The organism is Stenotrophomonas sp. EMP41 (assembly GCF_047495535.1).
GTDB lineage: Bacteria > Pseudomonadota > Gammaproteobacteria > Xanthomonadales > Xanthomonadaceae > Stenotrophomonas > Stenotrophomonas sepilia.
Genome location: NZ_CP179923.1, coordinates 2,154,124 through 2,209,892, shown reverse-complemented (window position 1 = coordinate 2,209,892; position 55,769 = coordinate 2,154,124). Strand labels below are relative to the sequence as shown.

49 protein-coding genes and 4 tRNA genes (2 of these 53 only partly in view) are annotated in these 55,769 nt (G+C 67.0%); 23 read left to right on the top strand and 30 right to left on the bottom strand.

Annotation, left to right across the window (positions count from 1 at the left end; all coding sequences use genetic code 11):
• The 5 genes from ACMGRF_RS10130 to ACMGRF_RS10110 all read right to left on the bottom strand — a co-directional run.
• Positions 1-21 (bottom strand) — tRNA-Glu (locus ACMGRF_RS10130) (it extends 55 nt beyond the left edge of the window).
• Positions 22-70: 49 nt separating this feature from the next.
• Positions 71-146, bottom strand: a tRNA-Ala gene (locus ACMGRF_RS10125).
• A 185-nt stretch (positions 147-331) separates the two neighbouring features.
• Positions 332-407: transfer RNA gene (locus ACMGRF_RS10120), tRNA-Glu, on the bottom strand.
• A 54-nt stretch (positions 408-461) separates the two neighbouring features.
• Positions 462-537: transfer RNA gene (locus ACMGRF_RS10115), tRNA-Ala, on the bottom strand.
• Positions 538-640: 103 nt separating this feature from the next.
• The gene (locus tag ACMGRF_RS10110) at positions 641-1,039 is read right to left on the bottom strand and encodes a heavy metal-responsive transcriptional regulator (RefSeq protein WP_049415383.1); all 399 of its coding nucleotides are present in this window, start codon (positions 1,037-1,039) and stop codon (positions 641-643) included.
• A 186-nt stretch (positions 1,040-1,225) separates the two neighbouring features.
• On the opposite strand from ACMGRF_RS10110, the gene ACMGRF_RS10105 reads away from it, so the two are divergent.
• From ACMGRF_RS10105 to ACMGRF_RS10075, 7 genes are all read left to right on the top strand, one after another.
• Entirely contained in the window at positions 1,226-2,293 is a 1,068-nt protein-coding gene (locus ACMGRF_RS10105) for a GlxA family transcriptional regulator (protein WP_049415382.1), read from the top strand.
• An 82-nt stretch (positions 2,294-2,375) separates the two neighbouring features.
• Complete coding sequence (locus ACMGRF_RS10100) at positions 2,376-3,179, top strand: redoxin family protein (protein ID WP_414485901.1); 804 nt, start codon at positions 2,376-2,378, stop codon at positions 3,177-3,179.
• 30 nt (positions 3,180-3,209) lie between these two features.
• A complete protein-coding gene (gene dsbG, locus ACMGRF_RS10095; RefSeq protein ID WP_049415375.1) occupies positions 3,210-4,049 on the top strand; it encodes a thiol:disulfide interchange protein DsbG in 840 nt (279 codons plus the stop codon).
• A 514-nt stretch (positions 4,050-4,563) separates the two neighbouring features.
• Complete coding sequence (locus ACMGRF_RS10090; protein WP_111191059.1) at positions 4,564-5,991, top strand: DcaP family trimeric outer membrane transporter; 1,428 nt, start codon at positions 4,564-4,566, stop codon at positions 5,989-5,991.
• 76 nt (positions 5,992-6,067) lie between these two features.
• Positions 6,068-7,420, top strand: a complete 1,353-nt coding sequence (gene adiC, locus ACMGRF_RS10085) for an arginine/agmatine antiporter (RefSeq protein ID WP_049415369.1) — start codon at positions 6,068-6,070, stop codon at positions 7,418-7,420.
• Positions 7,421-7,440: 20 nt separating this feature from the next.
• Complete coding sequence (locus ACMGRF_RS10080; protein WP_049415368.1) at positions 7,441-9,729, top strand: Orn/Lys/Arg decarboxylase N-terminal domain-containing protein; 2,289 nt, start codon at positions 7,441-7,443, stop codon at positions 9,727-9,729.
• 28 nt (positions 9,730-9,757) lie between these two features.
• Positions 9,758-10,660, top strand: coding sequence for a cation diffusion facilitator family transporter (locus ACMGRF_RS10075; RefSeq protein ID WP_099488316.1), 903 nt, complete (start codon positions 9,758-9,760; stop codon positions 10,658-10,660).
• A 212-nt stretch (positions 10,661-10,872) separates the two neighbouring features.
• Here ACMGRF_RS10075 and ACMGRF_RS10070 read toward each other — a convergent pair whose 3' ends face one another.
• From ACMGRF_RS10070 to ACMGRF_RS10030, 9 genes are all read right to left on the bottom strand, one after another.
• On the bottom strand, positions 10,873-11,586 hold the full coding sequence (locus tag ACMGRF_RS10070) for an energy transducer TonB (RefSeq protein WP_414485900.1): 714 nt from the start codon (positions 11,584-11,586) through the stop codon (positions 10,873-10,875).
• Positions 11,579-12,379, bottom strand: coding sequence for a ChaN family lipoprotein (locus tag ACMGRF_RS10065; protein ID WP_099488312.1), 801 nt, complete (start codon positions 12,377-12,379; stop codon positions 11,579-11,581). The genes ACMGRF_RS10070 and ACMGRF_RS10065 overlap by 8 nt, the downstream gene beginning before the upstream one ends.
• The gene (locus tag ACMGRF_RS10060; protein ID WP_414485899.1) at positions 12,366-14,837 is read right to left on the bottom strand and encodes a TonB-dependent receptor domain-containing protein; all 2,472 of its coding nucleotides are present in this window, start codon (positions 14,835-14,837) and stop codon (positions 12,366-12,368) included. The genes ACMGRF_RS10065 and ACMGRF_RS10060 overlap by 14 nt, the downstream gene beginning before the upstream one ends.
• A gap of 64 nt (positions 14,838-14,901) precedes the next feature.
• Positions 14,902-15,828 (bottom strand): FecR family protein, encoded by a 927-nt coding sequence (locus tag ACMGRF_RS10055; protein ID WP_049438491.1) that lies wholly within the window; start codon positions 15,826-15,828, stop codon positions 14,902-14,904.
• Complete coding sequence (locus tag ACMGRF_RS10050) at positions 15,825-16,334, bottom strand: RNA polymerase sigma factor (protein WP_111191063.1); 510 nt, start codon at positions 16,332-16,334, stop codon at positions 15,825-15,827. The genes ACMGRF_RS10055 and ACMGRF_RS10050 overlap by 4 nt, the downstream gene beginning before the upstream one ends.
• 125 nt (positions 16,335-16,459) lie before the next feature.
• A complete protein-coding gene (locus ACMGRF_RS10045) occupies positions 16,460-16,966 on the bottom strand; it encodes a hypothetical protein (protein ID WP_258391372.1) in 507 nt (168 codons plus the stop codon).
• A gap of 108 nt (positions 16,967-17,074) precedes the next feature.
• The gene (locus tag ACMGRF_RS10040; RefSeq protein WP_049414239.1) at positions 17,075-17,299 is read right to left on the bottom strand and encodes a hypothetical protein; all 225 of its coding nucleotides are present in this window, start codon (positions 17,297-17,299) and stop codon (positions 17,075-17,077) included.
• On the bottom strand, positions 17,296-17,997 hold the full coding sequence (locus ACMGRF_RS10035; protein WP_049414238.1) for a glutamine amidotransferase: 702 nt from the start codon (positions 17,995-17,997) through the stop codon (positions 17,296-17,298). Before ACMGRF_RS10035 ends, ACMGRF_RS10040 begins: the two co-directional genes overlap by 4 nt.
• Positions 17,994-18,767: a YggS family pyridoxal phosphate-dependent enzyme gene (locus tag ACMGRF_RS10030; protein ID WP_049414236.1), complete on the bottom strand. Its 774-nt coding sequence runs from the start codon at positions 18,765-18,767 to the stop codon at positions 17,994-17,996. The genes ACMGRF_RS10035 and ACMGRF_RS10030 overlap by 4 nt, the downstream gene beginning before the upstream one ends.
• A gap of 76 nt (positions 18,768-18,843) precedes the next feature.
• On the opposite strand from ACMGRF_RS10030, the gene ptsJ reads away from it, so the two are divergent.
• Positions 18,844-20,130, top strand: a complete 1,287-nt coding sequence (ptsJ, locus tag ACMGRF_RS10025) for a transcriptional regulator PtsJ (RefSeq protein WP_414485898.1) — start codon at positions 18,844-18,846, stop codon at positions 20,128-20,130.
• 102 nt (positions 20,131-20,232) lie between these two features.
• Here ptsJ and ACMGRF_RS10020 read toward each other — a convergent pair whose 3' ends face one another.
• The 7 genes from ACMGRF_RS10020 to ACMGRF_RS09990 form a co-directional block, all read right to left on the bottom strand.
• On the bottom strand, positions 20,233-20,739 hold the full coding sequence (locus ACMGRF_RS10020) for a hypothetical protein (RefSeq protein WP_049414232.1): 507 nt from the start codon (positions 20,737-20,739) through the stop codon (positions 20,233-20,235).
• A gap of 81 nt (positions 20,740-20,820) precedes the next feature.
• Positions 20,821-23,931, bottom strand: coding sequence for an error-prone DNA polymerase (locus ACMGRF_RS10015; RefSeq protein ID WP_049438493.1), 3,111 nt, complete (start codon positions 23,929-23,931; stop codon positions 20,821-20,823).
• A gap of 6 nt (positions 23,932-23,937) precedes the next feature.
• Complete coding sequence (locus tag ACMGRF_RS10010) at positions 23,938-25,347, bottom strand: Y-family DNA polymerase (RefSeq protein ID WP_049414229.1); 1,410 nt, start codon at positions 25,345-25,347, stop codon at positions 23,938-23,940.
• Between the two features lie 9 nt (positions 25,348-25,356).
• Positions 25,357-25,971, bottom strand: coding sequence for a translesion DNA synthesis-associated protein ImuA (gene imuA / locus ACMGRF_RS10005; RefSeq protein ID WP_021204497.1), 615 nt, complete (start codon positions 25,969-25,971; stop codon positions 25,357-25,359).
• A gap of 217 nt (positions 25,972-26,188) precedes the next feature.
• Entirely contained in the window at positions 26,189-27,196 is a 1,008-nt protein-coding gene (locus tag ACMGRF_RS10000; protein ID WP_049414226.1) for a cyclase family protein, read from the bottom strand.
• On the bottom strand, positions 27,193-27,882 hold the full coding sequence (locus tag ACMGRF_RS09995; RefSeq protein ID WP_049438494.1) for a DsbA family protein: 690 nt from the start codon (positions 27,880-27,882) through the stop codon (positions 27,193-27,195). Before ACMGRF_RS09995 ends, ACMGRF_RS10000 begins: the two co-directional genes overlap by 4 nt.
• Positions 27,883-27,974: 92 nt before the next feature.
• Positions 27,975-28,880 carry a LysR family transcriptional regulator gene (locus ACMGRF_RS09990; protein ID WP_414485897.1) on the bottom strand — a complete coding sequence of 302 codons (906 nt, stop codon included), beginning with the start codon at positions 28,878-28,880 and terminating at the stop codon, positions 27,975-27,977.
• Positions 28,881-29,052: 172 nt separating this feature from the next.
• On the opposite strand from ACMGRF_RS09990, the gene ACMGRF_RS09985 reads away from it, so the two are divergent.
• A complete protein-coding gene (locus ACMGRF_RS09985) occupies positions 29,053-29,943 on the top strand; it encodes a sterol desaturase family protein (RefSeq protein WP_414485896.1) in 891 nt (296 codons plus the stop codon).
• Positions 29,944-29,952: 9 nt separating this feature from the next.
• Here ACMGRF_RS09985 and ACMGRF_RS09980 read toward each other — a convergent pair whose 3' ends face one another.
• Entirely contained in the window at positions 29,953-30,657 is a 705-nt protein-coding gene (locus tag ACMGRF_RS09980) for an AraC family transcriptional regulator (RefSeq protein ID WP_111096578.1), read from the bottom strand.
• A 293-nt stretch (positions 30,658-30,950) separates the two neighbouring features.
• The gene (locus tag ACMGRF_RS09975; protein WP_049429041.1) at positions 30,951-31,385 is read right to left on the bottom strand and encodes a VOC family protein; all 435 of its coding nucleotides are present in this window, start codon (positions 31,383-31,385) and stop codon (positions 30,951-30,953) included.
• 338 nt (positions 31,386-31,723) lie between these two features.
• Here ACMGRF_RS09975 and ACMGRF_RS09970 point away from each other — a divergent pair, with 338 nt between their 5' ends.
• Entirely contained in the window at positions 31,724-34,519 is a 2,796-nt protein-coding gene (locus ACMGRF_RS09970; protein ID WP_164282527.1) for a beta-glucosidase family protein, read from the top strand.
• An 85-nt stretch (positions 34,520-34,604) separates the two neighbouring features.
• On the opposite strand, the gene ACMGRF_RS09965 is transcribed toward ACMGRF_RS09970, so the two are convergent.
• Positions 34,605-35,510 (bottom strand): LysR family transcriptional regulator, encoded by a 906-nt coding sequence (locus ACMGRF_RS09965; protein WP_049414558.1) that lies wholly within the window; start codon positions 35,508-35,510, stop codon positions 34,605-34,607.
• Positions 35,511-35,615: 105 nt separating this feature from the next.
• On the opposite strand from ACMGRF_RS09965, the gene ACMGRF_RS09960 reads away from it, so the two are divergent.
• The 3 genes from ACMGRF_RS09960 (at position 35,616) to ACMGRF_RS09950 (ending at position 39,493) form a co-directional block, all read left to right on the top strand.
• A complete protein-coding gene (locus ACMGRF_RS09960; protein ID WP_111191491.1) occupies positions 35,616-36,956 on the top strand; it encodes an MFS transporter in 1,341 nt (446 codons plus the stop codon).
• A 17-nt stretch (positions 36,957-36,973) separates the two neighbouring features.
• Positions 36,974-37,360, top strand: coding sequence for a DUF4440 domain-containing protein (locus ACMGRF_RS09955; RefSeq protein ID WP_164282532.1), 387 nt, complete (start codon positions 36,974-36,976; stop codon positions 37,358-37,360).
• 222 nt (positions 37,361-37,582) lie between these two features.
• Positions 37,583-39,493: a CocE/NonD family hydrolase gene (locus ACMGRF_RS09950; RefSeq protein WP_049438361.1), complete on the top strand. Its 1,911-nt coding sequence runs from the start codon at positions 37,583-37,585 to the stop codon at positions 39,491-39,493.
• 72 nt (positions 39,494-39,565) lie between these two features.
• On the opposite strand, the gene ACMGRF_RS09945 is transcribed toward ACMGRF_RS09950, so the two are convergent.
• Complete coding sequence (locus tag ACMGRF_RS09945) at positions 39,566-40,030, bottom strand: SMI1/KNR4 family protein (protein ID WP_134709356.1); 465 nt, start codon at positions 40,028-40,030, stop codon at positions 39,566-39,568.
• Between the two features lie 251 nt (positions 40,031-40,281).
• A complete protein-coding gene (locus ACMGRF_RS09940) occupies positions 40,282-41,235 on the bottom strand; it encodes a helix-turn-helix transcriptional regulator (protein ID WP_049414561.1) in 954 nt (317 codons plus the stop codon).
• A gap of 321 nt (positions 41,236-41,556) precedes the next feature.
• On the opposite strand from ACMGRF_RS09940, the gene ACMGRF_RS09935 reads away from it, so the two are divergent.
• Both ACMGRF_RS09935 and ACMGRF_RS09930 read left to right on the top strand, forming a co-directional pair.
• On the top strand, positions 41,557-42,315 hold the full coding sequence (locus ACMGRF_RS09935) for an SDR family NAD(P)-dependent oxidoreductase (protein ID WP_180880212.1): 759 nt from the start codon (positions 41,557-41,559) through the stop codon (positions 42,313-42,315).
• A gap of 129 nt (positions 42,316-42,444) precedes the next feature.
• A complete protein-coding gene (locus ACMGRF_RS09930) occupies positions 42,445-42,894 on the top strand; it encodes an MgtC/SapB family protein (RefSeq protein ID WP_049422814.1) in 450 nt (149 codons plus the stop codon).
• A 70-nt stretch (positions 42,895-42,964) separates the two neighbouring features.
• On the opposite strand, the gene ACMGRF_RS09925 is transcribed toward ACMGRF_RS09930, so the two are convergent.
• Complete coding sequence (locus tag ACMGRF_RS09925; protein ID WP_049438364.1) at positions 42,965-43,357, bottom strand: hypothetical protein; 393 nt, start codon at positions 43,355-43,357, stop codon at positions 42,965-42,967.
• 237 nt (positions 43,358-43,594) lie between these two features.
• Here ACMGRF_RS09925 and lldP point away from each other — a divergent pair, with 237 nt between their 5' ends.
• The 5 genes from lldP (at position 43,595) to ACMGRF_RS09900 (ending at position 49,935) form a co-directional block, all read left to right on the top strand.
• Complete coding sequence (gene lldP / locus ACMGRF_RS09920) at positions 43,595-45,253, top strand: L-lactate permease (protein ID WP_414485895.1); 1,659 nt, start codon at positions 43,595-43,597, stop codon at positions 45,251-45,253.
• Positions 45,254-45,306: 53 nt separating this feature from the next.
• Entirely contained in the window at positions 45,307-46,071 is a 765-nt protein-coding gene (gene lldR / locus ACMGRF_RS09915) for a transcriptional regulator LldR (protein ID WP_049414563.1), read from the top strand.
• A gap of 4 nt (positions 46,072-46,075) precedes the next feature.
• Complete coding sequence (gene lldD, locus ACMGRF_RS09910) at positions 46,076-47,215, top strand: FMN-dependent L-lactate dehydrogenase LldD (protein ID WP_414485894.1); 1,140 nt, start codon at positions 46,076-46,078, stop codon at positions 47,213-47,215.
• Positions 47,212-48,912 (top strand): D-lactate dehydrogenase, encoded by a 1,701-nt coding sequence (gene dld / locus ACMGRF_RS09905; RefSeq protein ID WP_180880200.1) that lies wholly within the window; start codon positions 47,212-47,214, stop codon positions 48,910-48,912. The genes lldD and dld overlap by 4 nt, the downstream gene beginning before the upstream one ends.
• Positions 48,913-49,050: 138 nt before the next feature.
• Entirely contained in the window at positions 49,051-49,935 is an 885-nt protein-coding gene (locus ACMGRF_RS09900; protein ID WP_049438369.1) for a hypothetical protein, read from the top strand.
• Positions 49,936-50,037: 102 nt separating this feature from the next.
• On the opposite strand, the gene ACMGRF_RS09895 is transcribed toward ACMGRF_RS09900, so the two are convergent.
• Positions 50,038-50,334 carry a hypothetical protein gene (locus ACMGRF_RS09895; RefSeq protein WP_049414567.1) on the bottom strand — a complete coding sequence of 99 codons (297 nt, stop codon included), beginning with the start codon at positions 50,332-50,334 and terminating at the stop codon, positions 50,038-50,040.
• 170 nt (positions 50,335-50,504) lie between these two features.
• Here ACMGRF_RS09895 and ACMGRF_RS09890 point away from each other — a divergent pair, with 170 nt between their 5' ends.
• Together ACMGRF_RS09890 and ACMGRF_RS09885 are read left to right on the top strand one after the other, a co-directional pair.
• On the top strand, positions 50,505-51,164 hold the full coding sequence (locus tag ACMGRF_RS09890; protein WP_134709355.1) for a decarboxylase: 660 nt from the start codon (positions 50,505-50,507) through the stop codon (positions 51,162-51,164).
• Positions 51,165-51,232: 68 nt separating this feature from the next.
• Positions 51,233-52,009 carry a CDP-diacylglycerol diphosphatase gene (locus tag ACMGRF_RS09885; protein WP_180880198.1) on the top strand — a complete coding sequence of 259 codons (777 nt, stop codon included), beginning with the start codon at positions 51,233-51,235 and terminating at the stop codon, positions 52,007-52,009.
• Here the strand turns inward: ACMGRF_RS09885 and ACMGRF_RS09880 are convergent.
• Positions 52,006-52,605 (bottom strand): GNAT family N-acetyltransferase, encoded by a 600-nt coding sequence (locus ACMGRF_RS09880; protein ID WP_414485893.1) that lies wholly within the window; start codon positions 52,603-52,605, stop codon positions 52,006-52,008. The genes ACMGRF_RS09885 and ACMGRF_RS09880 overlap by 4 nt on opposite strands.
• 216 nt (positions 52,606-52,821) lie before the next feature.
• Here ACMGRF_RS09880 and ACMGRF_RS09875 point away from each other — a divergent pair, with 216 nt between their 5' ends.
• On the top strand, positions 52,822-55,548 hold the full coding sequence (locus tag ACMGRF_RS09875; RefSeq protein ID WP_134709354.1) for a TonB-dependent receptor plug domain-containing protein: 2,727 nt from the start codon (positions 52,822-52,824) through the stop codon (positions 55,546-55,548).
• A 79-nt stretch (positions 55,549-55,627) separates the two neighbouring features.
• Here ACMGRF_RS09875 and ACMGRF_RS09870 read toward each other — a convergent pair whose 3' ends face one another.
• Positions 55,628-55,769 carry the end of a hypothetical protein gene (locus ACMGRF_RS09870; RefSeq protein ID WP_049414575.1) on the bottom strand. It continues 503 nt past the right edge of the window, so 142 of the gene's 645 nt are visible here — the last part of the coding sequence; its start codon lies off the right edge, out of view; its stop codon occupies positions 55,628-55,630.

Sequence of the window (55,769 nt, the reverse complement as noted above, 5' to 3'; positions counted from 1 at the left end):
AGGCCTCTAGACGATGGGGACGCACGAAAAACTTCAAGTTGTAGAACTTTCGACGGCCTAATGTCGAAAGTGGTGGAGCCAAGCGGGATCGAACCGCTGACCTCCTGCATGCCATGCAGGCGCTCTCCCAGCTGAGCTATGGCCCCGTGTTACCGAGCCGCCTATCATACCTGCGTGTTCACGTTTGTGGAAGCTTTTTTTGAACTTTTTTCGTTTCGGTTCAACCTTTGCCACCAAGGGCAGGGGAGCCGCAACGCCACAACCTGAATGCCGGTAGGCGGTGAACAAAAAAGACCCGGTTATCGGACGGGTCCTCGTTGTTCGTGATGAGTGGCGTCCCCACGGGGATTCGAACCCCGGTCGCCACCGTGAAAGGGTGATGTCCTAGGCCTCTAGACGATGGGGACGCAATTCTCATCAATGTTCTTTAGCGACCTTTCGACGGCCTAATGCCGAAAGATTGGTGGAGCCAAGCGGGATCGAACCGCTGACCTCCTGCATGCCATGCAGGCGCTCTCCCAGCTGAGCTATGGCCCCACGTCGCTGAGGAGCGAAATAATAGCCTTGCCCCAGAGGGTTGGCAAGCATTTGTTGCACTTTTCCTCACGCGCGTTGCGAGGAGGACGACGATCGCACGTACTCAGTCGGCGCCGTCGGTCAGCGCCGCCAGGATCGGGCACTGATCCAGGGTGCCGTGGCCGGGGCAGGCGTCGACCAGCTGTGAGAGCGCGCTGTGCATGCGTTGCAGTTCAGCCATGCGCTGCGCGATGTCCTGCAGGCGGGCCTGCGCCGCGTCGCGCACGCTGCCCATGTCCTGCGGGTGGCGATCACTGAGTGCCAGCAGTTCGGCGATTTGTTCCAGGCTGAAGCCCAGCGTCTTGGCGCGGCGGATGAAGCGCAGCCGGCGCAGGTCCTGCTCCCCGAAGATGCGGTAGCCCCCGGCCGAGCGTGCCGCGGTGGGCAGCAACTGCTGGCGCTCGTAGTAGCGCACGGTATCGATCGGTACGCCGGCCTGGCGCGCCAGTTGACCAATGTTCATGGCGGATTCCTGCGGATGCTGCCGGTCATTCTGAAGCCTTGAGTCCGGTCCAGGGTCAAGCTCCCGGCGCTGACGGCGCATTCAGCGCACTTTGCAACTTTCTTCATAGCCCCGCCGTCGTGGCAGTTCCTACCCTGCGCCTGAACCGGCCGCTGGATGGCCCGCAACGAACCGAGGAGATGCTCTGTGGAAGGATTCAGGAACGAAGGATTCGTAGAGGTCGCGGTGGTCGAGTACCCGGGAGGCGACCCGTCGGCCGCCTCCGTGCTGACCGAAATGGCACATGTCGCCAACCGCCTTGCCCAGCAGCAGCGTCGCCCGTTCAAGCGTGTCCTGGTGACCCGCTGGGTCGTGCCAGCCAGCCAGACCGGCGTGCATCGCATTGCCGGCGCGGAGATGCTCGAGGCGGACATTCCCGCCGTGATCGCCGTGCCTGGCCAGATCAGTCAAGGCGTCTGCCTGCGCGCCGATGAGGTCCTGCTGGATTGGCTGCGCGCGCATTACGATGGCGGCAGTCTGCTGGCAGCTGCCAGCGATGGTGTCAGCATGCTGGCACGCGCCGGTCTGCTTGCCGGGCGCACCGTCAGTGGGCCGGACCTCGGGCGCCATCCGGGCCTGCAGGGGCAGTCGGCCAGCTGGGTGCCCAGTGAGCGCGCGCTGGTCGACGACGGTGATCTGCTGACGGTGGCCGGGTCCCAGGCCTGGCGCTTCCTCGCCCTGCGCCTGCTGTACCGGCTGCACGGTCAAGGCGTAGCGAGTTCCGTGGCGCAGCAGTTGGGGATCACGGTGCCAGCGGCGATCCAGCAGGATCTGGAGCGTTTCAGTGCCAACTTCGCCCACGGCGATCGCGACGTACTGAAGGCGCAACGCTGGCTGCATACCACCGCTGCGCGTGGGGCCACGCTCGGAGCGATCTGCGAGGTTTCCGGACTGGAACCGCGGACTCTGCAGCGGCGCTTCCTGAAGGCCACCGGCCTGCGTCCGATCGAGTATTGCCAGCGGTTGCGTATCGCCAAGGCGCAGACATTGCTGCAGCAGGGGGCGGGTATCGATGAAGTGGCCTGGGGCGTGGGCTATGCAGACCAGAGCGCGTTCCGCCGCCTGTTCCTGCGCATTGTCGGGATGACGCCGGCCAACTATCGCCGGCAGGTCAACAACAATCGGCGCGAACGACCGCTGTTGTCGTCGGTGGCGGGCAGCCTGCGCGGGCTGCAACCGGCGCCTGGCATGCAGATGCCGCGCAGCGCGGCCTGAAGCCTGCGGCGGGCGTCGCACTTGCAACCTGGGCGCGACGCTTTGACCATGCAGGCAACGAGATGATGGGACAGGTGGGTTGATGTCGAGTGTTGGACCGGTGCCGATGCCGGTGGTGCTGATCCTGATGTGCGGGCTTATGGCCATGGCGGTGGCCCACCTGTGGCCGCGGCCGAAGGACGGGATGGCAGTGCCTTCCGCGGCCAGCCTGGTCCTGGACATGTTGCTGATCGGCCTGCTGTGTGGACGCATCAGCTTCGTGGCCTTGAACTTCGCGCTCTACCGTGAGGCCCCCTGGAGCATCCTGCAGATCGCCGACGGTGGGTATCACGTTGCCGTCGTGCTGGTTGCCGGCCTGGCGTGGGGCACCTGGCGGCTGCGGCTGTGGCGCGCGTTGCGTGCGCCGGTGCTGGCGGGGGTGCTGGTGGGTGTGGTGCTGTGGGCGGCGGGCAGCCACCTGCTCGCAGCATGGCAGGAGCGGCGGATGCCGCTGCCGGCGGTCCAGGTGGTCGATCTGCAGGGGCGCAGGATCGACCTGCAGCAGCTCCGTGGCAAACCGGTGGTGCTGAATCTGTGGGCCAGCTGGTGTGGACCTTGCCGTCGCGAGATGCCGGTGCTGGCATCCGCACAGCAGACCCATACTGACGTGCAGTTCGTGTTCCTCAACCAGGGGGAAACCCTGGACGAAGTGAAGGGTTTCATCGCATCCGAACAGCTCCGGCTGGGCAATGTATTGCTGGACGATACCGCGTCGGCGTCAACCGTGCTGGGTGTACAGGCCTATCCGTCGACGCTGTTCTTCGACGCCGGAGGCCGCCTGCGCGAACTCCACCTTGGCGAACTGACGGCGGCGGGTCTTGAACACAAACTGCGCCGGCTGCGGTAGCCTGCGCGGGCATCTCACTACGGAGTTCCCATGTTGTCGACTTCCCTGCGCATCGCTCCAGCGGTGCTGTTGCTGCCGGTCATGCTGGCATTGGCCGCCTGCAGCCAGGCCCAGACCCCGCCGGGCAAGGCGGCAGCGCCGGCAGCGAGCGCTCAGGCCCCAGCGGCCAAGGGCGAGCGCCCCGCAGTGCTGAAAGGCATCGAGAAGCACGGTTTTGAAGTCGTTGCCGAGTTCGATGCGCCGGGTGGCCTGCGTGGATTCGCTGGCGTGGTGGGCGGGCAGCAGCCGGCCGCAGCCTATGTCACCGCCGACGGCAAGCATGTGCTGGTAGGCAGCCTGTTCGATGCCGAGGGCAACGACGTGGCCGCTGAGGCAGTGGAGAAGCTGGTCGCAGCACCGATGTCGGCCAAGATGTGGACCAAGCTGGAGGCCAGTGCCTGGGTGCGTGACGGCAAGGCCGATGCGCCGCGCGTGGTCTATACCTTCAGTGATGCCAACTGCCCGTACTGCCACAAGTTCTGGGAAGCGGCGCGTCCGTGGGTCGACGCCGGCAAGGTGCAGTTGCGCCACATCATGGTCGGCGTGATTCGCGAGGACAGCCCGGCCAAGGCTGCGGCCATCCTGTCTGCGCGTGACCCGAGTGCGGCCTTGCTGGAAAACGAACACCAGTTCGACCGTGGTGGCATCAAGGCCCTGCCGAGCATCAGCCGCGAGATCGCCGGCAAGCTCGATGCCAACCAGGTGCTGATGATTGAAATGGGCTTCCAGGGCACGCCGGGCATCCTGTTCCAGGATGCGCAGGGCCAGGTGCAGCGTCGCGCCGGCCTGCCACAAGGCGCTGACCTGCAGACGGTGCTGGGCCCACGCTGACCGGCACCCATGCCGTGATGCGACACCACAGGCCCGCATGGCAGCATGCGGGCCTGTTGCGTTTGGTCACTTGTGCGGATGATGCAGGCTGCGCACCACCTGTTCGTCGTCACGTCTGAATCGTGACTGTCATCAAGCATCGCGCCTTGATTCCAATCAAGGCCAAAAACGACAGGCGGATTAGCCTGTGACGCATGGAATACAGCGTCAACGCGCCAGGGATGCCGCGCCTGACACGCCCTGAACCGGGGCAGTCGGCACAGCCATTCACGACGTTCTCACTCCCTGGTTGTTACCCAGACCGCTGCGGTCGCCACCTCTCCGGCAGTGCGGCCCTGATGGCGTCGATATCGGTACGGGCGGGGCAGTGTCATCGTCCTGTTGCCTGCCACGCGCAGGCTGGCCGGTGTCGTCGACGCAGTACCCGCATTTCCAGCAACGGCAACGCAACGTCGGAGCTGCGCCTGCGCGCGCGCCGTCAGTGTGCTGCGAATGTTCGTCCAGGGAGGATGCAATGCGCTTTGCGGTACTGAGTCTGGCCTGCCTGACCGCGCTGGCGGTCACGCCAGCATATGCGCAGCAGAATGGTCAGGAGGATGCGCACGCATTGCGCCAGGAAATCGCTGCCATGCGGCAGGTACTGGAGGGCATGCAGAAGCGCCTGGATCGGCTCGAACAACGCGAGGGCGCTGTCGCGGCTGCGCAGGTAACGGCGCCGGTGACACCACCTGGCAGCAGCGCCAACCTGCTGCATCCCACCCAGGTGCCGGGTGTGGCGCAACCGGTGCTGCCGCAGCGCGAATCGGTGGCCGACCCCTCGACGGCGGCCTCGCGTCCCGACAGCGCCGCTGGGCCGACCGACCCGGATCTGAAGGGCTTCTTTGCCATTCCAGGCACTGACACGGTGATCCGCATTGGCGGCTATGCCAAGCTCGATGCGATTGCCGATTCGCGTGCGGCCGGTGACGAGGATCAGTTCATCCCCTCATCGATGCCGGTGGGCGGCAGCCATCGCGATGTTTCCAATTTCAACATCCACGCCAAGCAGACCCGCTTCAGCTTCGAGGCGCGGCGCCCGACCACGCACGGCAACCTGCGCTTCTACCTGGAGAATGATTTCTTCGGCAGCAGCGATGGCTACGCGTTCCGCCTGCGCCACGCGTATGGCCAGCTTGGCAATACCTATGCCGGCTACGGTTACTCCAGTTTCATGGACCCGGACAGCCTGCCCGACACGCTCGACTTCGCCGGTCCCGGCGGCGCCGGCTATCTGCTGGTGGCCGGCATCCACCACAGCTTCGCGATGGGCAAGGGCAACACCCTGACGCTGGCGGCCGAAGACCCCAAGACCGAACTGGCCGGTGCCAGTGATGAACGGGCCGCAGTGAACCGGCTGCCGGATGTGACCGTGACCGCACGCATGGAGCGCGACTGGGGCCATCTTCAGCTGGGCGCGGTGGCGCGCAGCCTGGCCTATGACGGCGAGGGCGAGCGTGACCGGCGCATGGCCGGCGGCATGCAGTTCAGTGGCTCGGCATCGGTGGGCGAGCGCGATCTGTTGCTGTTCGGCGCACTCGGCGGGCGCGGCCTCAGCCGCTACACCGCGGACCTGACCGGCTCCGGGCTGGACGCGGTGGTCGGTGCCGATGGCCGTCTCGACGCGCTGGACCTGCAAGGTGGCTTCGTCGGCTACACCCATTACTGGTCCGAGCTTTGGCGTTCCAACCTGATCTTCGGCCAGTTGACCCTGGAGCGGAATGCCGCACTCGCCGCCGATGCCTTCCGGCAGAGCCGATACGGCGTGTTCAACCTGATCTGGAGCCCGGCGCCGTCGTGGACGATGGGCATGGAGCTGCTGTACGGCCGCCTGGAACAGCAGGGCGGCGCGCGCGGCGACACCGTCCGGGTGCAGGGCAGCCTGCAATACAACTTCATCAAGTAAGCGCCAGCGGCGTTACGCCAGCGCAACCGTCCCCACGCCCGGCCGCACCGGGCTCATGCCAGTACCGGAGATTGTCATGGCAGAAGCAAAGAAAATCGGGGTGGTCGGAGCCACCTTCCTCGTCGCCGGCAACATGATGGGCTCAGGCGTGTTCCTGTTGCCGTCCAGCCTCGCCAAGATCGGTACCGCATCGATCTGGGGCTGGCTGATCACCACGGCCGGTGCGCTGTTGCTGGCCTTCGTATTCGCCAAGCTGGGCAAGCTGGCGCCGAAGGCGGGCGGTCCGTACGCCTATGCGCGTGACTGGTTCGGGCCCTACATGGGCTTCCAGACCAATACCATCTACTGGTTCGCCAACTGGATCGGCAACGTTGCCATCCCGATCGCCGCGGTGGGCTATTTCAGCTACTTCTTCCCGATCCTGTCCGAGCCGCTGGTGCGCTGCATCGCGGTGCTGATCCTGGTGTGGGCGCTGAGCTTTGCCAACGTGATCGGCCCGGCCTTCGTCAGCCGTGTGCAGACGGTCACCACCAGTTTCGCGCTGGTGCCGATCCTGGGCATCGCCATCTTCGGCTGGTTCTTCTTCGATGCCGATATCTTCAAGGGCGCCTACAACGTGTCCGGTGAGTCCAACTTCGGCGCGATCTCCAGTGCCGCGGCACTGACCCTGTGGGCCTTCATCGGTGTCGAATCGGCTTCGGTCACGGCTGGCGTGGTCGAGAACCCGGAGAAGAACGTGGCCCGTGCCACCCTGGCCGGTGTGTTCCTGGCTGCCATCGCCTACATCGCCAGTTCCTCTGTGATCATGGGCATGGTGCCGAACTCGGAACTGCAGGTGTCCGACGCGCCGTTCGCACTGGCGGCGGCCAAGGCGGTCGGCGGCTGGGGCGGCGCGCTGGTCAGCCTGTGCGCCTTCATCGGCGCCGCCGGCTCGCTGGGTGGCTGGATCCTGCTGACCGCGCAGAGTGCCAAGGCAGCCTCCGATGACGGCCTGTTCCCGAGCATCTTCAGCAAGACCAACAAGGATGACGTGCCGGTCAAGGGCGTGCTGATCGTGGCCGTGCTGATGACCCTGGCGGTGCTGGTGACCTCTACCTCGGAAACCGCGTCCGCCCAGTTCGACGTGATCACGTCGGCGGCCGTGGTGCTGACCCTGCTGCCCTACATCTACTCGTGTGTGGCCTGCTACTTCGTGGTCGAACGTTCGCACACCCTGGTCCATACCGGTGCGTTCTGGACCCTCACCAGCCTGACCGTCGTGTACTGCCTGTGGGCGATCTACGGCTCGTCGGGAACCATCGTGCAGTACGCCTTCCTGTTCGTGCTGTTCATCACCGTGTTCTATCCCTTCTTCAGCGAGGAGCGCCGCCAGCAGCGGCAGCGCGCCCGCGAGGCATCGGCCATCAGCGCCGGCGCCCAGCGTTCCTGAGTTCGACAAGGAGAATCAACGTGTACTTCAAGTCCCTGGACTACCCGGTCATTGTCATCGACAACGACTACGAGTCGCCGCGCATCGGCGGCATCCTGATCCGCGCCCTGGTGGAAGAGCTGCGCAGCAACGACCAGCGGGTGCTGTGCGGGCTGAACCTGGATGATGCGCGTGCCGGCGCCCGTACCTACGTGGCGGCCTCGGCGGTGCTGATCTCGATCGATGGCAGCGAAGAGGTGGATGGCGAGTTCCAGCGCCTGACCGCCTTCCTGCGCGAGCAGAGTGCGCGCCGCGCCAACCTGCCGGTGTTCCTGTACGGCGAGCGGCGCACCATCGAAAAGGTGCCGAGCAAGCTGCTCAAGTACATCCACGGCTTCATCTTCCTGTTTGAAGACACCAAGAGCTTCATCTCGCGGCAGGTGATGCGCGCGGCCGAAGACTACATGAAGAATCTCCTGCCGCCGTTCTTCAAGGCGCTGATCCATCATGCGGCCGAGTCGAACTACTCCTGGCATACGCCGGGCCATGCAGGCGGCGTGGCGTTCACCAAGTCGCCGGTCGGCCGTGCGTTCCACCAGTTCTACGGTGAGAACACCCTGCGCAGCGATCTGTCGATCTCGGTGCCGGAGCTGGGTTCGCTGCTTGACCACACCGGCCCGATCAAGGATGCCGAGGAAGAGGCAGCACGCAACTTCGGCGCCGACCATACCTTCTTCGTCACCAACGGCACCTCCACCGCCAACAAGATCGTCTGGCACGGTACAGTGGCCCGCGGCGACGTGGTGTTCGTCGACCGCAACTGCCACAAGTCGCTGCTGCATGCGCTGATCATGACCGGTGCGGTGCCGGTGTACTTCACTCCCAGCCGCAACGCGCACGGCATCATCGGCCCGATCAGCCTGGACCAGTTCACGCCGGAGTCGCTGCAGCAGCGCATCGCCGCCAATCCGCTGGCCAGCCAGGCCTACAAGGCCGGTTCCAAGCCGCGCATCGCGGTGGTCACCAACTCGACCTACGACGGCCTGTGCTACAACGCCGAGAAGATCGCCGCCGAAATCGGCAGCGCGGTCGACTTCCTGCACTTCGACGAAGCCTGGTACGCCTACGCCGCGTTCCATCCGTTCTATGAGAACCACTACGGCATGGCCAAGGGCAAGCCGCGCGAGCAGGATGCGATCATCTTCACCACGCATTCCACCCACAAGCTGCTGGCCGCGTTCTCGCAGGCGTCGATGATCCACGTACGCAACTCGGCGCAGCGCGACCTGGATGCCGAGCGCTTCAACGAGTCGTTCATGATGCACACCTCGACCAGCCCGCATTATGGGGTGATCGCGGCCTGTGACGTGGCCTCGAAGATGATGGAGGGCGAGGCCGGCCGTTCGCTGGTGCAGGAAATGCATGACGAGGCGATCGCCTTCCGCCGCGCGATGCTGCACGTCCGCGACGACCTCGGGCGCGACGACTGGTGGTTCAGTGTGTGGCAGCCGACCAAGGTCGAGCGCAGCCTGGACAAGGGCGATACGCCGGCGCCGCTGGTGGCCAAGCGCGAGGAGTGGTACCTGCAGCCGGACGCGCACTGGCACGGCTTCGAGAATCTGGTCGATGACTACGTGCTGATCGACCCGATCAAAGTGACCCTGCTGACCCCGGGCCTGGCGATGGACGGCAGCATGGGCAAGCTGGGCATTCCGGCGGCGGTGCTGAGCAAGTTCCTGTGGGGCCGCGGCATCACTGTGGAGAAGACCAACCTGTATTCGGTGCTGTTCCTGTTCTCGATGGGCATCACCAAGGGCAAGTGGAGCACGCTGGTCACCGAGCTGATGGCCTTCAAGGAGCTGTACGACTGCAACGCGCCGCTGAGCCAGGCATTGCCGACGCTGGCGGCGGACTATCCGATTGCCTACGCCGGCTGGGGACTGCGTGACCTGTGCGATGCATTGCACGCGTTCAACCAGGAGTTCGAGGTCGCCAAGGTAATGCGCGAGATGTACGTGGATCTGCCGACGCCGGTGATGACCCCGGCCGATGCCTACAACCACCTGGTGAAGGGCGAGATCGAGCGGGTCGACATCGAGCAGCTCAGTGGTCGCGTCGCGGCGACCATGCTGGTGCCGTATCCGCCGGGCATTCCGACCATCATGCCGGGCGAGCGATTCGGCGACAGCGACGAGCCGATCATCCAGTCACTGCGTATTGCCCGTGAACAGAATGCGCGCTTCCCGGGCTTCGAGTCGGATGTGCACGGGCTCATCATCGAGCACGATGGCGATGTGACCTCGTACAAGGTGGAGGTGCTGAAGGCCTGACCGGCGACGGTCGGCCCTTCGGCGAGTGATGGATACCGCGCGCGAGCAACGCATCCTGAAGTTCTCCATCGGGGTGACCATTGCGGTGAGCGCGGTCGGCTTCATCGGGGGGCTGCTGGTGGGATCGCAGGCCATCCTGTTTGACGGCGTGTACAGCCTGGTCGACGTTGCCTTGACCCTGGTGTCGTTGTCGGTACTGCGGCTGGTGGCGCGGGAGCAGAGCCCGCGCTTCCAGTACGGCTATTGGCACCTGGAGCCGATGGTCGAGGCACTCGGCGGGGTGATCCTGTCGCTGGCCTGCGTGTATGCGCTGGCCAACGCGGTCATTGGCTTGACCACGGGCGGGCACGAAGTGAAATTCGGGCCCGCGCTGTGGTGGGCGGCGCTGCTGAGTGCCAGCAACCTGGCAATGGCGGCATTCGTCGCGCAGCGCGCGCGTCGGCTGCGCTCGGCGCTGTTGTGGCTGGATGTGCGCGGCTGGCTGCTGGGCGGCCTGATGAGCCTGGCGGTCGTGCTGGCCTTCGTGCTGGCCCTGGTCCTGCATGGCGGCGAGTGGCACCACTGGGTCCCGTACCTGGATTCGATCGTGCTGGCGTTGATCAGCCTGGCGGTGCTGCCAGTGCCGGCGCGCAGTGCATGGAAAGCCATGCGCGAAGTGCTGCAGGTGGCGCCGGATGACCTGGACCGGCGCGTGCAGCAGGTAATGCAGGCGTTCGTGTCCGAGCGTGGCTATGCCGGTTTCACCAGCCACGTGGCGAAGATGGGGCGGATGCGCTTCATCGAGATCCATGTGCTGGCAGACCCCGGTACGCCATTGGGCTCGGTGGGCGAGGTTGATGCGATGCGCGATGAGATCGCCGTGCGGCTGGATGCGCGGGGCAGCACGTTCTGGTTGACCATCGATTTCACTGCGGATCCGGCGTGGACGTAGCCCTGCTTGTTCGGCTCGGGCACCACGGGTGGCCGCCTTCTTCGGCCCTGTACAGCCGGGCCGTGTTCGGCTGCCGTTGGCGTGGAGCGGCCGAGCATCGGCCCGGCGATACGCGACGCGATCGTTGCACACGGCGGACTGCTCTGTTGCGCCGGATGGGTTTGACCTGAACCTGGGTTGAGGTCGCAGACTGCGGCACAGTTCCACAACGCCTAGCGCAGGTAGTACTCCACCGGCACCACCAGTTCCTGTGGTGCCTTCAGTTCATCGGGAATGGGCGGTAGTGGCTGCGCGCGGCGGAAGGTCTGCAGTGCGGCGCCGTCAAGCATCGGTTGTCCACTGGACTGCTCCAACCGCAGGGCCAGCAGGCGTCCCTCGCGATCGATGCTGGCCCTGACCCAGGCAGTGCCCTGCTGGCGCCGTGAGCGGGCCGCAGCAGGGTAGTAGCGATAACGCTCCAGCCGCGCCATCAGGCGGGCTTCCCACTGGTCGCTGGCGGCGCCGGCCTGGAAGTCCGCTGGTGGGGCGTCGGGAGCGGGCGGCGCGGCCGTGATCGATGCCGGTGCGGGACTTGCATCGGTCGCGGCCGCAGGCGGGGCGACCGGCAGGGCTTGCCGGCCAGCGCCACCGCGTTCGCTGGCGGCCACCTCGCGCTCGCGTGCGGCGGTGGGCTTCGGTGGAGGGGGCGACTTCGTCGGTTGGGATGCGCGCGCCTGCTGCGCCTGGCTGGGTGTGTCGGCCTGGCGTTCTTCCAGTGGCTGCGGCGGCGTCGCCGGTGCCAGCAGGCGCAGGCTGATGCGCACGTCCTGCTCGGGCGGCGGCAGCGATGGCGGCGCGGCCACCCAGTGCACCAACAGCAGCAGGGGCAACAGGTGAAGCCCGATGCTGATGGCGATCGCCTGCCAGTGTTGGCCACGCTCACTCATCGTCCAGCGCCCATAGCAGGTCGGCGTCGACCGCCTCGACGGATTCACCCGGCGAGGCCAGTGCGATCACCAGCGCTGGTGTGTCCGCTGGCAGGTAGCCCGGCACGCCGGTACCGCGCAGTACATGCCAGCGGCCGGCCAACAGCAGCGTGGGTGCCGGTGCCTCGGTCATTACCTGTGCCATGCGCGTGTCGCGGGCCTGTTGCACCGCCAGCATCCCTTCCAGCATCGGTGCTGCGTCCGCATGCTGGGCCAGCACCACGGCCGACAGGCGGTGCCGGGCGGTGGGCATCGGGAACCGCACCGGCCCGTTGGAAGCGAGCAACGCATTGACCTCGGCACGCGACAGATTGCCGCCGAACAGGGGGATGCCGGCAGCGGTGGCGTCCTGTACCAGCCCGCCATGGGCAGCCCACGGCCAGCGTGTATCCCAGCCCAGCAGCTCCTGCAGGCGCGCACCGTCGGCATGGTTGCCGGTGGCCAGCCAGCGCTGCACCCGCTGCAGGCGCGGCTGGCGTTCGCTGGCAATCATCTCCAGCACCAGCGCGCCTTGTGGACGCTGCTGCTGCAGCGCGTGCAGCAGCCAGCGCTGGGCGGCGTGGTCACCGGCCAGATCGTGGCGTTCGCCCAGCAGCAGTCGCGGGGCATTCGCTGCGCGCTTCACGAATGCGGCTTCGTCCAGGGGCTGGCCACTGGCCAGGTCGATCACCGTGCCGGGCATCGGCTGCGCGCTGACCATTGCGGCCAGCGCAAGCAGGCACAGCGGCAGCCAGCGACGGCTAGAACGCCACATTGACGCCCATCGAGACGGTGCGGCCACGGCCGTTGCCGCGGTCCAGAATCGGGCTGAAGATGCTGTCGATCGAGGCATTGTTGTCATAGGCTTTGTTCTGCAGGTTTTCGATGTTCAGCCACAGCGTGGTGCTGGGCTGGGGCTTGAAGCTGGCGTAGAAGTCGAGGAGTACACCGGTACCACCGGTCTTGCGGGTCTGGAAGAAGTCGTAGCCTTCTTCGGTGGGCCCGGAGTATTCGGCACGCAGGCCGGCCTGCACGCGCTGCTGCCACCAGCGGCCGCCCACGTCCAGCGTCCAGTAGCGGTCGGGCAGGGCGGTGATGTCTTCCAGGTTGACGAATTCGATGGCGGGCGCGCTGGTGTGCGAGCGGGTCCAGCTCAGCGTCGCGTGATAGCGCGTGCTGGCGTAGTGCGCTTCCAGCTCGATACCGCGCATGCGCACCACGCCCGGGTGGTTCATCCAGCGCGTGGTGGTGCTGAAGTCGTCCACGTCCAGTGCGTCGGTCCAGGCAGTGAGCTGCGGATCGCTGTCGATCGGTACCACGACTGGCTCCACTTCCGGCGGATGCACGATCAGCAGGTATTGCGGCTTGATGTAGTCGCGGATGCGGTTGTCGAAGCGGGTGACGCGCAGCTGGGGCAGGTCGCCGTCAACCAGCAACGCGTCGGTGCTGAGGTTGGCGCCGAACTGCAGGTTGCGCGAGCGCTCACGGCGCAGGAACGGATTGGCGCCGACGCCATCGGCATCGCTGATGCCTTCCAGTGGGATCTTCTCGAAGAACATCTCCTGGACGCGTGGCGGCCGCGAAGTGCGGGAGACTTCAGCGAACAGTTGCAGCCAGTCGGTGGCCTGCCACGAAACCGCCAGGCTGGGGCTGAGCGCGTGCTGGGTGCGGCGCACGTCGATGCCGCCGCCATTGATCTCCGCGCACTGGCCGGGGACATCCGAGCACACCGGAACGTGGCCGCGGATGCCGTAGCGATCCTGGCGCAGGCCTGCGGTCAGCGCGTAGACGTCGTACTGCAGTTCCAGCGTGCTGAACACGCTGTCCAGCTGGCTGCGGCCCTGCGGGTTGGCGCCGCGCAGGGTGGGGGTGTCGGCCACATAGATATCCGACTGGTGCTTGATGCCGGTGTTCCAGCGGGCCTGCAGCGCGCCGATATCGAAGCGGCTGGTGTTGTCGAGGGTCCAGCTGCTCAGGCTGCTGTGGGTGCGCCGACCGATGTAGCCGGAATCCTCCACGGGCGGATAGAACAGCCGGGTCTTGTTGCTGGCAAAGGTCGCGCGCAGGTCGATCCACGGCGAATAGGGCGTGTAGTGGTAGCTGGCGCGCTGGTTGCGTGCGGAAATCTGCCACGGGTAGTTGTGGTAGAAGTCGTTTTCGTAACGCATGTGGCTCAGGTCCAGCCGATGCTGGTCGCTCGGCTGCAGGCGTGCTTTCAGCAGCCAGCTGCTGGGCTGCTGGCTGCCCGGGTCGGCGGTGTTCTTCTGCCCCCGCGCGGTGGCGTATTCGCTGCTGCGGCTGCTGCTGGCAGCGGCCAGCAGGCCGAACTGGCGATCACCGCCGTCCTCGCTGTGGCGCCAGGCGCCGGCGAAGGTGCGGCCATTGCCGTAGCCGTTGTTGCCGTGGCGGTAGCCTGCACGCAGGCCCCAGCGACGGTCTTCACCGAGCAGGTCATCGATATCCAGCGTGCGGAAATTGGCACTGCCGGCCAGCGTGCCTGCGCCATCACCACCGGCGACCGCGCCGCGTTGCACGTCCACGCCGGCCAGCAGGAACGGGTCGACGTAGGCGAACGGGCCACCGGAGCCATGGCCCGCGTTGTTGCGGAAGGCCTGGGTGACACCATCGATCATGGTGTTGACCCGCCCGGCGCCGGTCATGCCGCGGATGTTGACCTGCAGGCCGGGCTGGCTGCGCGAATGGAAGCTGTGGGTGCCGGGCATCGAGCGCAGCAGGCTGTTGCCGTCCTGGCGCTGGGCCATCGCCACGCGTTCGCTGCCGACGGAGGGCGCGAAGCCATCGCCGGTGGCCGGTACATATTGGCTGGCGCCGGCACCCGGTGCCCGGCCGTGCGCGGCAGTGCCCTGTACGCGCAGCGGGCCGGTTCGACGGCTGCCGTCGGTGGGTGCGGTCGGCGCCGGTTCCAGCGTGGCACGGCGTGTGTCGATGAAGCGGGGGCGCAGGCCGCTGCCGACCAGCAGGTGCGACAGCGCCTGCGCATCATCGAACTGTCCTTGCAGCGCCGGTGCCGTCTGGCCACTCGGCAATGCCGCCCCGATCACCAGATCGACTCCGGTCAGCCGGCTGTACGCATCCAGCGCGCTGGCCAGCGGTTGTGCAGGAAGATCGAAGTGGCGCGTGACGGTCTGCGCGTGCGCGCTGGCCGCCAACAGTGGAAGCGGAATGGCGCAGGCCAGTGACAGGGCGAGGACAAGGGGGCGGTGAAACGGCATCGGGAGCTCCAGGGGCTGACGCAGCGCGTCGTCATCCTGGGTAGACGCAGCGGCAGGGCTGATGTCAGGGTGCATCGCGATGTCCCTTGCGTGGCGGCAGCCACACCTGCACGCCCGCGCCCAGGCGGAGCACGCGCACACGCAGCTGTGTGGCCAGCTGGTCGCGGCTGCGCGCCGCGCCGTCGGCGCTGCCGAGCAGGGTGACCGGCTGCTGGCGCAGCTGTGCGCCGATGATCCAGGTGTGGCCGCCATGCCAGCGATCCAGGCCCTGGGTGACCTCGGCCAAGGGTGCGGAGATCCAGTGCAGGCGCCGCTCGCGCCAGGCCAGGGCAGCCCCTTCCGCTGGAAGCAGCGTGGCGGATGCCTTCGCGTCGAATCGCATCTGCTGCCCTTCGGATGCTTGGCGGGTGCTGCTGCCGGACACCACGTTGACGCGGTGCTCGGTGACCGTGACCACGCTGTCGTCGCGCAGTACCGCCAGATCGAACGCGGTGCCCAGCGCGGTGACAGTACCGTGCGGGGTATGCACCTGGAACGGTCGCGCAGCGTCGGCGCTGACCTGGAACCAGGCCTGGCCGCGCTCCAGCTGCAGCTGGCGGCGCTGTGCATCGATGCGGACATGGACTTCGCTGCCGGGCGAGAGCAGTACGCGCGAGCCATCCGGCAGTACTTCTTCGCGGATCTCGCCTGCCGCCGTGCGGATCATCTGCGCGGCCGGGGGCGCGGCTTGGTGGGTATACAGGCCCAACGCACAGAGCAGCAGCACGGCCGTACCGGCGTCGCGCAGGCGCCGGCGCTGCCGCCGGAGCTGGTGCCGCTGCAGGCTGGGTGTCGCATCACCGGCCAGCCAGAGCGCCTGCAGGTGCTGGTACTGCGCGGCGTGGCGCGCATCGGCGTGGTACCACTGGCTGAACGCACGCTCGTCACGGCCGCCGTCGCGGCCGTCCAGCCACCAGCGTGCGGCCTCGCGCGCGATCGCCTCCTGGCTCATGCGCCGGGTACCTGCTGCAGCGCGACCAGCGCACGCAGCAGATGGCCGTGCGCGGTCTGCCGGCTGATCCCCAGCTGTCGGCCGATCTCAGCCAGTGCCATCTGCTCCACCCGTGCCAGCAGGAACACCTGTCGCGACCGGGGCGGCAACGCGGCAATGACCGCGTCGAGGTGGCGCAGCTGTTCGGCATCGAGCAGGCGCTGCTCCGGCAGGGGCGAAGGATCAGTGATGGCGAGCAGCTGCACGTCATCCAGAGCGTCTTCGCGCCGGCGTTGGCGTTGCCGGTAATGATCGGCGATCAGGTTGTGGGCGACGCGGTACAGGTAGGCGCGGCCATTGCTCAGCAGGCCACTGGCGGCGATTCTGACGACGCGCAGCCAGGTTTCCTGGACGACGTCATCGGCGTCGCTGCGTTGCGGGAGTTTACGGCGGACATGGGCGTGCAGCGGCCGGTAGTGGGCCGCGCACAGCTGCGCGACATCCGTCGGTTCGACAGGCGTGGACACGGGGCGGGCGACAACTGGGAAAGGGAACAGCCCGCGGCGGCAAGGGCAGCGGCTGCACCTTACAGCAAAAGAGAATCATTTGCATCAATGGGCGCAAGGCGCGGCATGCATGGCCGACTGCGAGGTCAGCGCGGACGATAATCGCAGTGGATCTGCAAGGCTTCGGTGGGGTTGTGTGCAGCGCGAAACCGCAGTGCTGGAGGCTGCGCTTCACGCAGGCGATCGCTTTGGCGTGGCGGGCGGTGCGACGATCCTGCCAGCGCGGCGGGGTGAACACGCCCAGTGGCAGCAGCCGCAGCCGCTTGCCGTGCAATACCACCGAGACATCGATATGACGGCCATCGATGTCGTGGCCGTTGGCGCCGAAAGATGGCATCGACTTCATCATGGCGCTGCGGATAGCAGGCGCGGAGCACCGCGATGCCGAGCCAACGCGCGCCACGACGGAAGCTGCCAAGCCGGCGGTGGCTGGGTTCGAAGCCGCGCGTGACCGGCAGGCCCAGCCCGGCAGGCAGCAATGCCTGCGCGTCGAGCAGGCGTTGCAGTACCTCTTCTTCCAGCTGGATGCGGGTGGAGGGCCAGCGCGGTGCGACGAGCAGTCCGTGGTGGCGGCCGCGTTGCAGGGTCAGCATGGGTCAAGCTTCGCACGCGGGCGAACGGCCGGGGTAGTGCCGGCCGCTGGCCGGCAGATCTGTTCCCCGTCGGGTGCCGGCCAGCGGCCGGCACTACCGTGACGATCGTCAGAGGTCGCGGTACTGGATCTGCGACGCCAGTACGCGCAGGCCATCGGCATTGCTGGACAGGATGCGCTCTTCGCCGATGCCTTTCTGCCGTTTCAGCTGGAAGCCCTGGTCTGCAGGCAGCTGCGCGGCGATGCTGTCCATGTGCTGCAGGGCATCAGGCCCGCTGCAGTCGAAGTGGCCCCAATAGGCGCCATCGCGGTGGATCTGCAATCGGTAGTTCATCGCGGTAGCTCCGGCAGGTCCTGCAGCCAATGGTCGAACATCGCGGTGGCGGCCGCGGCCAGTGGCGCGCCATAGCGACGCGCCTGCGTGCGCAGGTCGTTCGGATCGATGCCAGCCTGCGCCAGTTCCAGGGTGTGACCGATCAGCCAGCGCTCGAACTGGCGCGCGTCCAGCTCCGGATGGCATTGCAGTGCCAACGCATGGTTACCGATGGCAAAGGCCTGGTGGCGGCAGGCCGGCGTGCTGGCCAGGCGGCGTGCACCCGCCGGGAGTTCGAACGCCTCGCCATGCCAATGCAGTACCGGAATGCCCTGCAGGGCCTGCAGTGGCGAGCGCTGGCCGTCATCGGTGAGCAGCAGCGGCGCAAAGCCGATCTCCTTGCCACCACTGGCGGCGACGTCGGCACCGAGTGCACGCGCCATCAGCTGCGCGCCCAGGCAGATGCCCAGCGTGGGCCGCTGCTGCTGCAGCCGACATTGCAGCAGCGCGATGCTGTCATCGAGGAAGGGATAGAGATCAACGTCGTTGACGCTTACCGGACCGCCCAGCACCACCAGCAGGTCGGCGGCTTCGGCCGGATCGAGGGCGTCGACACCGGCCTGCAGCACCTGCAGCTGCCAGCCCTGTGCCATCAGCAGAGGCTGCAGGGTGCCGAGGTCTTCAAAGGCGACGTGTTGCAGGACGACCGCGTGCTTCATGCCAGGGCTCCATTGCTGGGCCAGTAGAAACTGTCCGGGGTGGCGCGTGCGCCGAAGATGGCCTGCCCGACGCGGACCACAGTGGCACCTTCCTCGATGGCCACTTCGAAGTCACCGGACATGCCCATCGACAGCTGCGACAGGTCGATGCCGGGAGGTGCAGTGCGCTGCAGCTGGTCGCGCAGTTCGCGCAGGCGCACGAAGCAGGCACGCACGCGCTCGACCTCGGGGGTGAAGATGGCCAGCGTCATCAGGCCGCGTACGTGCAGGCGGTCGAACGCTGGAAGCTGCTGCACAAAGGCCTCGACGGCAGCGGGTTCCAGACCGTACTTGCTGGGTTCGGCGGAGGTGTTGACCTGCACGAACACATCCAGCGTGCGGTCTTCCAGCTGCAGGCGCTGCTGCAGTGCTTCGGCCACGCGCAGGCTGTCCAGCGCCTGGAACTCGCTGGCGAAGCGCGCCACGTAGCGCGCCTTGTTGGTCTGCAGATGCCCGATCACCGACCAGTGCACGCCCAGATCGGCCATCGTCTCGGCCTTGCGCTGCGCCTCCTGCACCTTGTTCTCGCCCAGCTCGCGGCAACCGGCGGCCACCGCCATGCGGATGCGGGCGTCATCGACGGTCTTGCTGACCGGCAGCAGGCGCACGCTGGCCGGGTCCCGGCCGACGCGGGCGCAGGCAGCGGCGATGCGTTGGCGCACCGTGACCAGGTTGGCGGCGATCTGTTCAACGGACTGGGCGACGGGCCAGTCGGCGGCGGCAAGGGGCATGCGGGCACCTCCAATGCGGGATGGCCAGGGTGGGATACACTGGCACAGGACAAGAATTATTTTGGCATAGGACAAAATGAAAATCACCGGGCATAGCGCCGAGTCGATCTTCGACAGCATCCGTGATGGCATCGGCAAGGGCCGCCTGCCGGCCGGCAGCGTGTTGCCGCCGGTGCGCGAACTGGCCGATCAGCTGGGGGTCAATCGCAACACCGTGGCTGCTGCCTACAAGCGACTGGATGCGGCCGGCCTGGCCAGTACCGCGGGCCGACGCGGCACGGTGGTGCGTGGCCTGCCGCCGACGCTGGCGCGCGAGGGCAGTACGCCGGGATTGGCGCTGCAGGACCTGGCCGGTGGCAACCCGGATCCTCGCCTGCTGCCCAGCCTGCGCCTGGCCCCGGCGGCGCCGCGGCTGTATGGCGTGGGTACGGTCGACCCGAGGTTGCAGGCGTTGGCACGCGCCTCGCTGGATGCGGATTGCCCCGAGGGGTACGCGCTGGAGCTGACCCATGGCGCGGTCGATGGCATCGAGCGCCTGTTGGCGGCATGGCTGCTGCCGGGCGATCGCATCGCGGTGGAGGATCCATGCTTCCTCGGCAGCCTCAATGTGCTCAATGCCGTGGGCCATGCGCCGTTGCCGGTGACGGTGGATGCGCATGGCATGCAGGTTGAATCGCTGCGACAGGCGCTGGAGGCCGGTGCACGCGCGGTGCTGCTGACCCCGCGTGCGCACAACCCGACCGGGGCCAGCCTGGATGCGAAGCGGGCACGGGCGTTGCGCCAACTGCTGGCGGCCTACCCGCAGGTGGCGCTGCTGGTCGACGATCATTACGCACTGCTCTCGCAGCAGGCCTACCACTCGGTACTGCCGGTGGATGGCCGGCGCTGGGCGCTGCTGCGTTCGCTGTCCAAGCCGCTTGGCCCCGACCTGCGCCTGGCCTGGCTGGCCTGTGATGACGAGACCGCGGTGCGGTTGCGGTTGCGGTTGGCGTCCGGCATCGGTTGGGTCAGTCATCTGCTGCAGGATGCCGCCACGTCGGTGCTGGCGTCGGCGCCGCAGCGGGCGAAGATCGCCTCGGCAGGCGAGCGGTACCAGCAGCGCCTGCAGTCGCTGCAGGAACTGCTGCGCGTGCGTGGCGTGCCGACGCCGTTGCCGATGGAGGGATTGAACCTGTGGCTGCCGTTGCCGGCCGACAGCCATCCACAGGTACTGGCGCTGGCTGCGCGCGGATGGCATGTGCGTGCTGGCGAAGTGTTTGCGGTGGCTGCACCAGGGCATGGCCTGCGCATCACCTGTGCGGCACTGGGGGCGGCGCAGCTGCGGCAGCTGGCCGATGACCTGGCGGCGGTGTGTGGGGTATAGCGCCCAGCCATGCTCGACGTTGCTTCGCCTTTGTAGAGCCGAGCCATGCTGGGCTGCTTCTACCAACAGCAGCCGAGCATGGCTCGGCACTACAGAAGCAGATCAGGGCGCGGCGTTGGCGCCGGGGCGCACGTAGTAGGACTGGCCACTGTCATCGACGAACATCAACTCCGGCTTGCCCTGCCAGGACGTGAGCATGGCGCCGGTATTGTTCTGGTGCTTGACCATCAGGCTGGCGCCACGGTCCGGGTTGGCGACGACCTTGAAGACTTCGGTGGTGCCGGTGGCATCGTCCAGAGTGAGCAGGGCTTCGCCCCCGCGGTCGCTGGTGCCATAACCGCCGCGCTCGGAACCGTCGGGGCCAAGCAGGATCAGGCCGGACAGTGCGGTTGCACGCGGTCCTTGGGTGCGGCCCTTGCTGAGGGGGTCCGGCACCGGCGCGCCGAGGATCAGCCGTGGTTGCCCAGTGCCATCGTGGATGACCAGGCCGCGCGCTTCGATGATCCGCTCAGGCGATTGGCTGCGATGCAGGCTCCAGGCGGTCCAGCCGGAAACGAGCAGGGCAAGGGTCGAGACCACCAGGGTGGTCAGCAGCAGCACACGGGGCATCGGGTCGTCCTTCCTTGGATAGGCCGACGATAGCGGATGCCGGCGGGCAAAGGCCAGTTCGTTGTGTGACGATGTGTATCGTCAGTGGAAATCGCGGCTGTGGCTGCGCAGTCCCTGCAGCAGCTCATCCAGGCAGTGCATGCGCTGCACGATGACATGCTGCACGCCATCAACGCGCTCCAGGCGGCCATCGATCTGCATCAGCTGGGTGTCGACCAGCACCCGGTGCTGGCGGTCGGCCAGGTGGCGCCAGACCACGGCGTTGACCATGCCGGTCTCGTCCTCGAGGGTGAGGAAAGTCACCCCGCTGGCGGTCTGTGGCCGCTGGCGCATGCGCACCAGTCCGGCGATGCGCACACGGCGGCCGTGGCCGTGCCCGGCCAGCTGTGCGGCATCCAGGCAGCCACGGCTGCGCAGCTGCGCGCGCAGGAACGAGATCGGGTGGCGGCCGAGGGTGGTGCCCGTGCTGCGGTAGTCGGCCTGCATGTCCTCCCAGGCGCTGGGCAGTGGCAGGGGCACGCGGGCTTCGGCAGTGGCACGGGCCTGGTCGAACAGCGGCAGCCGGTTCTCTACGCCCGAGATATCCCAGCGTGCACGATGGCGATGGCCGCTGAGCCCGCGCAGTGCCCCGGCATCGGCCAGCAGGCCCTGCTGGCGGCGGTCCAGCGCGGTGCGCTGGCACAGGTCGCCGACGTCGTCGAACGGGCGCCGCGCGCGCTCGCGCATGATGGCCTGCACGGCACCTTCGTTGCAGCCGTCGATCAGGCGCAGGCCCAGGCGGATCGCCGCCGGCCCCCTGCTGAAGTCCAGCGTGCAGTCCCAGTCGCTGTGGCGTACGTCCACGGGAAGAACGGTAATGCCATGCCGCCGCGCGTCCTGCAGCAGCTGGTCGGGGCTGTAGAAACCCAGCGGCTGGCTGTTGATCAGGCTGGCAGTGAATGCGGCCGGGTGGTGGCACTTCAGCCAGCAGCTGTTATAGGTCAGCAGGGCGAAGCTGGCGGCGTGGCTTTCCGGGAAGCCGTAATCGCCGAAGCCCTTGATCTGCTCGAACAGGTGCTCGCCGTATTCGCGACTGAAGCCGTTCTCCAGCATGCCGGCCAACAGCTTCTCGCGATGCGGTTCCAGCCCGCCACGACGTTTCCAGGCGGCCATCGAACGGCGCAGGGCATCGGCCTGGCCAGGCGTGTAGCCGGCGGCTTCGACCGCCAGCTGCATCACCTGTTCCTGGAACAATGGCACGCCCAGCGTACGCGCGAACACGCGTTCCAGCTGCGGTGGGTAGAGCGGATTGTCCGGATCGTTCAGTGCCTCCGGGCCCTGTTCGCGCAGGATCCGCCGCCGCTCCAGGTAGGGATGCACCATGTCGCCCTGGATCGGTCCGGGGCGCACGATCGCCACTTCGATCACCAGGTCATAGAACGTGCGCGGCTGCATGCGCGGCAGCATCGCCATCTGTGCGCGCGATTCGATCTGGAACACGCCGATGGTATCGGCGGCGCAGATCATGTCGAAGGTCTTCGCATCCTTGGGCGGGATGGCGTCCATGCGCCCTTCGTGCAGGCCATGCTGTTTCAGCATCGCCAGGCACTTGCGGATGGCCGTGAGCATGCCCAATGCCAGGCAGTCGACCTTCATCAGGCCGGTGGCATCCAGGTCATCCTTGTCCCACTGGATGACGGTGCGGTCGGCCATCGCCGCGTTCTCCACCGGTACCAGGGTCGACAGTGGATGCTCGGAAATCACGAAACCGCCCGGGTGCTGCGACAGGTGGCGCGGGAAGTCGATCAGCTCTGAGGTGAGTGCCAGCAGGCGCCGCATCAACGGCGTGTCCGGATCGAAACCGCGCTCGCGCAGGGTTTCCGGCAATGGGATGTTGCCGCCCCAGTGGTCCATCGCCGCGCCCAGTTCGTTGACCTGGTCCATCGGCAGGCCCAGTGCGCGGGCCACGTCGCGGATCGCGCTGCGGCCACGGTAGCTGATCGCCACCGCGGTCAGTGCGGCGCGCTCGCGGCCGTAGCGCTTGAACACGTACTGCAGCACCTCCTCGCGACGCTCGTGCTCGAAGTCAATGTCGATATCCGGCGGTTCGTCGCGCTCGGCGGAGATGAAGCGCTCGAACAGCAGGTTGCTGCGTGCCGGGTCGATCTCGGTCACGCCCAGCACGAAGCACACCGCTGAGTTGGCCGCTGAGCCACGGCCCTGGCAGAGGATGTCCTGGCTGCGCGCAAAGCGCACGATGTCCTGCACGGTGAGGAAGTAGGAGGCGTAGTTCTTCTGCTTGATCAGCGCCAGTTCGTGCTCGATCTGCGTGCGTTGCTTCGCTTCGATGCCGCCTTTCCAGCGCCACCGGATGCCGCGCTCGACCAGCACGCGCAGCCAGCTGTCCGGATCGTGTCCTTCGGGCACCAGCTCGCGCGGATAGGTGTACTGCAGCTGTTCCAGGGTGAAGTGGCAGCGTTCGGCGATGCGCAGGGTTTCAGCCAGCAGTTCGGGCGGATACAGCTGGGCCAGCGCGGTACGCGGGCGCAGGTGGCGCTCGCCATTGGGAAACAGGCGCCAGCCGGCCTCGGCCACGCTGCAGCGGTGGCGGATCGCGGTCAGTGTGTCCTGCAGGGCACGGCGGCGGCGCACGTGCATGTGCACATCGCCACTGGCGACCAGGGGCAGGCGGTGGCGTTCGCCGAAGGCCCGCAGCTGCTGCAGGCGGCGTGCGTCATCGTGTTCACGGTGCAGTTCCACCGCCAGCCACAGCCGGTCATCGAAGCCGGTGCGCAGCAACTCGAGATCGGTGGCGGATGGCTGCCGGTCCAGCCACAGGCACAACAAACCGTCGGGCAGGCCGAGCAGATCGTCGCGCAGGCAGCGGTACTCGCCCTTGGCAGCCCGCCGCCGACAGGTCGTGATCAACTGGCACAGCCCGGCATAGGCGGTCTGGTCGGTGCACAGCAGGGCCAGCTTCGGCCCGTCCTCGACCTGGAATTCGGCGCCGACGATCAGTGCCACGCCATGTGCCTTCGCTGCCTGCCAGGCGCGCACGATGCCGGCCAGCGAGCATTCGTCGGTGATCGCCAACGCGCGGTAGCCCTGGCCCGCGGCGCGCGCGAACAACTCTTCGGCGATCGAAGCACCGCGCTGGAAACTGAAGGCTGACAGGCAGTGCAGTTCGGCGTAGCCGGGCAGTTCGCTGTGCATGGCGGCTCAGCCGAACCAGCCGTGCAGCATCCACGGCGCATGCGGATCGTTGCGCGCGCGGAAGGCCCAGCCGCGCTGGCCATGCGCGGTTTCCACCACGTAGTAGTCGCGGCGCGCATCAGCCTGGTCCCACCAGCCCGATTCGATCCGCTCCGGCCCGGCGATGATGCGCAGGCGCGGGTCACGCAGCGGCTGTGGAGCGTCCAGCAGCCAACCGGGGCGCAGTGGCCAGTATGCCGGTGGCCTGGCCGCTGGCTGGGTGCCGCTGGCACGTTCGGGACGATGGTCGGCCTGCACTGCCAGCGGCTGCACGGCATCATCGCCGAGCCGCGCGCGCAGGCGCTCACGCAGCTGGTTCCACGGCATCGCCTGCGCCGGACGGGTATCGAACAGGTCACGCGCGGCGGGTACGAACGGCGGCAGCTGTTCGGCCTGCAGGCGTAGTGCGCGGCTGCCGGCCGGCAGGGCGAACGCTTCCATGCGGTTGCGTGCGATCTCGAACAGCAGCGTGGGATCGCGCTCGGGCGCCAACAGGCCGATGGTCAGCACGCTGGCCGGCAACAGGTCATGCTCGAAATGCAGGTCGAAGCGCTGCACGCCGCCATCGCGCGAGCACAGGAAGGCGGCCAGGTCGAGCAGCAGGCGGCGCAGCGGGAACAGCAGGGCCTGGCTGGATTCGATCTCGTATTCGAATTCGATGCGCGCATCGAAACGGTCCGGTGGCTGGTAGTAGCGCAATGGCGCGGTGGGCAGCCCGCGCAATGCATCCAGCTGCTGCAGGACCTCGGGGGCGAAGCGCCGGGCCAGGCTGTCGCGCGGCAGCTTGAGCACCGCGCCCAACGTGCGCAGGCCGGAACGGCCAAGCACCGTCACCGCCTCGCTGGGCAGGCCACAGCGCGCCAGGGGCAGCTGCGCCAGCGCCGCCGGCAGCTGCTGCGCATCAAGGCCGAGGCCATCGTGGACGTTGGCCAGCACGCGCGCGGCATGTGGGGTAGGCGCGGCCACCAGGCGGTGGCGGAAGCCGAGTTCGTGCAGTTCGTTGCGCAGGCGCTGCTGGATCGTCAGCCAGTCACCGAACAGGGCGCGGCTGGCACCGATTTCCAGCACCAGCGCATGCGGAAAATCGAGGCTGACCTGCGAGCTGTAGGCATAGGCCCAGCTGGCCAGCAGATGCCGGGTGTGCTGTTCAGCATTGGGGTCGTAGTCGTGCAGGTGCATGTCCTGCACCAGTACCTGTGCAGCCGACAGCAGCATGCCCGGGCGCAGCCCTGCTGCACGTGCCGACGGGCTGACCGCGCGCAGCACGCGACGCTGCGCCGGCCCCTGCAGCAGTACCAATGGCCGCTGTGGGTCGGGCTGCAGGCGCAGCACGCTGTCCAGCGCCAACTGCGGCAACAACAGGCAGGCCCAGTGCATGGCGCGTCCTCAGTGGGCGATGGCCAGCGGCAACGGTTGTGCCGGCGGCAGGCCGCCACGGCACTTCAGCACCCGCACCTGGCCGTGGTCGAGCTGCAGGCGCAGGCTGGCCGGGGAGGGATTGCGCGCGGCCTGCGCCTCGCGGAACACGAAGCCCAGGCACTGGCCGCTGTCGGCGGCCACCTGCAGGCGGCGCAGGGCGCGGTCGTCGGCTTGATGCGGCCAGCACAGTACCGCCGCGCAGGCCGCAGAGCGCAGGCACTGTTCGGCGGCCCACAGTGCCTGCTTCGGCGCGGCGTGGATGATCTGCAACTGGCCCAGGTCCAGCCCGGCGGCGGCCCAGGCCGGGGCATGCGGACGGTAGGGCGGAGCGACCAGGACGATCGGGCGGTCGCGCTGGCTCAGTCTGGCCAGTGCCGGCCATACCAGCGCCAGTTCGCCAACGCCCGGCGCCGCCTGCAGCACCTCGCACAGTCCGCTGGCCGGCCAGCCGCCGCCGGGCAGGCGTGCGTCCAGCGCCGGGTGGCCGCTGGCCAGATGGTCGCTGGCTGGGCCCTGGCGGGCCGGGCCGCGCCACAGCTGGCGCCCGTCCAGCAGCCGGTCGAGGGCAACGACCGCACCCATCAGCCGATCCTCCCGGGGAGGCGCCGGGTGGGCTGGAAACGGCAGGAACGGGCGGAAACGGCGGGCATGGCGCGAGTATCGACGGGCCGGTATCAGGGGCTGAGACCAGACATGCTACTCGCGTTGTAAGTAGAATTACTAATGAAATCGGAGGGGCGGGTTTCAGGTTGCTGAAGGGGTAGGAGTGCCGGCCAAGGTCGGCACCCACAGGATGCGGTTACGGGTGGACCGGCAACGCCACCGGGCGCAGGGGCGCGGCATCGCCACCGCGGATCTTCAGCGGGCCGCCGATGAAGGCGAATTCGTAGACCTTGTCGCGGGCCAGTTCGTCCAGCGCCACCAGCTCGATGATCGGCGCACCCTGCTGGGCCAGCAGGTAGGTGTGCAGCGGCACGTAGTCGTCGGACACCTCCGAGGGGAAGGTCTCGAAGCTGAGGTTGTCGGCGCCGACGATCATCGCGCCGCTGTCCTCCACCAGGAAGCGCGCCGCATCCAGGCCCATGCCCGGCGGGTTGGCCATGTAGGCCCTGGGCTGCTGGAACAGGCGCATGCGGCCGGTGCGGATCAGCACCACGTCGCCCTGCTGCAGTTTCACCTTCTGGCGTGCCAGCGCATCCTTCAGGTCCTGGCGAGTGACGCGATAGCTGTCCGGCAGCATGTCCACGCCCTTGGCGGCGGCCACGTCGATCAGCACGCCACGCGCGATCAGCGGCGGGAACTTCTCGATGCCGGTGACATTCCAGCCACGATCGCCGAGATGCTTGTCGGCCTCGAAGCCGTTCCAGATCTTCCCGTGGATGCCGAAGTGGTTCAGCGCATCGATGTGGGTGCCGGTGTGGCTGTACATCGAGAACGCGGTGCCGGTGTAGCTGCGGGTGAGGTTCATGGTCTCGCCCACGCCCATCGGGTCGTCCATCACCGTGCCGCGCGGGGTGTGGGTCATCCAGAACTGGTAGTGCGGGTCGCCGGCATCCTGCCAGCTGGGCATGCCGACGTAGTATTCGGTGGCCAGGTCATAGGCCTTGCCGCCGCTGACCCGCGACAGGATCGCCGCACGCGAGGCGTCGGTGATCAGGTTGAGGCGGCCGATCTCGTCCTTCGGCCCCCAGGGGCTGGTGCCGACCTGCTGGCCGGAGGGAACGCGTTCGTGCGCGGATACGGTGGTGGAAGCCGCAGTGGCGGCCAGCAGCAGGGCCAGCGCGGTGGACAGGGTACGTGGGGTCATGGGGAAATCTCCTTGCAGAGTGGGGAGGGTGCGGCTCTGGCCGCGACCAGGGGCGCCAGGGCCTGGCGCAGGTGTGGCAGCGGCAGGGTCTGCAGGCGCAGGCCGTTGCCGCCGATCACGGTGGGGATGGACCGGATGCCGAGCGCGGCAGCTTCGGCGCGATCGGCCTGCACGCGCTGGCGCACTGTGTCGCTGCGCATGTGGTCAGCGAAGGTGCCGCGTGGATGGCCCAGCGATTCGGCAATATCCAGCAGCACTTCGGCATCGCCGATGTTGCGGTGCTGGTGCAGGTGCGCCCATTGCACCGCGTCGAACATCGCGCCATGGGCATCGTTGCCACCGATCAGTCCTGCGGCCTGGCAGGCCAGTGCGCCGAGCCAGCCGGAGGGATACTCGAAGTCCTGTGCGCGCATGCCTTCGATATCGATGCGCGCGGTGTCTTCATGCGCGGCGCAGTCGGTCCAGTGACGCAGGATGATCGCCTTGGCGCGCGCCATCGAACCGAACACCTCGACCATCTGCGCGCGCGAGTCCTGCAGCACGAAGCTGCGGTGGCGCACCTGGATGCCGAGTTCGGCGGAGACCTTCTGCAGGCGCGGGGCCAGCACGAAGCACCAGCCGCAGACCACGTCGTGGAAGAAATCGACCACCGGCGCTGCGGTGGCGGGGAAAGGAACGGAAGACATCTGCCTGCCATCGGTGAGAGAGGAGGCGGCAGAGTAGGCAGCGTGGCATGGCCGAAACAGCACGCTGCGGGCAGCTCAGTTTTCGCTGGCGGTTACGAATCCAGGCCGGCGCAGCCGGGCAGCTCGGTGTGCAGGAAGTCGATGAAGGCACGCACCTTGGGCTGCAGGTGGCGCGAGGTGGGGTAGACCGCATGCACGAAGCGCGGCGGATAGCGATGGTCGGGCAGCACCTGCTGCAGTTCGCCACGGGCCAGCGCCGGCGCGGCCAGGAACGAGGGCAGGGCACCGATGCCCATGCCGGCCACCAGCAGGTCGCGCAGCAGCAGGCTGTTGTTGATGGTGACGCGCGCTGGCAAGGTGATCGTCACCTGGCCATCGGGGCCGAGCAACGGCCAGCTGCCCGGTGAGTCGGACAGGCTGTAGGCCAGTACGCTGTGCGCCTGCAGATCGTCCACTGCCTGCGGTGCTGGATGCTGCTGCAGGTAGGACGGGGCCGCGCACAGCACCTGCTGCAGCGACGCCAGCCGGCGTGCCACCAGGCGTGAATCATCCAGTTCGGCACGCAGCCGCAGCGACACATCGAAACCTTCGCCGACCGCGTCGAGCAGGCGGTCTTCCATCACCAGGTCCAGCGACAGCTGCGGATGCTGCTGCAGGAAGCGTGGCAGCAGCGGCGACAGCGTGCTCAGCGCGAACGACTGCGGCGCGTTCACGCGCAGGCGCCCGGTCACCTCGCCACGCTGCTCGGCGATGCCACGTTCCAATGCGTCCAATTCGTCGAGCAGGCGGCAGCATTCGCGGTAATAGGCGTGGCCGGTCTCGGTCAGGCTCATGCGCCGCGTGGTCCGCTGCAGCAGTACCACGCCCAGATGCGCTTCCAGCGTGCGCAGCTGTTTGCTGAGCCCGGCCGGCGACATGCCCAGATCTTCGGCGGCACGGGCCAGCCCACCGCGTTCGACGATGCGGCGGAAGGCACGCATCAGGTTGAAGGAATCCATGCCGGCCCCGGGCGCGATGAGGGCGCCATTGTAGAGCCGCGCCGTGCGTGGATGTGGGAAACGCGGTGCCCACCAAGGTGGGCCTCTGGCAGCGGCACGGGTTGCGCCGTTTGTTCAAGCCCGTAACCCGCATCCCGCGCCAGCATGCAGGCCCTCACTTCCCGGGTTGCCCATGAAATACTGGATCCTCCGCCTGTATGCCCCGTTGTTCCTGCTGGGGTTCGTTGCCACTGCCGTCGTCTGGGTCGGCCACTGCCATGGCGATCCGTTGTGGCTGCTGGCCCTGCTGGCGATCGCCATCGCGGTCTCGTTCGTCGCCGAGCGCGCCTGGCCGTATGACCCTGCGTTCAACCACGACCACGGCGACCGTGTGCGTGACGCCCTGCACGCGCTGGTCAACGAGGGCCTGAACCTGTTGTCGATCGCGGCGGTGCCGCTGCTGGCGGCAATCATTCCGTGGCAGGTCTGGCCGCTGCAGTGGCCGTTCGCGCTGCAGGTACTGGTGGCGATCATCGCTGCCGATCTCGGCATCACCCTGGTGCACTACGCAAGCCATCGCATCGGCTGGTTGTGGCGGCTGCATGCGGTGCATCACAGCGTGACCCGCATGTACGGTTTCAACGGGCTGATGAAACACCCGCTGCACCAGGCGGCCGAAGCGGTGGGCGGTGTGCTGCCGCTGCTGCTGTTGGGCCTGCCGATGCCGGTGGCGGCGGTGCTGGCGCTTGCCATCGCGATCCAGCTGCTGCTGCAGCACTCCAACGTGGACATGCGCCCTGGCGTGCTGGGCCGGGTGATGGCGTGGGCGCCGCTGCATCGCTTCCACCACATGCGTTACGGCACCGCCGGCGACGTCAACTTCGGCCTGTTCCTGACCGTCTGGGATCACCTGCTGGGGACCGCCTTCGATGCGCCCGGTTATCGGCTGCAGCAATGCGATCTCGGCATCGGCAGCCAACCGGACTATCCACGCGATTACGCGGGGCAGCTGCTGGCGCCGTTCCGCGAACTACCGCATGGCGAGGTGCCGGAGCTGCCGGAAGGCCTGCGCAGGCGCGAATGATCGAACATGTCAGGCCGCGTGCAGCTGCAGGCCCTGCAGCTGCGCGGCACCGATGCCGAACATGCGGCGCAGGCTGCGCGAGAGATGGGCCAGATCGGCGAATCCAGCGGCATGCGCACTGTCGGTCAGGTTGTGCCCGCGCAGATGATGCGTGAGCGCAGTGCGCAGCCGTTGCCACAGCACCCAGCCGCGCAGGGTCACCGCCAGCTCGGACTGGAAGCGCCGATGCAGCTGGCTGGTCGACAGATGCGCCGCTTCGGCGATGTCGGCAGCCGGCACCGGGCCAGGCAGGTGCTGGGCGATACGGGCCAACGCCGCCTGCACGCGGCGGTCCAGCGGTTGCGGGCGGCTCAGCCGTGGCAGCCAATCGCGCAGCTCCAGCGCGTTGCCCGGCAGCGCGTGCAGATGCTGCTGGATCTGGGTGGGATCGGCGTGGGCAGGTTCGAGGAACACCGTGCAGCCTGCTTCCGGTGCCGACAGGATCGCGTGCGGCTGGAACGAAGGCAGCCATAGTCGTTGGCCCTGCTGCCGTACGCCATCGACTTCGATCTGCCAGGGCGTATCGTCGCTCAGCAGCAGTTGATGGGCGTAGTGCGCATGCGAAGCGCTGTCACCGGCATGGCCGTGCAGCACGGCGGCGTGCGCATCCAGCAGCAACGTGCCGTTCCAGGGCAGGGCGGGGGAGGACATGGAGGGATTGTAGATCCACGCCATGCGTGGATGAATCTCCATCGAAATCGATTATTTCGACAATGAAACGAAGAGCATCCACGCATGGCGTGGATCTACTGCAGGTCGCGAGAGACTGTCGAAGGCGGGGTGGGTCCGGTTGCGGGGGCGTGAGCGCCATGGATGGCGCGACCGAGCTTACATGGACGTACTTGCAGCGCCCCCCGCAGCCGGACCCACCCCGCCTACCTGCAGGAACCCAGCTTTTGCTGTTGCTCTGGTTTTTGACGTTGATGTCGCCTCTGCGGGTGCCGTGCGCAGCCCGGCCGTGCGCACCCTCACCGCCCCTGCGGATCAGGCCGGTGATGCACGTACTCGACCACCGTGCCATCGGGATGCACTGCATTGAACGCCGCCCCGGTCGGGACCACCTGCAACGGGAAGATGATCTCGGCGCCGGCGGCGACCAGCTTGTCGTGATAAGGCCGAACGTCATCGACCAGCAGTGTCCCCGTGGTCGAGGTGAACGGCGCCAGCGCCGCCTCGCTGCCCTCGATCAACAGGAACGCACCGACCATGGCCAGGCGCAGCCCGGCCTCCGGAAACGGAAAGCCCGCATCGGCCACCACGCCCTGCAACTGCTCGTAGAACGCCACGCTGCGTTCCAGCTCACCGGGGGCCACGAACACCCGGATCAGCACGCGCGGCGCACGCTGGCTGGAGGTATCACAGCGGTCACGCCAGAGATGGTCGAAGTCGCGATGGACAGTCATGGGCTCGGTTCGTGGCCTGGGACCTTCATTATCGGCAGCCCAGCGCGGCCCGCTGATGACCGCCGGTGATGGCCTGATAACTGCAGGCAGGGATCGCCCCTGTGACTTAGGTCCTGTTGACAGGCGTGAACGCCCTCGCACAATCTTCACAGGATTGGGTCGCCCTGCGCGGCCCGGGCAGGCAGGTTGTCACGCCGGGAGGAGGGTCCCGCGCGCAGACCGGCCCGTCCTTCGGCCTGCGGGGTGTTGCCTGGCAACCCCTGCGCGGCATGAACGCTGCACCCTTCGGCGGCACTTTCCCTGGACCGATTGCCTTGGCAACGGAATTACGCCCGTCGATGAAAACGTTTACAAAGCCGCTTGCACTGTCCCTGGCCCTGTCTGCCGCACTGGCCGCTCCGGCGTGGGCCGACCCTGCCGCGTTCACCGTGCTGACCCTGGAACAGGCCCCGACCGCCGAGGCGATGCCGGCCCTGGCCGCCCAGCTGAAGACCCTGCAGGTGGACGCGGTGAGCGTGCGCCAGGTGCAGCGCGGTATTGGCCAGGTCGATCCGCTGCAGGTGCTGGCCGATGGACTGGGTTACGAATACCGCTTCGTTGCTGCGGGCAAGGACGATGGCCAGACCCAGCGCGGCCAGGCCGTGCTGACCCGGCTGCCGATTGCTGCCGAATCCGGCCCCGACCAGCCGGGCCTGAACTACCTGCGCCTGGACGATGGCCGCCACACCGTGGCGGTCTATACCGATGCCGGCGCAGGTGCCGCGCAGCTGCCGGCGCTGGTCACCCGTTCCCGGCTGGGTGCACCGGCGGTGCTGCTCGGCGCGGTGGCCGGTGAATCGGCCAAGGCCGCAGGCTTCGATCCGGCGCGTGTGGCGCTGGAAGCCGATGCCAGCTATTTCAGCGACGGTTTCCAAGCCGCCAGCAGCGCACCATTCAAGGTGGAGGGCAGCAGCCTGCGCGCCACCCTGCTGACACTGGCCTATGCCGCCGACAAGCACGGCGAAAAGCCATGGATGGACACCGCCCTCAACGCTGATGCGCGCGCCGCGCTGCTGCTGAAGGCGATGACCGAGGATGAGAAGTTCCAGATGCTGCACAGCTACTTCGGGCTGGGCAAGGACGGTGGCCCACTGCCGGAAGGTGCGGTCGGTTCGGCCGGTTTCGTGCCGGGCGTGCCGCGCCTGGGCATTCCGTCGCAGCAGTCGGCCGATGCCGGTGTCGGCGTGACCAATCCGGGCGGCATCCGTCCGGGCGATTTCGCCACGGCAATGCCCTCAGGCCCGTCCACCGCCTCCAGCTGGAACCGCGAAGTCGCCTTCGCAGGTGGCGCGACCATGGGCCGCGAGGCGTGGCAGCAGCGCTTCAACATCCTGCTGTCGGGCAGCGTCAACCTGCAGCGCGACCCGCGCAACGGCCGCAACTTCGAATATGCCGGTGAGGACCCGCTGCTGGCCGGATCGATGGTCGGCGCGCTGATCCAGGGCGTGCAGAGCCAGCACGTGATCTCCTCGATGAAGCACTTCGCGCTGAACGACATGGAGACCCGGCGCAACTTCCACGACGTGCGCATCGGCGAACAGGCCATGCACGAGTCGGACCTGCTGGCCTTCGAGATCGCGCTCGAAGCCGGCCGCCCGGGTGTAGCGATGTGCTCGTACAACAAGATCAACGGCACCTACGGTTGCGAGAACGGCTACCTGATGAACCAGGTGCTGAAGCAGGAATGGAAATTCCCCGGTTTCGTGATGTCCGACTGGGGCGGCGTGCACAGCGGCTCGAAGGCGGCGCTGGCCGGCCTGGACCAGCAGTCGGCCGGTGAAGTGTTCGATGCGGCGGTGTTCTTCGACGAACCGCTGCGCCTGGCCGTGCATGGCGGCGTGGTGCCGCAGGCGCGCCTGAATGACATGGTCACGCGCATCCTGCGCACGATGTTCCTGCACGGCAACTTCGACAACCCGCCGCAGCACCAGAAGGTGGATGCCGAGGCCGGCTTCGCCGTGGCCCAGCGCACGGTGGAAGAGGGCAGCGTGCTGCTGCGCAATGAAGGCAACCTGTTGCCGCTGGCCGACAGCGTGAAGCGCATCGTCATCATCGGTGGCCACGCCGACAAGGGCGTGATCGGTGGCGGTGGTTCGTCGATGGTGGGCGTGACCGCCAAGGGCACCAACGCGGTGCCGGGCGTGCTGCCGACCACCTGGCCGGGCCCGGTGATCTTCCACCCGTCCTCGCCGCTGGAATCGCTGCGTGCGGCGCGTCCGGACGCGACCATCGAGTACGTGGACGGCACCAACGCCGCCGCAGCGGCCAGGGCCGCCGCACAGGCCGACGTGGCCATCGTGTTCGCCACCCAGTGGGCGGCCGAATCGGTGGACCTGCCGGACATGCAGCTGCCGGACAATCAGGACGCACTGATCTCGGCGGTGGCCAAGGCCAACCCGAAGACGGTGCTGGTGCTGGAAACCAATGGCCCGGTGCGCACCCCTTGGCTGGCGCAGGTGCCAGCGATGCTGCAGGCCTGGTACCCGGGCATCCGCGGCGGCGAAGGCATCGCCGCGCTGCTGACCGGTCAGGTCAATCCGTCCGGCCGCCTGCCGGTGACCTGGGTGACGGACGAATCGCAGCTGCCGCGCCCGCATATCGACGGTCTCGGCTTCAAGCCGGCCAAGCCGTTCGGTGATGTGTTCGATTTCGATATCGAAGGTGCCAACGTCGGCTACAAGTGGATGGCGGCCAGGGGCCTGACCCCGACCTTCGCCTTCGGCCATGGCCTGTCCTACACCTCGTTCGCCTATGAGAACCTGAAGGTGAGCGTGGAAGGCTCGCGCCTGGTCGCCAGCGTCGACATCCGCAATACCGGCAAGCGGGCCGGCGCCGATGTGGCCCAGCTGTACCTGAAGCTGCCGGCCGGCAGCACCACGCCGATCCGCCTGATCGGCTACGACAAGGTGAACCTGCAACCGGGCGAACAGCGCCGCATCCGCATCGAAGCCGAGCCGAAGACCCTGGCCCACTACGATGCGCAGGCCCGCCAGTGGAAGATCCACGGCGGCACCTACCAGGTGCAGCTGTCGCGCAATGCGGCCGAGCCGCTGCAGAGCGTGGACGTGCAGCTGGTGGAGCAGGTGCTGCGCTGATGCCTGACGACACGGCCCGCACAGGGCCGTGTCCGTTCGTGGCGTCCTGTAGAGCCGAGCCCACGCTCGGCTGATGAACTCGGCTCTACAAAGGTGCGGTGCCGAACCACCCACGCAGGAAATCGATCAGCTGCCGCACCTTCGGTGAAGGCTGCGAACTGTGCGGATAGACCGCGTACACGCTCTGCTGCGGGAAACGGTGTTGGCGCAGTACTGGCCGCAGCCGGTCCTGGGCCAGGTCGTCCTCGATCAGCCAACGTGGAAGCACGGTGACCCCGGCGCCGGCCACGGCGAAAGCGCGCAGGCTGCTGGCACCATCTACGCGCACCACGGCATTGCCCGGATTAGTGGCGAAAAGCGCGTCGCTGCCATCGGGGGCAACCACCGGCACGTCGGCCAGGCGTGGGTAGCCCAGGCGGGGCAGGGTGCCCAGCTGCACGGGGTCATCGGCCGCATCGGCAGAGGGCAGGCGTGCCAGCAGGGACGGAGCCGCCACCGCGCACAGTGGATGGCGTTCCAGCTCGCTGGCATGCAGCCCTGAATCCGGCAGGCGGCCGAGGCGGATCGCCAGGTCGAAGCGTTCGGGAATCAGGTCGGCCGGTGCCGGTGAGGTCGACAGGTGCAGCTGCAGGGCCGGGTGCCGCGCACGGAACGCCTCCAACGCAGGAATCAAGCGTAGCTGGGCGTACTCCGGCGTGGTGGTCAGGCGCAGCACGCCCTGCAGCTGATGCTGGTCGCGGCGCGCGGCATCGATCGCTGCCTGTGCGGCATCCAGTGCCTGCACGCAGTGTTGCAGGAACTGTTCCCCGGCCTCGGTCAGGGCCAGGTGGCGGGTGCTGCGCAGCAGCAGGGTCACGCCCAGCTCCTGCTCCAGCCGCTTCAGGTTGAAGCTGACCACCGCGCGGCTGAGGCCGAGGCGATCGGCCGCAGCGGTCAGGCTGCCGGCCTCGACCACGGCGCGGAAGATATCGAAGCGATCGAGGCTGACCATGGCAATTCATTGTCAAAGTGGATTTGACAGTGTTGCAGTTGCTGTCGTGTTTTTCCAACAAGGCCCGCACGGCATGCTGGCCGCTTCCCTGCTGGAGCGCCGCCGATGCCGTCCCCCCGCCTGCGCCATGAGGCGATCTTCCTGCTGGTATTCGCTCTGGATCTGGTCAACATGTTCGTCGCCACGGTGGCCTATCCGGCATTGGCAGCGGAGCTGCACGCCGACATCAGCACCCTGGCCTGGGTGGGCACCGCCTACATGCTGGGCCTGAGCGTGGTGATTCCGCTGGCGCCGTGGCTGGCCGCGCGCTGGGGTGAGCGTCGCCTGCTGCTGGTGGCGTTGCTGCTGTTCGCGGTTGCCGCTGCGCTGGCCGGCGCAGCACCGGGTATTGGCTGGCTGCTGAGCTGGCGCCTGCTGCAGGGCCTGGCCGGTGGCCTGCTGATTCCGGTGGCACAGGCGGCGGCCTACCGACAGTGCACGCCCGGGCAGCGTGGTGCGCTGACCCGGCGCATCCTGCTGGTTGCGCTGCTGGTACCAGCACTGGCGCCCGCGCTCGGTGGGCTGCTGGTGCAGTGGTTGTCCTGGCGCGGTGTGCTCTGGGCCAGCCTGCCGCTGGCCGTGGTGGCGATTGGACTGGTGCTGGCGTGGATGCCGGCCGATGGCGCGCGCAGTGCGCCGCGCCTGCAGGCCTATGCGCTGTCCACCGCGATGCTGGCGCTGGGCGCGCTGCTGCTGGCGCTGACCTGGCTGGGCGAATCGGGACATCGCGGTGCAGGTGCCGTGTTGCTGCTGGCCGCGCTGTTGCTGGCGGCGACGCACCTGCGGCATGCACGTCGGCAGGCGCAGCCACTGCTGCGCTGGTCGTTGCTGTCCCATCGCGGGCTGCGGCTGGCGATGCTGGTGTATCTCGCCGTACCCGGTGTGTTCATTGGCAGCCAACTGGTCAGTACCCTGCAATTGCACCACGCCGGTTACAGCGCGGCACGCATCGGCGCGCTGATGCTGCCCTGGGCGCTGGCTGCGGCCATCGCGATCATGGCCAGCAAGCGCCTGCTGGCTCGCTTCGGTCCGGCCGCGGTACTGCGCGTCGGCATGCTCCTGCAGGCCAGTGGCCTGTTGTTGATGGCGCTGCTGCCACAGCCGGCCTTCGTGCTGGCCGGATTGTTGTTCGCGCTGACGGGCGCCGGCGGCAGCCTGTGCAGCAGCACCGCGCAGACGCTGGCCTTCCAGGGTGTGGAAGGTGAGGCGTTGGGCGATGCCAGTGCACTCTGGAACCTCAACCGCCAGCTCAGCTTCTGCCTCGGCACCGCCGCCATCGCACTGCTGCTGGCATTGGCCATGCAATGGCTGCCGGCCAACGCCACCCGCGTGGCGTTGGGGCTGGCCGCCCTGCTGACCCTGCTGCCGATGGCATTGCTGCGCAGGTCGCAGAGGATCACCTTTTAGCAACCGGAGAACACCTGATGGACACCACCGCAGAACATGAAATCCACTGCCTGCATGACAAGCTGCAGGCCTGGTTCCGGGCCGAGGTTGATGCGGATGCGCTGGATGATCTGATGACGCATTTCTGCACGGACTTCAGCATGGTCGGCATCGCCGGACGCCGATTGGATCGGCAGTCCGTGCAGGCGTTGTTCGCCGGTGGTCACGGGGCGCGCCCCGGGCTGCGGATTTCCATCGACGCCGTGCAGGCGGTGGATGCGCCGATGCCGCTGGCGGTGCTGCGCTATCGCGAAGGGCATTCGATCGATGACGGCCAGCCCGCGTGGCGCGAATCGCTGGCGGTGCTGAGGCAGGAAGAGGGTCGCTGGCGCTGGCTGGCGCTGCATGAGGTGGTGGTGGCCTGACCGGGTAGTGCCGGCCGCTGGCCGGCAACTTCATGATCCTGGGGCGCGTTACGCGGTTGCCGGCCAGCGGCCGGCACTACCGTTCGCCGGCGAGCGCAGCGGCACCGCAGGCACATGTGCCATCAGTCCTGCCTGCATCCACCGAAGAATGCAAAGCCTGCACACACTTCACGGTGCCAGGCAGGAGTAGGCTTGAGGCTTTCCTGCCGGGAGGGGTTGTCCATGCGTGTGCGTGCCGTCGCTGTAGCCATTGCCCTTTGCCTGTCCAGCACCGTGCTGGCCGCCGATACCCCGCCGATGACCCCGGATATCAGCGGCAAGCCGTTCGTTGCCCCGGATGTCGGTCGCGACTACGACAAGCGCGTGGTGATGGTGCCGATGCGTGATGGCACCAAGCTGTACACGGTGATCGTGGTGCCCAAGGGCGCCCACAATGCGCCGATTCTGCTGACCCGGACCCCCTATGATGCTGCCGGTCGCGCCAGCCGCAGTGATTCACCGCGCATGCGCGACCTGTTGCCGCAGGGTGACGAGGTGTTTGTCGACGGCGGCTACATCCGCGTGTTCCAGGATATCCGCGGCAAGTATGGCTCCGAGGGCGATTACGTGATGACCCGGCCGCTGCGCGGGCCATTGAACAACACCAAAGTCGACCATTCCACCGACGCCTGGGACACCATCGACTGGCTGGTGAAGAACGTGCCGGAGAGCAATGGCAAGGTCGGCATGCTCGGTTCGTCGTACGAGGGTTTCACCGTGGTGATGGCGCTGACCGACCCGCACCCGGCACTGAAGGTGGCCGCGCCGCAGAGCCCGATGGTTGATGGCTGGATGGGCGACGACTGGCTCAACTACGGTGCGTTCCGCCAGGTCAACTTCAACTATTTCGCCATGCAGACCGAGAAGCGCGGCAAGGGTACGCCGCTGCCCAGCCTCGGCTACGACGACTACAGCACCTTCCTGCGCATCGGCTCGGCAGGCGACTACGCGCGTTTCACCGGCGTGGACCAGTTGACCTGGTGGAAGAAGCTGGTCGAGCATCCGGCCTATGACGGCTTCTGGCAGGGCCAGGCGCTGGACGCGGTGATGGCAAAGACACCGCTGAAGGTGCCGACCATGTGGCTGCAGGGCCTGTGGGACCAGGAGGACATGTGGGGTGCCAACCACGCCTACCAGGCGATGGAAGGACGCGATAGCGGCAACAACCGCAATTACCTGGTGATGGGCCCGTGGCGACACAGCCAGGTGAACTACAGCGGCAGCGAATTGGGTGCGCTGAAGTTCGACGGCGATACCGCGCTGCAGTTCCGCCGCGACGTGCTCAAGCCCTTCTTCGACCAGTACCTGGTGGATGGCGCGCCGAAGGCCGATACGCCACCGGTGCTGATCTACAACACCGGCGAAAACCACTGGGACCGCTTGAAGGGTTGGCCGCGCAGCTGCGACAAGGGTTGTGCCGCCAGCAGCAAGCCGCTGTACCTGCGCGCCGGCGGCAAGCTGGCGTTCCAGGCACCGGCAGCGGGCGAGGGTGATTTCGAGGAATACGTGTCCGACCCGGCCAAGCCGGTGCCCTTCGTGCCGCGCCCGGTCCGCTTCGGCGACCGCGACATGTGGACCACCTGGCTGGTCAAGGACCAGCGCTTCGTCGATGGGCGCCCGGACGTGCTGACCTTCATCACCGAACCGCTGACCGCGCCGCTGCGCATCGGCGGCACGCCGGTGGTTCACCTGCAGGCCTCGACCAGTGGCACCGACAGCGACTGGGTGGTGAAGCTGATCGACGTGTATCCGGACCAGGAAGCGTCCACGCCGGAGATGGGTGGCTACGAGCTGCCGGTGTCGCTGGCGATCTTCCGTGGCCGCTACCGCGAGAGCTTCAGCGATCCGAAGCCGCTGGCCGCCAACCAGGTGCTGCCGTATCGCTTCGATCTGCCCAACGCCAACCATACGTTCCAGAAGGGCCACCGGGTGATGGTGCAGGTGCAGTCCAGCCTGTTCCCGCTGTACGACCGCAATCCGCAGACCTACGTGCCGAACATCTACCTGGCCAAGCCAGGCGATTACCAGAAGGCCACGCAGCGCGTGTGGCACAGCGCTGCGCAGGCCAGCTACATCGATCTGCCGGTGTATTGAGGCGGAGAGGATGACGCCGGGCATAGCCCGGCAGCACGTGGTAGTGCCGGCCGCTGGCCGGCATTTCCATGTTCAAGGATAAAGGTTGTCGCTAGTCAGCAGGCCGCTGTCGAACTTACGAAAGAGTTCGGCAATAGATTCGGCGATGGGCTTGCCCTGGCTGATATCGAGATCGGCCAGATCGAATGAGACGATCTGGCCGGGTCTGAGCAAACGGAGATCGAGCGCAATGAGCGTCGATCCACCGTCCGTTCCAATGCCCATCAGGGAGTCGCCAAGATAACGACGGATCTGGTAGCTGCCGTTAAGCTGAATGATGCTGGCGATGGACCACAGGTCGACATAAGCATGAGGGAACACGCAGCGCCCACCGTTTGACCAACGCAGGAGCTGTATGAAGCCCTCTGGAATCGCTGCCTCGCTCCAATGTGCCTGTAAGCTGCGTAGATCGTCCGCATGCGCGCCTGTCTCGGGTAGCCACGGACTTTGGATGCATCGGATGAAGTAAGGCGTGCTTGGCTGATCTCGGTTGTCCACGAGAAGTGCCTGTAGTCAGCCTTACTACGATGCCGCGGCCCATCTTTCGCCGCAATGGGCATCTGCGACATGCGCAAAGATGTGCCGGGAATATGATCGCTTTCAGCGCGTGTCGACCAAGGTCGACACCTACCAGGGCTGAGCCATGGCAGGTGGATCCAGGCGGGTGTGGTAGTGCCGGCCGCTGGCCGGCATCCGCGATGGTGCAGGAGCCTGTCGACCAAGGTCGACACCTACCAGGGCCCGGGCCTTCAGCCCACCTTCGACGGGCCCGTGCGCCAGCGGCTGGGGACCAGGCCGAAGCGCTTGCGGAACGCGGCGGCGAAGTTGCTGGGGTGGCGGTAGCCGCTGGCGGCGGCAGCCTGCTCGACGGTCCATCCGTTCTCGCGCAGGCCCTGTTCGGCATGGCGCATGCGCTGCTCATGCAGGTAGTCGAACACCGAGCTTCCGTATTGCTGGGCAAAATGGCGACGCAAGGAGCTCGGACTCATACAGGCCAGCTGGGCCAGTTCGATCAGGCTGTGGGCATGGCTGGGGTCGTCATGCAGGTAACTGCGCACCCGTTCCAGTCGCTCGCGCTGGCCGGCGCGCAGCGTGCGTACATGCTCGGTCTGCATATCCTGGGCCTGCAGGCCGACGGCCAACACCTGCAGGGCCACGCCTTCGCGCCACAGCGCATCGATGTCGTCCTGCCATGGGCTGTCGAACAGTTGGGCGAGCGTCGGCAGCATCGCGTGCGGAATGGCCCAGTGGCGGCACTGCAGAGGGGACTGAAGGATCCGTTGCAGTGCCGGCAGGCGCAGCATGTCCACGTCCAGATCGGCCGGTACGCTCAAGCTGACCCCGCGCAGGTGGCTGCCACCAGGATGCAGACCGGCCATGGAAACAGGTTCATGGTGACTGGTGGTCATGCCTGTGCCGGCGCGCAGGGTGAAGCCCTTGCGACGAGGAAACTGGACATCCACTTCGCCCTGCAGCATCAGGCGGATGGTCAGGCCGGCATCGTGCACAGCGGTTGCCGTATAGGTAAAGCGGTTGTGCACGTCCGAGGCTATCAGGCCCAGGCCACCGCGCAGTGACTGTTCGTGGACGTCGCCACGCCCTGCCCATTGGTCGTCGCGCAGTTCACTCCCTTCGATCCGGTAGTCGTAGCCATGGCGTTCGCCGAACTGGCGGTAATCAGCAAAAGTGAAATATCGGGACATCGCTCTGCGCAAACACAGGTTGAATTGAAGGTGTCGAAGAATCTGGAAGCGTTTCCCATTGTCGCCGCGATTCGCGTGCTTTTGACTTCAATAAGGTCAAAGCGATTGGCGATTACGGCCAAAGTGAAAATGTCGACGAACATACGCCGGCGTTTTGCACGCATGTCCGTACGTAATTCCATACATAAACTGCAGTTGAGGTTTCATGGCTGGAACGATCTGAAGATGCGATGTCAGCCCGGCCATCACGGGCGCGCGCGTAGGGTGGGTCGGTTGGCTGTTGCAGGCCACTTCGATACCCCCCACCGATGGAGAATGGAGATGATTGATTACCAGTTGACCGGCAAGACCGCGATCGTGACCGGAGGCGTGTCGGGCATCGGCCTGGCCGTGGCCCAGACGCTGGCCGCATCCGGTGCCCGTATTTCGGTCTGGGACCTCAAGCAGGATGCAGTGGATGCCACCGTGGCGCAGTTGCGCAGCACCGGCACACAGGCCATCGGCATCGCGCTGGACGTCACCGACGACACGGCGGTGCAGGCAGCGGTGCAGCGCACGATCAAGGAACTCGACGGCCTGCACGTGGCGGTCAACAACGCCGGCATCAGCGGGCCGGCCGCCGCCAGCGGTGACTATCCTCTCGATGGCTGGCAGCGCGTGATCGATGTCAACCTCACCAGCGTGTTCCTGTGCCAGCGTGCGCAGATCCAGGCCATGCGCGCGGCCGGCACGGGCGGCAGCATCATCAACATGGCCTCGATCCTGGGCCAGGTGGGCTATGCCGGCTCCACCGCGTATGTGGCGGCCAAGCACGGCGTGGTCGGGCTGACCCAGACCGCAGCGTGGGAACATGCGGCTGACGGCATCCGTGTCAACGCCGTGGGGCCGGGCTTCATCAGCACGCCACTGCTGGAGAGGATGGACCCGAAGGTGCGCGCCACGCTGGAAGGGCGGCACGCGTTGAAGCGGCTGGGTACGCCGGAGGAAGTGGCCGCGTTGGTAGCCTGGCTGGCCAGCGACGATGCCTCGTTCGCGACCGGCACGTACTACGCCATCGACGGTGGCTACCTCGCGCAGTGATGCGCTGAACGCGGGTTACGGCGTCGCCGCGCATCGCCCGGCGCTACCGGGTGAACGCACTGTGGGGTGGCCTTCACCTCTGTGCCACGCATTCCACGCGACGCTCAGGGAAATTCCCGGAGCCTGCCCATGGAACTTACCCAGGATGTCTCGATCCTGCTGCGCGTAGCCGCAGCGATGCTGTTCGGCGGTGTGCTCGGTGTCGAGCGGGAAATGGGCAAGCACGCCGCCGGCCTGCGAACGCACATGTTGATCGCCGGGGCCGCCGCGTTGATCGTCGGTCTCGGCGACTCGGTGGCCGAACATTTCCAGCAGGAGCGTTACCGCGACCTGTTGCAGGTCGATCCGGTACGCCTGATTGAAGCGGTGGTGGCCTGCGTCGGCTTCGTGGCCGCCGGCACCATCCTGCGCGGCTCACGCGAGGACCAGGTCAGCGGCCTGACCACGGCCAGTTCGCTGATCATGGCAGCGGCCATCGGCATCGCGGTGGGGATCAGCAAGTACGTGATCGCGATCGGGGTCAGCGTGCTGTGCGTGCTGGTGCTGGCGGTGATGCGGCGGTTGGAGAAGAAGATCTGAGGCGTTGAGGGGATGGGATCATAGTCTCTACGGGTGATCTGACCGTGATTGCAAGGCGGAGTTGAAGCAGTCAGGTCTTCTGCGGAGCGTTGCGCTGCAGGATGGCCAGTGCTCTGGCCAACATCTGGTCAGGAACACCCGTCGTAGCGCCGTACAGATCTGCGATTCCCACTTCAACGCACGAACAGATCAGGTCGTTCAACTCCTCGTGCTTGTCCGTGGCGATCTGCCCCAACAGAGATGGCGGCAATGGATCACCTCGACCCGCGATCTGGAGCTCTGAGCCTGCCTGATCCCAGCTTGGCAATGCCATGGCTTCGCCCGCATCCGGATATGCGCGCAGATGGGCGATGAGTGCATCCAATCCTGCGTGATCAAGCCGGTTCGCCTCAGCGTAGTTGGCAAGGCAGTCAGCTGCCTGCCGCTGCATGGACTGCAGGTCGCGGGTGGGGGCGGGTGTCATTCGTGTACCAGAGGTGGGGCAGGATCCAGTGTGGTGGATACGCGCCACTGTCTCAACTGGCTTAATGGTCGTACCAATAATTCATTCTAACCCTATGGTCTAATAGGATCTTCGCGCAATCGTCGGTTCAATCTGCGTCCAGTGGCTTCGCAATTCATTATCGGTATGACCAATAATGATGGGGCCAACGACCACCCACCCCTGCGGTGGTGAACCCGCCCCCAGTCGAGAGTCTTCATGCAGCCCTGGCAACACCTGTACGACCCCGCCGGCAACCTGTGGTTGTCCAGCCTGATCGCGCTGCTGCCGATCGCGTTCTTCTTCGTTGCCCTGGCCGTGCTGCGCATGAAGGGCTGGCTGGCCGGCACGATCACCGTGGCCATCGCGCTCGGCGTGGCCCTGCTGTTCTACCGCATGCCGTTGCCCCAGGCGCTGGGTGCGGCCGGCTTCGGCTTCGTCTACGGCCTGTGGCCGATCGCGTGGATCATCATCGGCGCGGTGTTCCTCTACAAGGTCTCGGTCAAGACCGGACAGTTCGACATCATCCGCGCCTCGATCCTGTCGGTGACCGAAGACCAGCGCCTGCAGATGCTGATGGTCGGTTTCGCGTTTGGTGCCTTTCTGGAAGGCGCGGCCGGCTTCGGTGCGCCGGTGGCGATCACCGCAGCGTTGCTGGTCGGGCTGGGCTTCAAGCTGCTGTATGCCGCCGGCCTGTGCCTGATCGTCAACACCGCGCCGGTAGCGTTCGGCGCGATGGGCATTCCGATCATCGTGGCCGGGCAGGTCACCGGCCTGGATGCATTCGAGATCGGCCAGATGGCCGGTCGCCAGCTGCCGTTCCTGACCGTGATCGTGCTGTTCTGGATCATGGCGATCATGGATGGTTGGCGCGGCATCAAGGAGACCTGGCCGGCGGTGCTCGTTGCGGGTGGTTCGTTCGCCATCGCGCAGTACCTGACCTCCAACTTCATCGGCCCGGAGCTGCCTGACATCACCGCCTCGCTGGCGTCACTGGTGTGCCTGACCCTGTTCCTGCGCCGCTGGAAGCCGGTACGGATCTTCCGTTTCGACACCGAAACCAGCGCCGAGGCGGCCGCACAGGCGCTGGAGGCACCGCGCCACAGCGTCGGCCAGATCGCCAGGGCATGGTCGCCGTTCCTGATCCTCACCGCGATGGTCACGCTGTGGAGCATCAAGCCGTTCAAATCGCTGTTCGCGGCGGATGGCCCGCTGGAAGGCTGGGTGCTGAAGATCCCGGTGCCAGGCCTGGACCAGCTGGTGCAGAAGATGCCACCGATCGTGGATGCGCCGCTGAGCTATGACGCCGTCTACAAGTTCGACTGGTTCTCGGCCACCGGTACCTCGATCCTCCTTGCGGCGGTGATCGCCATCATCGCGCTGCGCATGCCGGCCCGTTCGGCGCTGCAGACCTTCGGCGAGACCGTGCGTGAGCTGCGCATGCCGATCTACTCGATTGGCATGGTGCTGGCGTTCGCCTTCATCGCCAACTACTCGGGACTGTCTGCCACGCTGGCCCTGGCGCTGGCGCATACCGGCGACGCGTTCCCGTTCTTCTCACCGTTCCTGGGCTGGCTGGGCGTGTTCCTGACCGGCTCGGACACCTCGTCCAATGCGTTGTTCTCGGCGTTGCAGGCGACCACAGCACAGCAGATCGGCGTGTCCGACGTGCTGCTGGTGGCGGCCAACACCACCGGTGGTGTCACCGGCAAGATGATCTCGCCGCAGTCGATCGCCATTGCCTGCGCGGCGGTCGGCCTGGCCGGCAAGGAGTCGGATCTGTTCCGCTTCACGGTCAAGCACAGCCTGATCTTCACCACGATGGTCGGCCTGATCACCCTGGCCCAGGCTTACTGGCTGACCTGGATGATTCCCTGAGCCATGCGCGGCTGGCCGACCACCCGCTGCGCGCTTCGGGCCACAATGGCGCCATGAGCACGCAACGTATTTCGGACAAGGTGGCCGCGCAGCTGCGCGGCCTGGTGCAGGAACAACGGCTGCAGCCGGGTGACCGGCTGCCCGCAGAGCGCACCCTGGCGGTGCAGCTGGGGGTCTCGCGCACGGCCTTGCGCGAGGCCATCGCGCAGCTGGCCAGCCAGGGCCTGCTGACCGCACGCGTCGGTGGCGGCACCTACGTGGCCGAGCCTGCGGCACGCGCGCGGCAGGCGCTGGATGAACCGCTGGCGCCGTACCTGCCGCTGTTCCAGGGCGACCCGGAATACCGCTTCGACGTGCTGGAGATCCGCCACGCGCTGGAAGGTGCCACCGCCTGGCATGCGGCGCTGCGTGCCACTGACGAGGACCGCACGCGCATCGCGCAGGCCTTCCAGACCATGATGGACGCGCACGGCAAGGACGACCCCACCGGCGAAGCCGAGGCCGACGCGGCCTTCCACCTGTCCATCGCCGAGGCCTCGCACAACCTGGTCCTTCTGCAGGTGATGCGCGGCTTGTTCGAACTGCTTCAGACCAACATCTCGCAGAGCCGCGAAAAGCTCTACACCTCGGCGAGGACCTTCTCGCCGTTGTCCGACCAGCACCGCGAGATGATGGACGCGGTGCTGGACGGCGATCCCGAACGCGCGCGCGCCGCCGCGCATGCCCACCTCGAGTTCGTGCACACCACGCTGCGCACTCTCGATGACAACGAAGCCCGGCGCGCGCGGGCCTCGCGCCTGCCTTCCCCCCACGGTTGACCCCATGATCATCTCCGCCTCCACCGATTACCGTGCTGCTGCCGAACGCCGGCTGCCGCCGTTCCTGTTCCACTACATCGATGGCGGCGCGTATGCCGAGCACACGCTGAAGCGCAACGTTTCCGACCTGTCCGACATCGCGCTGCGCCAGCGCATCCTGCGCAACATGTCCGACCTGAGCCTGGAAACCGAGCTGTTCGGTGAGAAACTGGCGATGCCGGTGGCGCTGGCGCCGGTCGGCCTGACCGGCATGTATGCGCGGCGCGGTGAAGTACAGGCGGCGCGCGCGGCCGACGGCCGTGGCATTCCATTCACCCTGTCCACGGTGTCGGTGTGCCCGATCGAGGAAGTGGCACCGGCCATCCAGCGGCCGATGTGGTTCCAGCTGTACGTGCTGCGCGACCGCGGCTTCATGCGCAACGCGCTGGAGCGGGCGCAGGCCGCAGGCGTGACCACGCTGGTATTCACCGTGGACATGCCGGTGCCGGGCGCGCGCTACCGCGATGCACACTCGGGCATGAGCGGCCCGAATGCCTCGCTGCGCCGTATCGGCCAGGCCATCACCCATCCGTACTGGGCGTGGGACGTGGGCCTGTTCGGCCGCCCGCATGACCTGGGCAACATCTCCACCTACCGCGGCAACCCCACCGGGCTGGAGGATTACATCGGTTGGCTGGGCAGCAACTTCGATCCCTCCATTTCGTGGAAGGACCTGGAGTGGATCCGCGAGTTCTGGAAGGGCCCGATGGTGATCAAGGGCATCCTCGACCCGGATGACGCGCGTGATGCGGTGAAGTTCGGTGCCGATGGCATCGTGGTCTCCAATCACGGTGGCCGCCAGCTGGACGGCGTGCTGTCCACCGCACGTGCGTTGCCGGCCATCGCCGATGCGGTGCAGGGCGACCTGAAGATCCTCGCCGATTCCGGCATCCGCACCGGCCTGGACGTGGTGCGCATGCTGGCACTGGGGGCCGATGCCGTGCTGCTGGGCCGCGCCTTCATCTATGCGCTGGCCGCGCAGGGCGAGGTCGGCGTGGCCAACCTGCTGGACCTGATCGCCAAGGAAATGCGCGTGGCGATGACCCTGACCGGTGCGCGCCGCATCGCCGACATCGGCCGCGATTCGCTGGTCAGCCTGCCATGAGCGGCTACGACGCCGTGCTGGCACAGTTGCGCGATGCGGTCGGCAATCGCCATGTACTGACCGGCGACAAGGCCACGCGGCGCTTCCGTCGCGGCTACCGCTTCGGCGATGGCCCAGTGCTGGCGGTGGTGCGCCCGGGTACGCTGCTGGAACTGTGGCGCGTGCTGCAGGCGGCGGTGCAGGGTGGGGCGGCGATCATCCTGCAGGCGGCCAATACCGGCCTGACCGGCGGCTCGACCCCGGATGGCGATGACTATGGCCGGCCGATCGTGCTGGTCAGCACGCTGCGCCTGACCGGCATCCAGTTGTTGAACGAAGGCCGCCAGGTGCTGTGCCTGCCCGGCGCCACGCTGGACCGCCTGGAGCAGACGCTGGCTCCGCTGGGTCGCGAACCGCATTCGGTGATCGGCTCGTCCTGCATCGGTGCCTCGGTGCTGGGCGGCATCTGCAACAACTCCGGTGGCGCGCTGGTGCGACGTGGCCCGGCCTACACCGAGCTGGCGTTGTATGCGCAGGTCGATGCGCAGGGCCAGTTGCAGCTGGTCAACCATCTGGGCATCGCGCTGGGTGATACGCCCGAGCAGATCCTGCAGCGCCTGCAGGCCGGTGACTACACGGCCGCCGACGTGGGCGATGGCGACGGCCGTGCGGCTTCCGATCCGCGCTACGCCGACGAAGTGCGCAAGGTCGACGCCGATACCCCGGCGCGTTTCAATGCGGATCCCAGCCGCCACTTCGAGGCGGCCGGGTCCGCGGGCAAGCTGGCGGTGTTCGCGGTGCGCCTGGACACCTTCGAGAAGGAGGCTGCCGAGGTCTTCTATATCGGCAGCAACCGCGCCGACAGCCTCACCGCGATCCGTCGCCAGCTGCTGACCGGCTTCGAGCGCCTGCCGATTGCCGGTGAGTACATCCACCGCGATGCCTATGACATCGGCGAGCGCTACGGCAAGGACAGCTTCCTGCTGATCGATCGACTCGGTACCTCCCGTGTGCCCGCGGCGTTCGCGCTGAAGAGCCGCATCGATGGCTGGTTCGAACGGCTGGGCCTGCGCGGGGTGACCGACCGGGTGATGCAGGTGCTGACCGGCCTGCTGCCCTCGCACCTGCCCAAGCGCATGGGCGAGTTCCGGCAACGCTATGAGCATCACCTGTTGCTGAAGGTTTCCGCGCAGGACGCGGCGGCGACCGAAACCTGGCTGCGCGGGTTCTTCGCCGGGCACGAAGGCGGCTATTTCCACTGCACGGCCGAGGAGGGGCGCAAGGCGTTCCTGCATCGCTTCGCGGTGGCCGGTGCGGCAGTCCGCTATCGCGAAGTGCATCGTGAGCAGGTGCAGGACATCGTCGCGCTGGATATCGCATTGCGCCGCGACGATGCGGATTGGTTCGAGCAGTTGCCACCCGATATCGACGCCCGCCTGCTGCACAAGCTGTATTACGGGCACTTCCTGTGCCACGTGTTCCACCAGGACTACATCGCGCGCAAGGGTGAAGACCCGATGGCGATCGAGCATTCGATGTGGGCATTGCTGGACCAGCGTGGTGCCGAGTATCCGGCCGAGCACAATGTCGGCCACCTGTACCCGGCCAAGCCGGCGCTGGCGGATTTCTACCGGCAGCTGGACCCGAGCAATACGTTCAATCCCGGTATCGGCCAGACGTCAAAGGCCAAGGGCTGGGGGAACTGCGACTGCGGATGATGCAGAGCCGGGCCGGCGCTCGCCTGATGTCGGATGGCAAGCAGTCGAGCAGGGTTTGGCGCTACAAAAGCCAAGTCGAGCAGTTCGACGTCGCCCGGGCAGCGGTTACCATCGGAACCCCAGCCACAGGAGCCACCCATGCATTCCATTTCCGTCCGCGCCGCCCTGTGCGCTGCACTGCTGGCGACCCCGCTGCTGGTGCTAGCCCAGTCTTCTATCCTGCCGCAGCAGCGCGACGCGGCCGGCAACGTGATGGAGCCGCTGGGACAGGTGCTGATCGCGAATGAGACCGGACCTTCGGGGCTTTATGACTGCACGCGGGACGGCACCTGGTGCGTGCGCGTGCAGCCGGTTGCCGAGGAGGGTGACCGGCCGAGCGTGCTGGAAGTGCTTGAGAAGGTGCAGGGCCAGGGCAAGCCACACACCTACCACGTCAGCATCGACGTGCCGCAGGAAGCCGACCTGTCACTGTGGCCGTGGATCGTGCGGCTGGCGCCGGGCGTGGGCAGCGATGAAGCGGTGACCGACCCGCAGCAGCGCGCCCACCAGAATGTGCTGGTGGGCGGCATCGTCAAGTTCAGCACCATGTACTCCGGTGGAGGTGCCGACGCGTCCACGCTGCAGTTGGCACGCGTGCGCCACCTGCAGGACGACATCCAGGTGGACGACGACGTGCTGACCGTGCCATGGCTGGGCAATGCGATGATCCGTGCCTGTTTCAGCGAGCAGGACAGCAAGCAGCGTGCAGGCGCCTGCCACGACGAGTACGGCTTCTCGGCGAAGCTGGCGCTGGACACGGCTGCCCAGGGCATGCCGGTGCTGCGCTACCAGACGGTGGCGACCCGGTTCCCGGCCGGCGTTTCACGTTTCGAGGATTCACTGGCCAAGGGGCCGCTGAAGAAGAAGGATCTGCGCACCGAGCAGGACCCGGCGTGCAGCTACACGCGGCTGTTCCGCTTCAGTGATGGGGTGTTCCGCCCCGACCAGGCGCTGCCGGACTGCGCCGGCTATACCGAGCCCTGAGCTGTAGCGTCGAGCCATGCTCGACTCGCGTTTTCTGTAGAGCCGAGCCTGCGCTCGGCTGTCACGGAAGCGCAGCCGAGCGTGGGCTCGGCTCTACAGCGCCTACTCGCAGCGCGTGGAAGTGATGATGTTGTCCTTGTCCACGAACACGCGCAGACGGTCCTGGCGGATGTCCTTGGTGGTGATGGTGCTGGGGCCGATCGGGTTGACCAGGCCGGCGCCGCTCTCGCTGGACAGGCGGCGGATGTTGGGTTCGTTGGCCGGCTGGCCGATCGCCCAGCCCAGCTGGCTGGCATCGCAGTGGCCGGTACCCTTGACCTGCGGGCCAGGAGTGCTGACGCAGGCCGACAGCAGCAGGGCCGACGCAGGCAGTAACAGGGACAGACGGAAGGCGGACATGCGAGCGCTCCTGCGCGGGGAAGATGGGCGGAACGATAGCACCCGTCGCGCGAAAGGCGTCAGCACCCCGGTCATTGCCGGCACAGCGTGGCCATTGCATAGTGGCAGGGGTGGCTGGCAGCACGCCAGCGGGCAGGCCGGGCCATTCCGGTGCAGATGTTGGATACGCTATGACGGCAGGCAGTTTGCGCGACAAGCGCAGGGCGAGAAGGATACTGGCAGTGTCGGTGCTGGGCGTGGCGTTTGCCGCCTCTGCCACCGAGCCGGCGCCGGACGCCGCTGCGGAAGCGCCGGTGTTCGGTGCCTGGCGCAACCTGCAGACCGAGGCAGGCTACGCGCCTGCCCAGCGCAACCTGGCGTTCGCGATGCTGCCGCAGGCCGCCACCCGCGGCGATCGATTCGCCATTGTCGATCGTGAGGGCAAGCGCGCGGTGTGCTGCCTGCAGGTGGCCAGCCCGTCGCTGGGCGTGGCCGCACTGCGCGAGCAATACCACCTGCCACAGGCCTGGGTGACCGACCTCAGCAATGGCCGCAGCCCGGCACGCCCCTACCTGCCGCATGTCTATGCGATGCAGCGCGTGGATGAACTGGCCGACTATGGTTTCACCGATGTGCCGGGGGCCTACAGCGACCTGGGTGGGCTGCTGATTCCCGAAGGTGCCGCGCTGGAGGCCGATGGCAGTGCCGTGCGCCTGGGGGATGACCGCTATTCCCTGCATTTCCAGCGCCAGCCGCACGCCGAAGATGATGGCGCACTGGACCGCTACACCTTGCAGGCGGGCGAGGGCGTGGCCCCGATCGTGGTTGAAGTGCCGTTCGGCACCTACTGATTGCAGCACCGCGCTGGCTAGAATGCAGCGCGGCGCCGCCTGCCGTGCCTGTTCCGTGAGTCGCCGCCGTGTCCCTGCGCCCGTTGCTGCTGTCGCTCCTGCTGCTGTTGTCCGCCTGTGCGAGCGCGCCTCCGCCGCCCGCCCATTCCGATGCACTGTGGCGCCTGATCGAGCGTGACTGCCAGGCAGCTGACGGCCCGCGCGGCAGCTGCCTGCGGGTGGAGACGGCGGCCGGCCGCCGTGACGTGCTGGTCAAGGATGCACACGGTGACTACCAGTTCCTGCTGATGCCGCTGGACAAGGTAAGTGGCATCGAGAGCCGCGGTCTTTACCAGCGTGGGGCGCCCAACTATTTCGCGGCCGCCTGGCAGGCGCGCGCGCGCACCGAACAGGCCCTGGGACAGCCATTGCCGCGCAACGTGGCCAGCCTGGCGCTGAACTCACCGCACGGGCGGTCGCAGCACCAGTTGCATATCCATGTCGATTGCCTGCGCACGGACGTGTTGCAGGCCCTGGATGCACACGCCGGCACCCTGGGGCCACACTGGTCACCGTTGCCGGTGCTTCTGCGCGGGCATCAGTACCAGGCCTATCTGTTGCCCGGTACAGAAATGACCGCCAATCCGCTCAACCTGCTGGCCTATGGCCTGAGCGGCGTGGACGATGTGGGCCAGTGGAGCCTGGTGGTGGCCGGACGCGATGACGTGCAGGGCGGCCCCGGCTTCATCCTGCTGGCCACCCGCGTGGATGCCGCCAGCGGCAACGATGCCAGCGGCGAAGAACTGCAGGACCATGCCTGCACGGTGCTGACCGGCGCGGGTGCGGCACTGGAGCGGGTGCGCTAGCCGATCCGCTGCAGATTGCTGCGCCACGCCGGCGCGGTAAGCGCCAGCAGCTGGCGGTCATGCCATCCCTCGGCGTCCAGGTGGTAGTCGCGCAGGATGCCTTCGCGCATGAAGCCGTGGGCCTGCAGTGCCTGGGCGAAAGGGGTGGTGCAACCCGGTGGCAGTAGGACGAAGATGCGATGCAGGCCGACATTGTCGAACAGGAACGGGCACAGCGCGCGCAGTGTGGCCTGTGGATGCGCGTTGCGGTGCTGCAGCGACTGCAGTTCTGCGCAGCGCGAATGCAGCGACTGCAGGCGGACATGCAGCTGGTCGTGCAGGATGCCCTGCGCGTCGTCGAACACCCCCAGTACCAGCAGATCGTTGTCTTCCTGTAGGCGTGAACGATGGACGCTGGCGAGGAAGCGGGCCTCTTCATCAATGCCGTAGGACGGCCGTTGGCCGCGCTGGCGACGGTCGTCGAAGGTGCGCCAGCGCGGCAGATCGGTGCGCTGGAACGAACGCAGGGTGATGGGCGTTGCCTGTAGGTGCAGCAGGTGGCGGCGAAGGACGGGGCGCAGCGGGGCGAGGTGGGTGTAGGTGGCGCGGTTGGTCATCCATGCACGATGCGTATCGGAAAAGCGCCAGACCATGCAATTCATTGCAAAAGTGTGGCGGTGCCGTGGGTCCTTCTGATTCGGTTCAGGCATAAGCCCATCAGGGCTGGTCATTTCCGTTGAAACCACCCATTCAGGACACTTTCGTTACGGGATCGTTATGTGCCGCACAGGCCACGGCTCCCCCGTACCACCGCCCACTCCCCCAGGAAGCCCATGTCCGCCTCCCACAAGGCGTTGCGCCCGCGTCCGCTGGTGCTCGCGCTGTCGTCCCTGATGCTGGTCTCGCTGCCGGCCTTCGCGCAGGAAAGCGCACCCACCACATTGCAGGAAGTGAAGGTCACCGGTTCGCGCATTCCGCGTGCCAGCGTCGAAGGGCCGTCGCCGGTAACGGTGATCAGCCGCGAGCAGATTGACGCGCAGGGCTACCGCAATGCCTTCGACGCGCTCAGTGCGTTGACCGAGAACACCGGCAACGTGCAGGGCGAGGACTTCGGCAATACCTTCACCCCGGCCGCCAACACCATCAACCTGCGCGGACTGGGTCCGAACCGCACGCTGGTGCTGGTCAACGGCCGCCGCCAGGCCGACTACCCGCTGGCCTACGAGGGCTCGGTGAACGTGGTCAACCTGGCCAACATCCCCAGTGCGCTGATCGAGCGCATCGAAGTGCTGGCTGCCGGTGCGTCGGCGGTGTACGGGTCCGACGCCATTGCCGGTGTGGTCAACATCATCCTCAAGGACCGTTTTGAAGGCGTGGACGTCAACGTGCGCGCCGGCGGCACCCAGCAGGGCGGGGGTGACAACCAGCGCGCGCAGGTGGTGGGCGGCAGTTCCGGCGAGCGTTGGGATGCGCTGTTCGGCTTCGAGTTCGATGTGCGCAAGGCGATCCACGCGCGTCAACGCGACTTCATGGATTCGCTGGACGATGATCCGGCCGGCAAGGCGCCGCAGGCAACGGCGATCGCCTACCGTCGCAACGCCGCCACCGGCCGCAACATCGATCCGGGCGTGAGCGGCTGCGACGCAGCGTCGGACATTTATGGCGGCAGCGTGTTCCGTGCCAGCAATCCGCGCCTGGGCTGGTACTGCGGCAGCAACGAGGCCGCGGCCAGCTACTGGACGGTGCAGACCGAGAAGCGCAACCTCAACGGCTATGGCCTGGCGACCTTCCACCTCAACGAGACCACCGACCTGTTCGCCGATGTCGCCGTGGGCAGCGCGCGCATCTACAACAACACGCGCGCGCCGACCTGGACGTCGTCACGCAACTACTTCTACAACCAGAACAGCGGGAACCTGGAGAGCTGGTACCGCCGCTTCGCGCCGGAAGAAATCGGTGGCCTGCCGCGCAATGCCAACCGGTTCCTGGAAAACTCGTGGTCGTTCAACGTGGGCGCACGCGGCCAGATCGGCGACAGCGGCTGGGACTACGAGGCGGTCTACAGCCGTTCGCGCTACGAGAACCGCACCCGTCGCCCGGTGCTGCTGGCCGGCATCAACGAGTACCTGCTGGGCCCGAAGCTGGGCGTGCGCAATGGCGTGGAGGTCTATGCGCCGGACCCGGTGCGCCTGTTCAAGCCTTTGACTCCGAACGAGTACGAGGGCCTGTCCGGCTACCAGGAAAGCCGCAACGCGGCGTGGCTGCAGACCTTCAGCGCCAGTGTCAATGGCCGCCTGTTCGCACTGCCGGGCGGCGATGCTGCGCTGGCGGCAGTGGTCGAGGCCGGCAGCCAGGGCTACCGCAACCGCCCGGACCCGCGACTGGGCACCGGCGAGTTCTGGAACACCAGCGCCGGTATCGGTGCCGGCGGTGATCGTGATCGCTATGCGGCCGGCGTTGAACTGCAGTTGCCGCTGCTGCAATCGCTGACCACCACGCTGGCCGGCCGCTACGACCAGTACCGCGCAGGCGGCGAGCACATCGGCAAGGCGACCTGGAGCTTCGGCGTCGAGTTCCGCCCGATCGAGAGCCTGTTGATCCGCGGCTCTGCCGCGACCAGCTTCCGTGCGCCGGACATGAACTACGTGTTCGCCACCGAGACCCGCGGCTACAACCCGGGCATGACCGACTACTGGCGCTGCCGCACCGCAGGCCAGTCGTACGACAACTGCGACTACAACGGCCTGTCGATCGACTACAGCAACCGTGCCAACGCACAGCTGCAGCCGGAAACCGCCAAGTCCTATGGTTTCGGCGTGGTCTGGTCGCCGCTGTCCGGGCTGGACTTCAGTGCTGACTACTACGACATCCGCATCGACAACGAGGTCACCAGCCTCGACACCAGCCGCATCCTGCGTGATGAAGCCGATTGCCGCCTGGGCCGCACGCTGGGTGGCGAAGCGCGCGATATCGGTTCACCGCTGTGCCAGGACGCGCTGTCGCGGGTGATCCGCAACCCGTCAAATGCCACGGTGCAGCCGGACCAGGTAACCCGCGTGCTGATCAACCCGATCAACGCGGCCTCCGAATCGGTGCGCGGCCTGGACCTGAAGGGCAACTGGCGTTTCGATGCCGGCCGCTATGGCCGCTTCACCACGCGCCTGGCCTACACCGTGGTGCTGGAGCACACGTACCGGCAGTTCGCCGATGATCCGGAGCGTGACATCCGCAATTCGCTGGATGATTACCAGTGGCGCAGCAAGGCCAATGGCAGCATCACCTGGAACCAGGGAGACTGGACCACCACGCTGTACGGCAATCGTTTCGGTTCACTGCCGAAGACCGATGGCAGTGGCCGCATCGCGCCGTACATGACCTACAACGCCAGCGTGTTCCGCCAGTTCGGCGGGAACCTGTCGGTGGGCGTGATCGTCAACAACCTGCGTGACAGCCGCCCGCCGGCGGACAGGAACGGTGGCGGCTGGCCGTTCTACCCGGTCGGCAACTACGACCCGTATGGCCGCCAATACTGGGTACAGCTGGACTATCGGTTCCGCTGATCCGGCAGGCAGACAGAAGGCCTGGCAATGCCGGGCCTTCTGCTGTCGAAACACCGCGGTGATGGCGCGCGCCGGTCGCCTAGGGCAGCGCCTGTTGCAGGTACGACTCGATGACGTAGCTGAAGGGCTGCTGCTGGCGATCGCGTAGCAGCGCGCGCACTTCCAGGACCACGCCGTGGTCGCCTTGGCCACGCGGTGGCCAGAACGTCTGGTCGGCCAGT

Bases quoted from the DNA above. Each gene is read 5' to 3' on its own strand.
- ACMGRF_RS10110 (WP_049415383.1), bottom strand. From the start codon at position 1,039: ATGAACATTGGTCAACTGGCGCGCCAGGCCGGCGTACCGATCGATACC.
- ACMGRF_RS10100 (WP_414485901.1), top strand. From the start codon at position 2,376: ATGTCGAGTGTTGGACCGGTGCCGATGCCGGTGGTGCTGATCCTGATG.
- dsbG (WP_049415375.1), top strand. From the start codon at position 3,210: ATGTTGTCGACTTCCCTGCGCATCGCTCCAGCGGTGCTGTTGCTGCCG.
- ACMGRF_RS10090 (WP_111191059.1), top strand. From the start codon at position 4,564: ATGCGCTTTGCGGTACTGAGTCTGGCCTGCCTGACCGCGCTGGCGGTC.
- adiC (WP_049415369.1), top strand. From the start codon at position 6,068: ATGGCAGAAGCAAAGAAAATCGGGGTGGTCGGAGCCACCTTCCTCGTC.
- ACMGRF_RS10075 (WP_099488316.1), top strand. From the start codon at position 9,758: ATGGATACCGCGCGCGAGCAACGCATCCTGAAGTTCTCCATCGGGGTG.
- ACMGRF_RS10070 (WP_414485900.1), bottom strand. From the start codon at position 11,586: ATGAGTGAGCGTGGCCAACACTGGCAGGCGATCGCCATCAGCATCGGG.
- ACMGRF_RS10065 (WP_099488312.1), bottom strand. From the start codon at position 12,379: ATGTGGCGTTCTAGCCGTCGCTGGCTGCCGCTGTGCCTGCTTGCGCTG.
- ACMGRF_RS10060 (WP_414485899.1), bottom strand. From the start codon at position 14,837: ATGCCGTTTCACCGCCCCCTTGTCCTCGCCCTGTCACTGGCCTGCGCC.
- ACMGRF_RS10055 (WP_049438491.1), bottom strand. From the start codon at position 15,828: ATGAGCCAGGAGGCGATCGCGCGCGAGGCCGCACGCTGGTGGCTGGAC.
- ACMGRF_RS10045 (WP_258391372.1), bottom strand. From the start codon at position 16,966: ATGCTGACCCTGCAACGCGGCCGCCACCACGGACTGCTCGTCGCACCG.
- ACMGRF_RS10040 (WP_049414239.1), bottom strand. From the start codon at position 17,299: ATGAACTACCGATTGCAGATCCACCGCGATGGCGCCTATTGGGGCCAC.
- ACMGRF_RS10035 (WP_049414238.1), bottom strand. From the start codon at position 17,997: ATGAAGCACGCGGTCGTCCTGCAACACGTCGCCTTTGAAGACCTCGGC.
- ACMGRF_RS10030 (WP_049414236.1), bottom strand. From the start codon at position 18,767: ATGCCCCTTGCCGCCGCCGACTGGCCCGTCGCCCAGTCCGTTGAACAG.
- ptsJ (WP_414485898.1), top strand. From the start codon at position 18,844: ATGAAAATCACCGGGCATAGCGCCGAGTCGATCTTCGACAGCATCCGT.
- ACMGRF_RS10020 (WP_049414232.1), bottom strand. From the start codon at position 20,739: ATGCCCCGTGTGCTGCTGCTGACCACCCTGGTGGTCTCGACCCTTGCC.
- ACMGRF_RS10015 (WP_049438493.1), bottom strand. From the start codon at position 23,931: ATGCACAGCGAACTGCCCGGCTACGCCGAACTGCACTGCCTGTCAGCC.
- ACMGRF_RS10010 (WP_049414229.1), bottom strand. From the start codon at position 25,347: ATGCACTGGGCCTGCCTGTTGTTGCCGCAGTTGGCGCTGGACAGCGTG.
- imuA (WP_021204497.1), bottom strand. From the start codon at position 25,971: ATGGGTGCGGTCGTTGCCCTCGACCGGCTGCTGGACGGGCGCCAGCTG.
- ACMGRF_RS10000 (WP_049414226.1), bottom strand. From the start codon at position 27,196: ATGACCCCACGTACCCTGTCCACCGCGCTGGCCCTGCTGCTGGCCGCC.
- ACMGRF_RS09995 (WP_049438494.1), bottom strand. From the start codon at position 27,882: ATGTCTTCCGTTCCTTTCCCCGCCACCGCAGCGCCGGTGGTCGATTTC.
- ACMGRF_RS09990 (WP_414485897.1), bottom strand. From the start codon at position 28,880: ATGGATTCCTTCAACCTGATGCGTGCCTTCCGCCGCATCGTCGAACGC.
- ACMGRF_RS09985 (WP_414485896.1), top strand. From the start codon at position 29,053: ATGAAATACTGGATCCTCCGCCTGTATGCCCCGTTGTTCCTGCTGGGG.
- ACMGRF_RS09980 (WP_111096578.1), bottom strand. From the start codon at position 30,657: ATGGCGTGGATCTACAATCCCTCCATGTCCTCCCCCGCCCTGCCCTGG.
- ACMGRF_RS09975 (WP_049429041.1), bottom strand. From the start codon at position 31,385: ATGACTGTCCATCGCGACTTCGACCATCTCTGGCGTGACCGCTGTGAT.
- ACMGRF_RS09970 (WP_164282527.1), top strand. From the start codon at position 31,724: ATGAAAACGTTTACAAAGCCGCTTGCACTGTCCCTGGCCCTGTCTGCC.
- ACMGRF_RS09965 (WP_049414558.1), bottom strand. From the start codon at position 35,510: ATGGTCAGCCTCGATCGCTTCGATATCTTCCGCGCCGTGGTCGAGGCC.
- ACMGRF_RS09960 (WP_111191491.1), top strand. From the start codon at position 35,616: ATGCCGTCCCCCCGCCTGCGCCATGAGGCGATCTTCCTGCTGGTATTC.
- ACMGRF_RS09955 (WP_164282532.1), top strand. From the start codon at position 36,974: ATGGACACCACCGCAGAACATGAAATCCACTGCCTGCATGACAAGCTG.
- ACMGRF_RS09950 (WP_049438361.1), top strand. From the start codon at position 37,583: ATGCGTGTGCGTGCCGTCGCTGTAGCCATTGCCCTTTGCCTGTCCAGC.
- ACMGRF_RS09940 (WP_049414561.1), bottom strand. From the start codon at position 41,235: ATGTCCCGATATTTCACTTTTGCTGATTACCGCCAGTTCGGCGAACGC.
- ACMGRF_RS09935 (WP_180880212.1), top strand. From the start codon at position 41,557: ATGATTGATTACCAGTTGACCGGCAAGACCGCGATCGTGACCGGAGGC.
- ACMGRF_RS09930 (WP_049422814.1), top strand. From the start codon at position 42,445: ATGGAACTTACCCAGGATGTCTCGATCCTGCTGCGCGTAGCCGCAGCG.
- ACMGRF_RS09925 (WP_049438364.1), bottom strand. From the start codon at position 43,357: ATGACACCCGCCCCCACCCGCGACCTGCAGTCCATGCAGCGGCAGGCA.
- lldP (WP_414485895.1), top strand. From the start codon at position 43,595: ATGCAGCCCTGGCAACACCTGTACGACCCCGCCGGCAACCTGTGGTTG.
- lldR (WP_049414563.1), top strand. From the start codon at position 45,307: ATGAGCACGCAACGTATTTCGGACAAGGTGGCCGCGCAGCTGCGCGGC.
- lldD (WP_414485894.1), top strand. From the start codon at position 46,076: ATGATCATCTCCGCCTCCACCGATTACCGTGCTGCTGCCGAACGCCGG.
- dld (WP_180880200.1), top strand. From the start codon at position 47,212: ATGAGCGGCTACGACGCCGTGCTGGCACAGTTGCGCGATGCGGTCGGC.
- ACMGRF_RS09900 (WP_049438369.1), top strand. From the start codon at position 49,051: ATGCATTCCATTTCCGTCCGCGCCGCCCTGTGCGCTGCACTGCTGGCG.
- ACMGRF_RS09895 (WP_049414567.1), bottom strand. From the start codon at position 50,334: ATGTCCGCCTTCCGTCTGTCCCTGTTACTGCCTGCGTCGGCCCTGCTG.
- ACMGRF_RS09890 (WP_134709355.1), top strand. From the start codon at position 50,505: ATGACGGCAGGCAGTTTGCGCGACAAGCGCAGGGCGAGAAGGATACTG.
- ACMGRF_RS09880 (WP_414485893.1), bottom strand. From the start codon at position 52,605: ATGACCAACCGCGCCACCTACACCCACCTCGCCCCGCTGCGCCCCGTC.
- ACMGRF_RS09875 (WP_134709354.1), top strand. From the start codon at position 52,822: ATGTCCGCCTCCCACAAGGCGTTGCGCCCGCGTCCGCTGGTGCTCGCG.